The sequence below is a fragment of the Flavobacterium sp. A45 genome (genome assembly GCF_002001005.1).
Taxonomy (GTDB): Bacteria; Bacteroidota; Bacteroidia; order Flavobacteriales; family Flavobacteriaceae; genus Flavobacterium.
Window position 1 is genome coordinate 1 of record NZ_MUNX01000146.1, and the last position, 57,671, is coordinate 57,671.

Genomic DNA, 57,671 nt, shown 5'->3' on the forward strand with positions numbered 1-57,671 from the left:
CCTATAGTTTGGATGCTACTACTGCCGCATTTGCAGGGAACAGCATAGTTGCTGCAACTGGAGCTGTGACTTATGCTGCTGGATGGTCAGGCACAACGACAATCACAGCTAGTGCTGCGGGTTGCAATGGGCCAGTAACAAGGACCCATGTAGTGACTATAACCCCAACGGTAACGATAAACGCATTTTCGCCAGCAACCTCAACACGCTGTCAAGGAGCTGGAACTGTAACCACCACAACCACGGCCAACAATTCAACAGGCATTACCTATAGTTTGGATGCTACTACTGCTGCATTTGCAGGGAACAGTATTGTTGCGGCAAGCGGAGCAGTGACTTATGCTGCTGGATGGTCAGGCACAACGACAATCACAGCTAGTGCTGCGGGTTGTAATGGACCAGTAACAAGGACCCATGTAGTGACTATAACCCCAACAGTAACCATAAACGCATTTTCGCCAGCAACCTCAACACGTTGTCAAGGAGCTGGAACAGTAACCACGACGACCACGGCAAACAATTCAACTGGTATTACCTATAGTTTGGATGCTACTACTGCTGCATTTGCAGGAAACAGTATTGTTGCGGCAACTGGAGCTGTGACTTATGCTGCTGGATGGTCAGGCACAACGACAATCACAGCTAGTGCTGCGGGTTGCAATGGGCCAGTAACAAGGACCCATGTAGTGACTATAACCCCAACGGTAACGATAAACGCATTTTCGCCAGCAACCTCAACACGCTGTCAAGGAGGAGGAACTGTAACCACGACGACCACGGCAAACAATTCAACAGGTATTACCTATAGTTTGGATGCTACTACTGCCGCATTTGCAGGGAACAGCATAGTTGCTGCAACTGGAGCTGTGACTTATGCTGCTGGATGGTCAGGCACAACGACAATCACAGCTAGTGCTGCGGGTTGCAACGGACCAGCAACTACGACTCATGTTGTGACTATAACCCCAACAGTAACCATAAACGCATTTTCGCCAGCAACCTCAATACGTTGTCAAGGAGCTGGAACAGTAACCACGACGACCACGGCAAACAATTCAACTGGTATTATCTATAGTTTGGATGCGACAACCGCTGCATTTGCAGGAAATAGCATAGTTGCTGCAACTGGAGCTGTGACTTATGCTGCTGGATGGTCAGGCACAACGACAATCACAGCTAGTGCTGCGGGTTGCAACGGACCAGCAACTACGACTCATGTTGTGACAATCAATCCAAGCCTCCCAGCAAGCGTAACTATTGTAGCTTCAACAGCAACAACAATTTGTTCTGGAACCTCAGTGACTTTTACTGCTACGCCAGTGAATGGAGGAACAACACCAACCTACCAATGGTACAATGGCGCTTCTTTAATTCCAAGTGAAACAGCAGCTACTTATGCATCGGCTGCTTTGGTAAATGGTGATGCGATTTCGGTAGTTATGACTTCGAATGCGACTCCTTGTTTAACGGGCAGTCCAGCAACTTCGAATACCGTAACAATGACGGTTAACGCTCTGCCAACGACTCCAACAGCTAGTGCTACTTCTCAGCCTACTTGTGTGTCTTCTACAGGAACGATTACGGTTACGACTCCAACAGGAATGAATTATAGTATAGATGGAGTAGATTATTCAAATACTTCTGGTGTTTTTTCTGGAGTTGCAGTTGGGTCTTATACGGTAACGGCTTTCAATGGAACTTGTCCTTCATTAGCAACGGCTCCTATCTCAATAATTGCTCCAACGACGAATACTTGGAATGGTACAGTATGGTCTAAAACTGGGAATGTAACACCTCCAACATCGACCGATATAGTTGTTTTTGCCGCAGATTTTAATATTACAAATCAAATTAATGCTTGTTCTGTTCAAATCAATCCAGGTGTAAATGTGGTAGTTGGAGTTCCAGTTACAGATGCATCCTATTTGCCAAATAAAAATGCAGATGCTGTTTTGAAGATTGAAAATGGTTTGGATGTTTTAGGTATAGGAACTTTAACTTTCGAGAACAATGCCAGTTTGATTCAGGTCAATGATGCCGCAGTGAATACGGGTACTATTATTTACAGGCGAGTTACAGCTGAGATGAAGAACTTTGATTTTACATATTGGTCGTCTCCAGTACAGGATCAAGTTTTGAATGTTTTATCGCCAAATACTTTATGGGACAAATATTATAGTTTTGACAATGGTAATTGGAAGATTGAAGCGGGAGCCAACACTATGAACCCTGCTGGGAAAGGGTTTATTATTCGGGTGCCAAAACCAAATGTTACCTATGGTAATGGAGAAAATTGGGTAGGATTAACTTATTCCCAGCCTGTGGAATTTGTAGGTGTTCCCAATAATGGTTTGATCACAATTCCTTCTCAGGGATTGGCCATGGATAATTTAATTGGTAACCCATATGCATCCCCTATTGATGCCGACTCGTTTATAAATGAAAATGCTGCCTTGATAGATGGAGCATTGTATTTTTGGACACATAACACGCCTATTACACCAAGCGGTTCTTTCTATGTTTACAGTTCAAATGATTATGCGACCTATACTTTGACAGGCGGAACAGGAACTTTGCCAGCAATTAGTGGTGGAACAGCTCCAAATGGTAAAATAGCCGCAGGGCAGTCCTTTTTTGTGACTACTAAAGCAACTGGAAATTTTGTGTTTAATAACGGTATGCGTAATACGGCAAAAGTTTTGGCTTCGGGATCCAACAGTCAGTTTTTCAAGATGTCTAAAACCAAGAAAGCATCAGGAGTTGAGAAGAATAGGGTTTGGTTGAATTTAACGAATTCTGATGGGGCTTTCAAGCAAATGTTGGTAGGTTATATAACTGGAGCCACCAATGAGAATGATAATTTGTATGATGGTATCAGTTTTGACGGGAATACATATGTTGATTTTTATAGTGTCAACAAAGAAAGCAAACTTACGATACAAGGTCGCGCTTTACCTTTTGATAAAGAAGACAAAGTGCCTTTGGGTTACAAGACCACAATTCAGGGAACTTTTCAGATCAGTATTGATAAAGTGGATGGAGTATTGGCGAATCAAACTGTTTTTATTGAGGATAATGTGACCAAAGCTGTTCATAATTTGAAAGCTGGGCCGTATTCCTTCACTACAGCCAAAGGAACGTTCAATGATCGTTTTGTATTGGTTTATGTTGATAAAACGGCAGTAGTCGAACCACCAGTTGTTGTTAATCCACCTGTTGTTGTCGAGCCTCCAATAGTTATTAATCCACCTGTTGTAGTTGAGCCTCCTATAGTAGTCGAACCACCAGTAGTGGTTAATCCACCAGTTGTTGTCGAGCCTCCAATAGTTATTAATCCACCGGTTGTAGTGGAACCTCCTGTAGTAGTCGAACCACCAATAGTTATTAATCCACCTGTTGTAGTTGAGCCTCCTGTAGTTGTAGAGCCTCCAATAGTGGTTAATCCCCCGGTTGTAGTTGAACCTCCTGTAGTAATCGAACCGCCAGTAGTGGTTAATCCGCCAGTTGTTGTCGAACCACCAGTAGTTGTTAATCCACCTTTTGTAGTTGAGCCACCTGTAGCAGTAGAGCCACCAGTAGTTGTTAATCCACCTGTTGTAGTTGAGCCTCCTGTAGCAGTAGAACCACCAGTAGTTGTAAATCCACCGGTTGTAGTTGAGCCTCCAGTAGTAGTCGAACCACCAGTAGTGGTTAATCCACCGGTTGTAGTTGAGCCTCCAGTAGTAGTCGAGCCACCAGTAGTGGTTAATCCACCAGTTGTAATCGAACCTCCTGTAGTTGTAGAACCACCAGTAGTTGTTAATCCACCGGTTGTAGTAACACCTCCAGTAATAGAAATTCCTCCAGTAAGTGGTTTGGATCCTACATTGGAAAATCCATCTTTTGATAAAAAAGGAAAAGGGGTTATAGTTTCGGTAAATAACCGTCAAATCAAAATCAACTCTTTTGAAGAAACTATGGCTGCGGTTATGGTGTATGATTTGAGAGGAAGAATGCTTTATGAAAACAATCATGTCAATGCGAATGAATTTATTATTCAGGGATTGAATGCCAGCGACCAGTTTTTAATTGTTATGACGCAATTAACCAATGGTAAGTGGGTTACTAAAGAGATTATTTTTAGAAATTAGTTTTATAGCATTACTTTATTAATAGCCCCATTCTGATTAGTCAGAATGGGGCTATTAATTTTTTAAGATAAAATCTTACAATTTTTATATTTAACATTTGTTTGGCTGATAAAGATGCTATATGTCAGTAAATGAGTGGTTTTTAGTTTTATATTTGCACAAAATTTTTGCATTTATTAAAAATGTTGAATTTAAATTACTAATGGCAATACCAACTGATTTAAATCAGGTCCATTGAAAGAACAAATTTTATCTTAAAGCACCCAATCCAAAATGAGTAAAACGTTACTTACTATAATTGCTCTTTTATCTATTCGGATAATTGAGTTAAAGAGTGCATTTGTACTATCTTTCCAAACTTTTAAGGAGTACTGTGTGGGCTTGTTTAGTTTAAAAGAATCGAAAAGCTTAGTCTCAAGTAAGGCTTTTGTGTTTTTGGTTTTGTTTTTGCCTACGATTGCTAATGCTGCAACTTATTATTCGATAGCTAGCAATAATTGGAATTCGAATGCAACCTGGTCATTGACCAGTGGAGGGGTTTCTGTTGGTACAGGAGTTTTTCCAGGTATTGGAGATACTGTAATTATTGAAAATGGTTTTACTGTTACAGCGACATCAGATGCATCTGCAAAAAGTATTAGCATTACAGGAAATTCTATATTGACAATAAATGACGCCAAAACGTTAACGGTTAATGGAAATGTTGATGTAGCCAGTGGGTCAAAGTTTAATGGGGGTACTAAGACTAGCGACAGTGCAACAATTAAGGTCTTTGGTAATTTTTCTAATTTAGGTACCACAGATTTCAATAAAAGTACAGTTGTCATTGCAGGTAATCTGAATACAGCTAATACCATTTTACAAAATAACGGTAATATACTAGTTGGGGGCAACGTATCAGGTGTTATTGGCGGAAGTGGTAGCGGAACGGTTTATCCGGTCAACCCAAATGCTACTGTAACGTCAACTGGTAGTGCAGATGAAAAACCTTCTGGCACACAGCCAACAGATCCAACATTAGTCGCTTTAATGAATGAAGTCATATATGGAGGGGCTTGTTCTTCTCCAATTGCTTTAAATAATGTAGTCGCAACCAATTCGTGTGAATCGACCAAAGTTTCATCTGTGACAGTTAATTCATCCCCAGCAAGTTTTCCTATTGGTTCCTATACCGTTATTTATAGTTTAGGGTATAATGGCAATTCGACAAGTTATAGTGCATCAATGAGTGTCACATCTGCCGGTGTTGGAAATTTTACTGCAAATCTTTCAATCGTAAATGTTACTTCGAACTCAACAATTCGTATTGATAAAATAATTTCTTCGTCTTGTTATTCTAATATAAGTTCAAATAATGTTTCCAATTCATCTTATATGACCCCGTCAAAAGGTAAGCCAGGAATACAGTCAGGGTATGTTCAGTGCAGTAATAAATGGATTGCACAATGGTCAAATGAAAGTGTAGATGGTTATTATTTAGATGTTGCCAAAGATGTCGGTTTTACTAATTATTTAACAGGATTTCAAAAATTAAATGTTGGTAATGTACAGAGTTATACTATTTCAGGACTAGTAGATGGAGGTGTTTATTATTATAGAGTAAAATCATACAATTATTGTGGTGAAAGTCCTTATTCGGATACAGTAACATTTACTTATAAGGGAGACAATTCCTCAACTCCAGGGACAATTTCTGGTGGAAGTGCATCAATTTGTGTTGGTAGTAACACTACTTTTACTATTAGTGGTAGTAATCCTTCAAATGGAGTTTGGTCTATTTTTGATCAAACAGGAAAAGCTACTATTACTCAAGCAGGGGTTGTGACGGGCGTTAGTCCAGGAACAGTTTTGGTTGTTTATACTACATTTAATGGGAGTTGTGGGAGTTCTACATCAAAAACGTTAACCGTAACTGGAGGTTCAGTTTCAGTAGGATCATCAATTCCAACGGTTTGTGTTAATACTGCTATAACTCCTATCACTCATACAACGAGTGGATTTACAGGTATAGGAACCCCAGCAAATTTACCAGCAGGATTAAGTGCCTCTTTTGCATCAAATAGTATTACTATTAGTGGAACTCCAACAGCATCAGGAACATTTAATTACAGCATTCCATTAACGGGGGGTTGTGGAAGTGTTAACGCTACAGGAACAATTATTGTAAATCCGCTTCCGGTTGCGGCTGGAACAATTACAGGAACAGCAACTGTATGTCAAGGTCAATCCGGGGTCGCTTATTTTGTTCCAGTTAATACAAATGCAACTTCTTATACTTGGTCGTATTCCGGAACGGGAGCCACATTTACAGATGGAACAACACGTACTCCAACAATAACGTTTGCTTCAAATGCAACATCTGGAAATCTTACCGTGTATGGGGTAAATACTTGCGGTAATGGAACTGTTTCTGCAAATTATGCGATTACTGTGAATCCAACCAGTGTTGGAGGAAGTATCGCTGGGAGTACTTCGGTATGTTCGGGAATCAACAGTACCACATTAACGTTAAGCGGGTATACAGGAACTATTACCAAATGGCAATCTTCCACATCGAGTACTTTCGCTTCATCTGTGAGTGATATTGCCAATACTACAACCACCTTAACTGCAACAAATTTAGCAACAACAACTTATTATAGAGCAGTAGTTACTAGCGGAGCTTGCTCCTCTGCCAATAGTAGTACAGCAACTGTAACGGTTAATACACTTTCAACAGCACCAACGGGAATAACAGGAGTAACAACAATTTGTAATGGAAGTTCTACTACACTTAATGTGTCAGGAGGGAGTGCAGGAACCGGAGCCACAGCAGAATGGTTTACTGGCTCATGCGGCGGTACATCGGCAGGAATAGGAAACAGTATAACTGTATCACCAACATCCAACACAGTTTATTATGTTCGATATAGCGGTACTTGTAATACTACAACTTGTGCTTCTGTTACAGTAACAGTGAATAATGTAATGACAACTGCTGCTGATACCCGTATATTTTGTATAAACGGTACAACTACATCAATAACCACAAATACAGTAAACGAAGGACAATATGTGGTTTTGGATGTAATCAAGGGATTCAATTATACATTCTCAATTGGAAATGTTTTTTCCGGTAATGAAAATATAACTGTCTTGGACGATTCAACAAATGCAAACGTTACTCCGGCAGCTTCAGTGTCATCAGCTTCAGGAGCTTCCCTTACTTGGACAGCTTCCCTTTCGGGAAAAGTTAAAATAGTATTGTCTTCCAACAATTGTTCAAATGGAACAGCTGGAGGAGCAATGACTCTTTTGTTAAATTCTTTAGGAAACACCCAGGATTCTCAAACTACATCTGCTACTGATGCTTGGATCGGACATTTTTATAACGCTGGAGGGGCGACTCCGGCTCCTTTTACAAATGCGAATTATGCTGGTTATTATAATGTGGCAACCGAAAATTTTTCTGAAAATTTTGGAAGTAACACATCCTGTGCCTCAGTCCTTTCTGCAGGAATCCAAAGAGCATCAATGTATACCGAAGGTTTTGCAGTACGTTACAGGATGAAATCAACCCGTGCTGCTGGATGTTACTTTGTAAAAGTGACAGGTGATGATGGTGTTCGGTTGTATATCGATAATAGCACTACAACAACCCCAACAACTAAAGTTTTCGATAGATGGGCTGAGCAGTCTCCTACAACATATGATTATATATTAGTTAATTTGCCAAGCAGTGCAAATTTAGTGCTTGATTATTACGAAAATGCAGGGCAAAACCAGGTAAGTTTTCAAATAGCACCATTTGATCCGGCAGCAAATACTATTACAGCTCCAGCTACGACTTCGTTTTGCTTCGGAGGTGATCCAGCTGTTATTGAGGGTTCTTTTAAATATAATAGTCTGGGAACAGAAATAGCTAATCCATATATTAATTATCAATGGCAGATTTCTGTTAATGGAGCCGCTTACAGTAATATCAGCGGTGCTATATCCAGAACCTATAATCCGCCGGCGACTATTAATACTACTACTGCCAATATAGTTACAAAATATAGACGTATTGCAACAGTTAATACGACCAACGCAATTGGTGTTACTTGTAACTTCAATCAAAGTAATGAAGTCACTATAACAACGAGTCCAAATGCAAGTATTGCATCTGTAACAGGAACAAGTCCTTTGTGTATTGCTGGTTCAGCTACTTATTCTGCAAACAATGTAGTTTTAAGTGGAGGAACAGGCGGATGGACTAGCGATAACACTGCTGTTGCAACGGTTGTGTCTTCTACAGGAGTAGTTACAGCAGTAGGAGCAGGAACTTGTAATATTATTTATACTGTTACTGGGGGTTGCGGTGGAACAGTATCATCCCAACAATCAATAACAGTTAACCCAAGTTTACCGGCAAGTGTAACCATATCAGCTTCAACAGCATCAACAATTTGTTCAGGGACTAGTGTAACATTTACGGCTACACCAACAAATGGAGGGACAACACCAATTTACCAATGGAAATTAAATGGATTGAATGTTGGATCCAATTCAGTAACATACACCAACGCTACTTTGTCGAATGGTGATACGATTTCATTGGAAATGACTTCTAGTACTACTCCTTGTTTAACAGGAAATCCGGCAACTTCGAATACTGTTACAATGAATGTGAATGCTACACCAGTAGCTCCAGTTCTAAACAATGTTGTTTTAACATGTAGCCAAACTTCAGCCAATGAAACTTGGGCATCAATTCCAAATAGTACTGATTACCGATTTGATGTGTCCTTAGATTCATCATTTGGGACTTTTATATCGGGGTATCAAGATGTGTCTGTTGCGCCATCAGCTTCTCCTTCAGCAATTGTAAATGGGTTGACCCCAGGGGCGACTTATTATGTTAGGGTAAGGACTGTTACTGGCTGCGGAATTAGTGCCAACTCCAATGTGGCGACCATGTCGGTTCCTATTACTAGAACCACTGATGGTGGTGTAACCTGGGACAACGGTATCCCTGATAATACTAAGAAAGCGGTATTCGTAGGTACAGGAAGTATCGCGATGGTTACTCCAATAAACGCCTGTTCATGCCAAATCAATTCAGGAGTGAATGTTGTGGTAGGAGTTCCAGGAGGAACAAATACAGACGCCATCTTAAAGCTTGAAAATGGATTGAATGTTCAAGGGACTGGTTCCTTAACTTTCGAGAACAATGCCAGTTTGATTCAGGTGAATGATGCTGCAGTGAATACGGGTACTATTATTTACAAGCGCATTAGTTCAGCGATGAAGAATTTTGATTTTACGTATTGGTCGTCTCCAGTTTCGGATCAGAATTCTGGGCCATTTCAGACATTAAAAGCATTGTCGCCAAACACTTTATTCGATAAGTATTTTAGTTATGCCAATGGTAATTGGGTGACAGAGAATGTAAACACTATAATGAAGCCAGGGAAAGGTTATATCATTCGTACCCCAAAACCGGGTGTGTATGGAATCCCTTACCCCGAGATTGTTGTTATGCCTTATTCCCAGCCTGTGAAATTTGTAGGTGTTCCCAATAATGGTTTGATTACAATTCCTTCTCAGGGATTGGCCATGGATAATTTAATTGGTAACCCATATCCATCCCCTATTGATGCCGATTCGTTTATAAATGAAAATGCTGCCTTGATAGATGGAGCATTGTATTTTTGGACACATAACACGGGGATTAAACCAAACGGTTCTCTCTATGTCTATAGTTCAAATGATTATGCTACCTATACTTTGACGGGAGGAGCAGGAACCATGGGTAATTTTGAGGATGTTAATAATAATGGTATTTACGATGCTGGCGATATAATAGATGATAGTAACAAGCCAAATGGTAAAATAGCCGCAGGGCAGTCCTTTTTTGTGACTACTAAAGCAACTGGAAATTTTGTGTTTAATAACGGTATGCGTAATACGTCAGATGTTTTGGCTTCGGGATCCAACAGTCAGTTTTTCAAGATGTCCAAAACCAAGAAAGCATCAGGAGTTGAGAAGAATAGGGTTTGGTTGAATTTAACGAATTCCGATGGGGCTTTCAAGCAATTGTTGGTAGGTTATATTACGGGAGCCACCAATGAGAATGATAAGTTGTATGATGGTATCAGTTTTGATGGAAATACGTATGTTGATTTTTATAGTGTCAACAAAGAAAGTAAACTTACGATACAAGGTCGCGCTTTACCTTTTGACAAAGGCGACAAAGTGCCTTTGGGTTACAAGACCACAATTCAGGGAACTTTTCAGATTAGTATCGATAAAGTGGATGGAGTATTGGCGAATCAAACTGTTTTTATTGAGGACAATGTGACCAAAGCTGTTCATAATTTGAAGGCTGGGCCGTATTCCTTCACCACTGCCAAAGGAACGTTCAATGATCGTTTCGTGTTGGTTTATGTTGATAAAACGGCAGTTGTTGAACCACCAGTAGTTGTCGAACCACCTGTGGTAGTTGAGCCACCAGTAGTTGTTAATCCACCGGTTGTAATCGAACCTCCAGTAGTAGTAGAACCTCCAGTAGTTGTTAATCCACCGGTTGTTGTCGAACCACCAGTAGCTGTAGAGCCACCAGTAGTGGTTAATCCACCAGTTGTAGTTGAGCCTCCAGTAGTAGTCGAACCTCCTGTAGTAGTAGAACCTCCAGTAGTTGTTAATCCGCCGGTTGTAATCGAACCTCCTGTAGTTGTAGAACCACCAGTAGTAGTAGAACCGCCAGTAGTGGTTAATCCGCCGGTTGTAGTTGAGCCTCCTGTAGTTGTAATTCCACCGGTTGTAGTGGAACCTCCTGTAGCAGTAGAACCACCAGTTGTAGTTGAGCCTCCTGTAGTAGTAGAGCCACCAGTAGTGGTTAATCCACCAGTTGTTGTTGAGCCTCCTGTAGTAGTAGAGCCGCCAGTAGTTGTTAACCCACCGGTTGTTGTCGAACCACCAGTAGTGGTTAATCCGCCGGTTGTAGTAACACCTCCCGTAATAGAAATTCCTCCAGTAAGTGGTTTGGATCCTACATTAGAAAATCCATCTTTTGATAAAAAAGGAAAAGGGGTTATAGTTTCGGTAAATAACCGTCAAATCAAAATCAACTCTTTTGAAGAAACTATGGCTGCGGTTATGGTGTATGATTTGAGAGGAAGAATGCTTTATGAAAACAATCATGTCAATGCGAATGAATTTATTATTCAGGGATTGAACGCCAGCGACCAGTTTTTAATTGTTATGACGCAATTAACCAATGGCAAGTGGGTTACCAAAGAGATTGTTTTTAGAAATTAATTTATTCACATTCGATAAATATAGTCCCATTCTGATTCGTCAGGATGGGATTTTTTAATTTTTATAATAGCAAATTAATAATATTGCGATGAATTGTTTTAAATCGGTTTAAAATTCATTTTTCAAAATGACATTATGTAAGAAAATAATTTTAAAAAACCTACATTTATATAAAGTAATTCTTATATTAGTGTGTTTCTTTTGAATATTAATTTTTTCCGATTTGTTTATGAGACAACTTTTTGTTTTTATCTTGGTTTTTATATTTTTCCCATTTTCATTTTATGGGCAATCGATTTTTGAAAATACAATCACAGGAACCAATCCTGATGAATCAAATCCTTATAATATTGGACAAATTGTAGATCCAGATATTACTGTTTCTGGTATTGGCAGGGGGAGTGGAATATTTGGGATTAATTCGAATGATAGATATAATGCCAGAAGTTGGAAATCGGATGTGCTAGATCCTAATGCTTATTTTGAGTTTACTGTAATTCCTAATGCTGGTAATAAAATTGATTTTGTCAGTTTTGAATATACAGGTCAAATTTCTGTTAATGGACCGACTCTTTTTGTATTTCGTTCCAATGTTGATGGTTTTACTACAGATATTGGATCTGTTTCCGCTACAGGGGCATCTGTTTCTTTATCGGATATTAATTTTCAAAACATAACTTCATCCATTACCTTTCGATTGTATGGTTGGGCGGCTCTCACAGGAACAGGAACTTTTAGTATTAATGATTTTGAATTTAATGGTATTGTTTCTTGTGCAACTCCTCAAATACCTGCATTGCCAGAGACAATTATAGGTTGTTCATCCACTTCTTTTGAGTTGAACTGGTCAGCTTCTTCGAATGCATCCAATTATTTTATCGATGTGGCTACCGATTCCGGTTTTGTTACTAATTTGACAGATTACCAAAATAAAGATTTAGGTAATACTTTATCTGAAACTGTTGCAGGTTTGGCAGCAGGAAAGACTTATTATGTTCGATTGAGATCTGCCAATAACTGCGAAATAAGTGCTAATTCGAATACTATTAAAGTAGCCCCGCCAGAAACAGTTTACAATGGTGCATGGTCAAACGGCACGCCTGATGCGAATAAAAATATACGTTTTTCGGATGATTTTAATATGGATACATCTTTTGAGGCTTGCTCGTGTCAAATTGATGATGGTGTAGCTGTTCATGTTGATTCTGGGGTTGTTTTTAAGCTTGAAAACAGTTTGGATGTTCAAGGCAGTGGTGCTTTGACTTTTGAGGACAGTGCTAGCCTGGTTCAGGTAAATGATGGCGCCGTGAATACAGGAAAAATTATTTACAAGCGCATTACTGCCCCGATGAAGAATTTTGATTTTACGTATTGGTCGTCACCTGTAAAAGATCAGGTATTAAAAGATTTGTCTCCAAACACTTTATGGGATAAGTATTTTAGTTTTGCCAATGGTAATTGGGTGATTGAATCTGGTACAAATACGATGAATACTGCTGGTAAGGGATTCATAATTCGGGTTCCGAAGCCAAATACAGTCTATGGTAATGGCGAATACTGGACAGGAGCTACATACGCACAACCTGTTCAGTTTATTGGCGTCCCTTATAATGGTGTGATTACAATTCCAACGCAGGGGATTGGAATGGATAATTTGATTGGAAATCCCTATCCATCTGCTATTGATGCCGATTTGTTTATGGCTAATCCTAACAATGCTTCATTGATAAATGGCGCCTTGTATTTCTGGACGCATAATACAGCGATTACACAAAGTGGTTCTTTTTATGTCTATAATTCGGATGATTATGCCGTTTATACCTTGACAGGAGGAACCGGAACGATGGCTGCTCCAAGTACTGGAGGTTTTGGGTCGATTCCAGATGGCAAAATAGCCGCAGGACAGTCTTTTTTTGTAGGAAGTAAAGCTGTTGGGAGTTTTGAATTTAATAATTCGATGCGGGTGTCAGCTTCGGGATCGAATAGTCAATTTTTCAAAATGGCGAAGGTTAAAAATTTGGCAAACTCTGAAAAAAGCAGAGTTTGGTTGAGCTTAACTAATTGCCAAGGAGTTTTTAAGCAATTGTTGGTCGGATACATTAAGGGAGCGACCAATGAAATGGATAATTTGTATGACGGAATTAGTTTTGGAGGTAATAAATACGTTGATTTTTATAGTGTCAATGATGGAGAGATTCTTACTATTCAAGGACGCGGACTACCCTTTTTACTGACGGATAAAGTAACGTTGGGTTTCAAAACAACTATTGACGGTGCTTTTGAAATTAAAATGGATCAAGTAGATGGCTTATTAGCTAAGCGTACTATTTATTTAGAAGATAAAGACGCGGGGATACTGCATGATTTTAAGAAAGGGTCCTATTCATTTTCAACATCAAAAGGGGAATACAACAATCGTTTTGTGCTGAGGTATTTGCCCAATTTAAAAACTATTTTGATGCATGATATTGTTGGAAACGCGAAACATCAGCTTGAAATATATATAAACGAGAGTCAGTTGAGTCTAAAGTCTAATGACGAAAATTTATCAGCTGTTTTTGTTTATGATTTAAAAGGGAAATTGATCTTTCAAGAAAAGAATATCCATAAACAGCAATTTATCATTTCTGATTTAATCCCTAAACAACAAATTTTAATTGTAAAAACTGTTTTTGATAATAATGCCAGTCGAACGGACAAAATAATTTTTTGATTCATTTCAAATTACTAAAAACCCCCATTCTCTTTATGAAAATGGGGGTTTACAGTATTTATAAAAAAATTATTTTCCTTTTATGGATGCTTCCAAGTTTTTCTCAATCGTATGGCCTGGTCTAGTCCATTTTGGTTTTTCGCCTAGTGCTTCAAATTGTGAGTCCACTGCTTCAACAGTTGGTCGCTGTGCAGCTTTTTTAAATGGCTTTTGAGGCTTTAGACCCAATAAATCAAACATTTTCATGTCTTCATTAACATCTGGATTTGGTGTTGTAAGTAATTTGTCTCCTGCAAAAATGGAATTGGCTCCAGCAAAGAAACACATCGCTTGTCCTTCACGGCTCATATTCATTCTTCCAGCCGATAAACGAACTTGAGTTTCAGGCATCACAATTCTGGTGGTTGCAACCATTCGAATCATTTCCCAAATTTCAACCGGTTTTTCATTTTCCATCGGAGTTCCTTCTACTGCCACTAACGCATTGATTGGTACCGATTCTGGTTGTGGGTTTAAAGTAGAAAGTGCTACTAGCATTCCTGCTCTGTCTTCAACACTTTCTCCCATTCCTATAATTCCACCACTACAAACCGTAACGCTAGTTTTACGAACGTTTTCTATAGTTTGCAAACGATCTTCAAATCCACGAGTAGAGATCACTTCTTTATAGTAATCCTCGGAAGTGTCCAAGTTGTGATTATAAGCATAAAGACCTGCCTCTGCCAATCGCTGTGCTTGGTTTTCGGTAATCATACCCAGGGTACAACATACTTCCATGTCCATTTTGTTGATGGTACGAACCATTTCCAAAACTTGGTCAAATTCAGGACCGTCTTTTACGTTTCTCCAAGCAGCTCCCATACATACTCGGGAAGAACCTCCTGATTTGGCTTGAAGAGCTTGTGCTTTTACTTGGTTTACTGACATTAGATTATTTCCTTCAACTCCGGTATTGTATCTTGCGGCTTGTGGGCAATAGCCACAATCTTCGGAACAGCCACCAGTTTTAATGGAAACCAAAGTAGAAACCTGAACCACGTTTGGGTCGTGATGCTCCCGATGAATAGAAGCTGCTTCAAAAAGCAAATCCATCATGGGTTTATTATAAATAGCAATAATTTCTTCTTTCGTCCAGTTGTGTTTTGTGATACTCATCGATCCTTTATTTTGATGCCCCAAAAGTAATCAAATTGTTCCAAAGAAGCAACGAGCCAGACTTAAAAAGACTTACTATGAATTGTTTAAAAGGATAGTTTAATCGGCAATAAATTTGTCATTATAGTACAACATAAACAACAGAGTTACAATTATTGAAGATGCAATTCCTTCAAAAAACAAGGTAAAACAATACATATTGATTGATGGATGACCACCAAATAGAAAGGTCTCCGATAGATTATTGATATAAGCATCACCGCCTCTCATATAGCTGTAAATCAGCAGTCCTACAATCGATAATGAAACCCCTACAAGACAAGTTGTCAAGGCAGCCATAGCGTTAGAAACAAACTTTCTCTTGCCATGTGTAATTCTTGATCGCAGGGTATCATTTACGGCATAAATAATGAAGAACACGTTAAGTAATCTCAAATAGAAAATATTGGATAAACCCAAAAATTCCATTAAAAGGAAATACGTGCCTATTGCTATAAAAATGAAGAACCCGTTTTTAATTTCTTTTTTTACTTTCATGTCGTTGGGTTTTAAAAGTTAGAAATTTATTATATGTTTGGTAATCAGGTATGTTGATATAAATTTACGAAAATAATCGACGCAAATGTAATAATTGGAAGAAGAGTTTTTTCTCCGTTATACTGTAATGATAGTGGATTCATTTGGTTCCAAAATGATTTTGGCAGGTGGCAACAATTTCTATTAAAAATAAGAGTGTTATTTTTAATAGTGATTCATTGGATTTTAAGTTCAATACTGTGATGACAGTATAGAAAAGGGGTTTTATCGAGAAAGATAATGTTATTCGAAAGATTTTATACCAATAATTTTTATAAAAAAGTCCAATTTTTCAGTTCGAGTGCTATCGAAAACCTTTATTGCATCTCGACTGCGCTCGATGTGATAAAAATACGATTGGACTATATTGCAGTCGCCTTTGGTATTATTGATTTTTAAAATATTCCAAAGCTGTATTTCTATCTTTTTCCAATTGCTCTTTTAAATGAGCTACCGAATCAAATTTTTCTTCAGATCGGATTCTTTCCAATATGGAAACAGTAATTTTTTGACCGTATAAATCTTGATTAAAATCGAAATAATTGATTTCAATAGTTTGATTCTTGCCCTCTACAGTGGGGTTTAAGCCAATGTTCATCATGCCCAGCACCGTTTTTGATTTGATGACACTTTTGACAATGTAAACACCATTTTGTGGAATAAGTTTAAAATTTTCTTCCGGTTTTAAATTGGCTGTAGGAAACCCAATTGTTCTTCCCAGTTGTTTTCCTTTGATAATAATTCCGGTTAAAGAGTAATCATAACCCAAGTATTCATTGGCTAAAGCCACATTGCCGTCGATTAATGCCTGTCTTATTTTTGTGGAACTTACAGATACTTCCTTGATTTCCTGAGCCGAAATTTCTTCCACCTCAAAATTGTATTGTTCTCCGAAAGCTTTTAAATCATCAATGTTGGCAGTTCTATTGCGTCCGAAACGATGATCATGACCAATTATTATTTTATGGATATGGAATTGATCGACCAAGATGTTTTTTACAAATTCCTCAGCAGTCAATCTGGAGAAACTTTCGTCAAAGGGATGAATGACTAAGTTTTGTATTCCAATTTTATCCAAAAGTTCTATTTTTTCGGCTATTGTATTGAGCATTTTTATATCTGAATCCTCTTGTAAGACCATGCGAGGATGCGGAAAAAAAGTAAGTACCAGACTTTCATATTTTTCGTTTTCAGTGTTTTGAGTAACTTTTTCCAGTATTTTTTTGTGCCCAAAATGAACACCATCAAAGGTTCCTAACGTAAGAATTGTTTTTTTTGCATTTTCCCCAGATGCAATTTGGAAGTCGTTTATGGAATGAAAAATTTTCAAAGTACCTATTTTTATATATTTTGCAAATTTATAGTATCTATTTTAAAAAGAAGAATAAGAAGTTTCTATTTTTATTAATTATAATGCTTGTTATGTTAAAATGAATCTATTTATGCCTATTATTCTACTGTAATTGCTGCTTTTTTTAAATCGTTTTTCAAATCGTTGTATATTCCATTGTAAATGAATTAATTTTGTGTATCAATTTTTAGAATTATGAGTAAATTACTATTTTGTTTAGGGTTGTTAACTATTAGTTTTGTTGGTTTTTCTCAAGCCAAATCGTCTTGGACAGCGGTGGGTTCTTCCCAAAAGGGGATTGCCCAAAGTAAAGAAAACAATTTGGGATCGGAGCATCAACTTTTGTACAACTTAAACGAAGTTGAATTTAAACAATCGCTTGAAAAACTACATTCTGGTGCTTCATCAGTCAAAAGTATAGTTGTCGCAATTCCGAGTAGTACTGGTAAAATTGAGCAATTTAGTGTTGTGGAATCTTCTAATTTTACTCCTGAGTTGCAGGCGAAATATCCGGAAATCCGTGCCTATTCAGGTACGGGAATTACTGATCCAAATGCGTTTATTAGTTTTAGTGTTTCTCCAAAGGGTATTCAAACTATGGTTTTAAGAGGGGATAGTGATTCTGAATTTATTGAGCCATTTGAGAAAAATAAAACCATATATGTGGTTTCTAATTCTAAGAAAAGAAGCAAGGGAGTTTTGCCATTAACCTGTAAAACGGTGGATGTTGAGTTAAATAAGGCTTTGGTCAAAAAAACAAGTCAGATGAAATCCAATACTGGTGTTTTTAAAACGATGCGATTGGCATTGTCTTGCACGGCTGAATATACACAGTATTTTGGCGGAACCAAGAATGATGCCTTGGCTGCAATGAGTGCTACTATGACAAGGGTAAATGGTATTTTCAATAGAGACTTAGCGGTTAAATTGGAAATCATTGCTAATAATGCTGACATAATTTATACCAATGCTGCTACCGATCCTTATTCTGATGCAGCCGCTGGTGTTGATGATGGTGAGTGGAATTTGGAATTGCAGAAAAATTTGACTTCGGTGATTGGCAATGCAAATTATGATATTGGTCATTTATTTGGGGCTACCGGAGGTGGAGGAGATGCTGGCTGTATTGGGTGTGTATGTGTTAATCCACCTGATTCTGAGTCCTATGGAAAAGGAAGTGCATATACTTCACCATCAAATGGAGTACCCGAAGGTGAAACTTTTGATATTGACTATGTAGCGCACGAAATGGGCCATCAATTGGGCGCAAATCATACTTTTTCTCATGATATTGAGGGAACTGGGGTAAGTGTTGAGCCCGGTAGTGGGTCAACTTTAATGAGCTACGCCGGAATTACTGATTATAATGTTCAAAGTCAATCGGATGATTATTTTGCGTATGCTAGTATCAAGCAAATACAGGATAATTTGGCACCAAAAACCTGTCCAGTTTCTACGACATTGAACAATCAAACACCAACTGTCAATGCGGGATCAGATTATACCATACCAAAAAGTACGGCTTTTGTTCTAGATGGATCTGCTTCAGATCCGAACGGAAATACACTGACCTATTGTTGGGAACAAAATGACTCGGCTACTGACCAAAGTCAAGGAAACAGTATTGCGTTTTCAACGAAACCTAATGGACCCAATTTTAGATCATTTTTGCCTAGTAATGCTACCAAGCGCTATTTTCCAGCTTTCGGAAAAGTATTGGCAGGTCAATTGGTTACTACTTGGGAGGCGATTCCATCTGTGGCAAGAAATTTGAATTTTGTATTTACGGTTAGGGATAATGCCTCTTTGGGTTTTGGACAAACTAATTCGGATGGGATGGTACTTACTGTTGATGGAAATAAAGGGCCATTTGCTGTGACTTCACAAAACACCTCCGATTCCAGTTGGGTTTTGGGTTCTTCACAAACGATAACTTGGAGTGTAAATAGTTCTAACTTATTGGTAGGAGCAGCGAATGTTAATATTAAGCTATCTACAGATGGAGGCTTGACTTTTCCAACGGTTTTGGCATCCTATACCCCAAATGATGGTTCTGAAGTTGTTACGGCACCCATGACGGCGGCCAAGAATTGCAGAATTTTGATAGAACCGACAGCCAATGTTTTTTATGCGGTGAACAGTAAGTCATTTGCAATCGGTTACAGTACAGTTACTTCTTGTAACTCATATCCATTTACAGGAGCTTTTCCAGTTGCAATACCGGAATCACAAACGTATGCAGAGAAAACCATTGTAGTGCCGGCATCCACTTCGGAAATAACCGACGTAAATTTTGATCTAAAGTTTACACATACCTATTTGTCTGATGTTCAAATTGAACTGGTTAGTCCAAGCGGAACGACTGTAAAACTGTTTGATAGGTCTTGTGGGTCTACCGATAGCAGTTTGAATTTGACCTATGATGACTTGGGGGGGACTTTAAATTGTGGTTCGACTGCGATCCAAACGGTTTTTCCGGCAGGTACTTTAGCAGCTTTTAATGGGGAAAATCCTCAAGGCACTTGGAAATTGAAATTTAGAGATCCTCTTGTCAATGACATAGGAACAATCGATTCGGCATCCATACAAATTTGTTCAAGTACTTACACTACTTTGGCAACTCCTAGTTTTGAAATCAATGATTTTGTGTTGTATCCGAATCCGAATAAAGGAGAGTTTACTATTCGGTTTTCAAGTTCCAATGCTACGGATATTAAGGTTTCTGTAGCCGATATGTTAGGTAGAAAAATATACCATAAAGAGTTTGAGAACACTGGAGATTTCAATCATAATATTCAATTGAAGAGTGCATCAGCTGGAACTTATATCGTTACTGTGGTTGATGGAGATAGAAAAGGTGTTTCTAAAATTATAGTGGAATAGATTTTTTTAAACTTATATAAAAAGGGAGACATTCGAATGTCTCCCTTTTTGTTTTCTTTTATTTTCCGTTAAAAGTGGTCATGGTGTTTTCCAGTCCTGCTGTTCCAAAAGATTTAATGATTTCGGAAGCGAGTTCCAGTCTTTCGGGAAGTTTTGCTTTTTCATTGTCATCCCAATCTCCCAATACATAATCGACTTGTTGTCCTTTTTTGAATTCGTCACTAATTCCAAATCTGAAGCGGGTGTATTCTTGTGTGTTGAGAACGAGATTGATGTTTTTGAGTCCGTTGTGCCCTCCATCGCTCCCTTTTTTTCGGATGCGAATGGTTCCGAACGAAAGATTTAAATCATCGGTAATGACAAATATGTTTTCGAGCGGAATATTTTCCTTGTCCATCCAATATTTTACAGCTTTACCGCTAAGATTCATATAAGTATTAGGTTTAAGCAGTAAAAAGGTTCTTCCCTTGAATTTGTATTCGGCGAGTGCACCCAGTTTTACGGTTTCGAAAGAGATTCCTTCTTTCTTGGCCAAGAAATCTACGATTTTGAAACCAATGTTGTGTCGGGTGTTTACGTATTCGGAGCCAATGTTACCTAGGCCAACGATTAAAAATTTCTTCATGTTATCTGTGTTCTCTTCTGTTTTTGGTGATGAAAACAGGTTTTGGATCCATTTTATCATCGTGCAAAAATAGGTTTTCTTTGTGAAATTGGCACACAGATTAAACGGAATAAGCAGATTTGCACTGATTTTTTAACCGCAAAGTTCGCAAAGGAAGCGCAAGGGACGCAAAGCTTTACGAACTTTGCGGTTAGTGTGACAGCAAAAATAAAACCATAAATCCTAACTAGCCCCGATGGGAGGGAAAACCCCCCGCTTTTGGGCGGGGATTGGAAGGACAGCGGGAATCCCTGTTACCTGAAATACCCGATCTTTCGCTTCTGATTTTAAAAAGTTAGCCACAAATTACACAAATTTTCACAAATTATAGTTTAAAGAAATCAGTGGAAATTTGTGGTAAAAAAATAATTGCACAAATCGAGTTAGAGCAAAAAAAAGCACCAGTTGTGAAACTGATGCTTTTGATATAGATTGAAAAAGTATTATTTTTTCTTTTTTGCAGGAGCTTTTGCTGCTTTTGCTGCTTCTTGCGCTGCTTTCATAGCCGCACGAGAGATCTTCACTTGACAAATTACTGTATTGTCTGGGTGCATGATTTTGAAGTTTGGTGTTGGCACTTTAGTAACGTATAATTTGTTACCCATGTCAAGAGGTGTAATGTCAGCTTCAACAAAATCTGGAAGATTTTTTGGTAACGCTTTAACTTTCAATTTACGAGTATTCAAACGTAAATCTCCACCTGCCATAACTCCTTTTGATTTTCCAACGATTTTTACTGGAACTTCAATAGTGATTTCTTTGTCATCAAAGATTTGAAAGAAGTCAATATGTAAAATTTTGTCAGATACCGGGTGAACCTGGATATCTTGTAAAACAGCGTTGAAAGTTTTTCCATTTCCAAGTTCAATCACAACTGTGTGTGCGTTTGGAGTGTAAACCAAGTTCTTGAAAGCTATAACTTCCGCTGAAAAATGAACTGCTTGACTTCCTCCGTATAATACGCAAGGAACCAATCCAGCATTACGTAAGGCTTTAGTAGCTACTTTGCCCACGCTTTCTCTTTCTGATCCTTTAATTGTAATCGATTTCATTGTAAATATTTATATAGTTATTAATTAAACTCTTTTTTTAGTCCTTAATGGTTAGTTTTTTAGTCCTTATTGGCTGACTAATCGCTAAGGACTAATCACTGGGGACTAAGAAAATCTACATTAAAAACTTTCCGCTAATGGAATTGTTGTGGTGTACCATGTGCATTACTTCGGCAAAAAGAGGTGCACAACTCACTACTCTTATTTTGTTTGATTGTTTTTTTAACGGAATAGAATCGGTTACGATTAGTTCCAACAATTTTGAATTTTCAATTTTTTCGTAAGCAGCACCAGATAATATGGCGTGAGTACAAATTGCTCTTACGCTTAAGGCTCCTTTTTCGATCATTAAATCGGCGGCTTTCGCCAAAGTTCCTCCTGTGTCAATCATGTCATCCACTAGGATTACATTTTTGCCTTTTACTTCTCCGATAAGCTCCATTGTTTCGATAACGTTGGCTGCTTTTCTTTGTTTGTAACAGATTACTACTTCAGAATTTAAGAATTTAGAATAAGCGTAAGCTCTTTTCGATCCTCCCATGTCTGGTGAAGCAATCATTAAATTGTCTAGACCTAAACTTTCTACGTATGGTAAAAAGATAGTGGATGCAAAAAGGTGATCTACTGGTTTCTCGAAGAATCCTTGTATTTGATCAGCATGCAAATCCATGGTCATTATCCTTGTTGCTCCTGCAGCATCTAGTAAATTGGCTACTAGTTTTGCTCCAATCGGCACTCTTGGTTTGTCTTTTCTGTCTTGTCTTGCCCAACCGAAGTAAGGTATAACAGCTGTAATGTGTCTTGCTGATGCGCGTTTTGCAGCGTCAATCATCAACAATAATTCCATTAAATTATCGGCAGTAGGAAACGTTGAGCAAACTATAAAAACACGTAACCCTCTGATTGACTCTTCGTAAGAAGGTTGAAACTCACCATCGCTATAAGTAGACATGGTAACTTTCCCCATTGGGATTCCGTATTCCTTTGCAATTTTCTCTGCAAGATATTCACTTTTTGAACAAGCAAAAATTTTAGCTTCTGGTTCTAGGTGTGACATTTAATTTGTTGTTTTGTAGTTAGTTGTGGATTCCTTTTTTTAGGAGGTGCAAATTTAGAAAATAAAATCAACTCTGAAAGGAAAAATTTAAGTATTTTTATTAGAATGTTTAAAAATATTTTTTACATTTGCACCGTGTTAAAGGAAAAGATAATTGTTAATATAAATTGTCTCTTTATTGCGTTTGGAATGATTGTTTATTATTCCATGTCTAGCTAAGCCCGGATGGCGGAATTGGTAGACGCGCTGGTCTCAAACACCTGTGGGAAACCGTGCCGGTTCGACTCCGGCTCCGGGTACAAAAACCGCTTCGAAAGAAGCGGTTTTTTTGGTTTTATGGTCTTTTTGTTTCACTTGTAATGTCAAGGATCAATATTTATTTTACTCCACAATTTGCATTATGCAAAACGGGGAAATTACAGGAATTAGCAATAAAACATAATTGATTTGCTCTTTTATGTAAATCCAAAGCCAGTTGAATTTGACTTGAATTGGAAATCTTTACTTCAGGATTTAATGTGACTGTAACAAAACGCCCGCTTCCGTCTGGAGAAACCTCAAGCGTTGCTTCGGCATTGTCTGAATACTCCAAAACTTCTATTCCGTTTTGAGAGCAGATATACAAATAGGACATCATGTGGCAGGAAACCAAGCTGCTTAAAAGTAAATCTTCCGGATTGTATAATTCCGGATCACCTTTGAACGCTTTCGCAGCCGAAACATTTAAAATTGGTTTTCCTTCGATCAAAACAGTATGGCTTTTACTGTAAAACCGCTTTGTTGAATCTTCTTGATTTTGATTTGAAGTCCATTTTACTTCTGCTTTAAATAAATGCTTGAATGCCATTTTTATCAAATTTAATTAGAAAATTTTCTACCATGAATTTGCTTCGCCTGTCCGCTATCGCTCTGGCTACGAATTTATACAATTTGAATGACTAAAGAATTAAATTCATGGCAAACCTAATTCCATAAAAAAACCTCAGAAAGTACAAACCTCCCGAGGAATTTTTAAAACTAATTTTCATTAGCTTTAGACTAGATATCTAACTAATAACTAAATTTTATATAATAACTAGTATGTTTTTAAATTACTTAACCGAAAATTTAAAAGTTGTTTTTGTTTTATAATTTTCTCCCGGACTTAACACAGTCGTTGGGAAATCTTTTTGATTTGGAGAATCTGGATAATGCTGTGTTTCAAGACAAAAACCAGTTCTGTGTGCATACGTTCCGCCGTTTCTCATTGGTAAAGTTCCGTCAAGGAAGTTACCAGAATAAAACTGGATTCCTGGCTGATCGGTGAAGACTTCCAATAATCTTCCACTTCCTGTGTGATAAGCAGAGGCTACCAAACGGTCTCCTTTGTCTTGGTTGTTCAACACCCAGCAATGGTCGTAACCCAATCCTTTTTTCAATTGATCGTCCGCAGCATTAATTTCTTTTCCTGCCAATTTAGGTTTTCTAAAATCGAATGGCGTATTAGTCACATCAGTCAATTGCCCAGTTGGAATAAGGGTAGCATCTACAGGAACCAATTTGTCAGCATCAATAGTAATTTCATGATCCAAAATTGGTTTAGAAAAATCAGATGATAGATTGAAATAAGAGTGCTGCGTTAAGTTTACAATTGTTTTCTTGTCAGTTGTAGCTTCGTAAAGCACGTCCAATGCGTTGTCTTTGTTCAAAGTGTAAGTAACAAAAACGGTTAAGTTTCCAGGATATCCTTCTTCACCATCTTTGGCTACATATTTCAATTTTAGCGAAGCAGTATCACCGCCTTTAGCTTCTTCCGCAGTCCAAACTACTCTGTGGAAACCTTCTGGTCCTCCGTGCAAAGCATTTGGAGTATTGTTGATAGCCAATGAATATTGTTTTCCGTCCAAAGTAAATTTACCTTTCGCAATTCTGTTGCCAAATCTTCCAATTAGCGCACCAAAATACGGATTGGCTTTTTGGTATTGTTCCAATGAATTAAAACCAATTACCACCTCTTCTGATTTTCCTGCTTTATTAGGCACTTTTAAGGACGAAATAATTCCACCATACGTAATGATGTTTACTTCCATTCCTTTTTGGTTTTTCAAAGTATATTGGTCGATTTGAACCCCTTTATCGGTTTTACCATATACCGATTTTGCTATAGATACTGAATCTGTAGCGTTAGCTTCTTGCGCAGTTTCTGCCGCGTCCGCTTTTTTCTCTCCTTTGCACTGTATATTCATACTTACTAAACTTAAAATGGAAATTCCATAGACAAAACGTTTTACTAGATTCATATATTTTATTATTTTTTGGTTTTTTAGTTATTTAAAAGGCTAAGCCTTAAAGTCAAAAATATAAAAATTTAATTCTATTTCTTCTGACTTTAAGACTCTGTTATTTAGACCTAAATTATTATAGACCGTGTTGAAACAAATGGAAATAAGCTTCATTAGCATTGATAGTATCTTTGAAATTGCGGATAGTCGTATTTGCATCGATTACCAATAATTCGATACCAGCAATATCAGCAAAATCTTCCATAAATTCAGTAGTTACCGCTTGACTATAAACTGTATGATGTGCACCACCAGCTAGAATCCAAGCTGTAGCAGCGATGTCAAGGTTCGGTTTGCAGTCCCACAATACGCGTGCTACCGGAAGTTTTGGCAATTCAGCCATTGGTTTTACAGCTGTTACTTCGTTAACTATTAATCTAAAACGAGTTCCCATATCTACAAGTGATACATTAATTGCATCTCCGGCTGGTGAATTAAATACCAAACGGGCTGGATCTTCTTTTCCTCCAATTCCTAATGGATGTACTTCGCAAGATGGTTTTCCATCAGCGATAGATGGGCAAATTTCCAACATGTGTGATCCCAAAACATATGATTTTTGAGGTGTAAAGTGATACGTATAATCTTCCATGAAAGAAGTTCCTCCTTCAAGTCCTACATTCATAACTTTTAACGCTCTTACCATTGCAGCAGTTTTCCAGTCGCCTTCTCCACCAAAACCGTATCCATCGGCCATTAAACGTTGCGTTGCAATTCCAGGAAGTTGTTTCCAGGCTCCTAAGTTTTCAAAAGTGTCTGTAAATGCTCCGAAACCTCCTTCTTCAAGGAAAGCTCTCAATCCCAATTCGATTTTTGCAGCATCTGCCAATGATTGTCTTTGAGCTCCGCCTTCTTTCAATGATGGAGTTAAGTTATAAGAAGCTTCGTAAACAGCCAATAAATCGTTCAATTGTTTGTCGGTTACTTTTTCCATGTGTTTTGTAACATCGGAAGAATCGTATCCATTTACAGAAACGCCAAAACGAATTTGAGCTTCTACTTTATCTCCTTCGGTAACAGCAACTTCACGCATATTATCACCAATACGAGCTACTTTTAGATTTTGTAATTCGTTCCAACCCAAAGCTACTCTTGTCCAGTTTCCTATTTTGGTTTGAACACGTTCGTCTTCCCAGTGACCAACAATTACTTTGCGTTTTTTGCGCATTCTGGACATGATAAAACCAAACTCTCTGTCTCCGTGAGCCGATTGGTTCAAGTTCATGAAGTCCATGTCAATACTAGCCCAAGGAATTTCTGCGTTGAATTGTGTATGTAAATGGCATAATGGTTTATTCAAAATACTTAAACCACCAATCCACATTTTGGCTGGTGAAAAAGTATGCATCCAAGCTACAATACCAATGCAGTTTTTGTTGGAATTCGCTTCCAAACATACATTCAAGATTTGTGCAGGTGATTTTACCACATCTTTGTATACCAATTTCACTGGTAATTTCGAAGAGGCATCCAATCCTTTTGCAATTATTTGAGAATGTTCAGCTACTTTTCGTAGTGTTTCTTCACCGTATAATTCTTGGCTTCCTACTACAAACCAAATTTCTTTTTGAGATATATCTATCATTATGTTTTTTGTTTAATTATTTTAAATGTTTAATTGTTTAAAAGTTTAAATTGTTTAAACTTTTAAACAATTTTAAACCTTCTCCTTTACTGTCCGTAATAGGAGTCTTTTCCGTGTTTGCGTTCATAATGCTTTTTGATTAAAGAATCTTTTAATCGAGGAGCATTAGGGTTTATTTGCAAAGTCAGGTATGCCATTTCGGCTACGACTTCCAATACTTTACTGTTGTATACTGCTTTGGCAGCATTTTTCCCCCAAGCAAATGGACCGTGGTTTCCTATTAGCACCATTTCTGTCTCTTCATATGAAAGGTTTTTTTCTTTGAAACAATCCAAAATCTGGATTCCGGTATTATGCTCGTAATTACCTTCGATTAAGTGATCTGCCATTGGTTCTGCACATGGGATATCTGAGGTTAAATGGTCGGCATGAGTGGTTCCAAAAATTGGAATGTCTCTTTGAGATTGTGCCCAAGCCACTGAATAGGTCGCATGTGTATGCGCCACACCACCAATGTTTGGCCAATTTTTGTATAAATAAGCATGCGTTTTTGTATCAGAAGATGGGCGTAAGCTTCCTTCAATAACGTTATTGTCAAAATCAACAATCACGATATCTTCGGGTTTTAAGTCTTCGTAAGGAACACCGCTTGGTTTGATGGCAAAAACACCTTTCTCGCGGTCAACTGCACTTACGTTGCCAAAAGTATAAACTACCAAATTCAATGCATTCAACTGCATATTTGCTTCGTAGCATTCTTGCTTTAAATCTTTATATATAGAGCTCATTTTTTCTTTTTTTAATTGATGGATCAGCATAAGCGCTTAATTGGTCGTATGCACAAAGCAATTTGTTGTAAGCAGCTACTTTATCTAGTTGCGGAGCATATTCGCTTTCAAAAGGACTACCCATTTTTTGGCTCGCTTCAATCACGTTTGGATAAATTCCGGCAGCAACGGCAGCATATATGGCAGCTCCCAATGCAGGTGCCTGATCTGACAAAGCTACTTTGATAGGTTTGTTCAGAACATTAGCTAAAGTCTGCATGATAAATGGCGATTTACGCGCCACACCTCCAATGCCAATTACGGTGTCAATACGAACGCCTTCTTCTTCAAAACGATCCACTATTTTTTTAGAACCAAAACAAATCGCATTTACTAATGATTTGAATACATGCGGTGCTTTTGTTCCTAAAGATAAGTTTGCAATTGCGCTTTTAAGTTCTTGATTTGCATCTGGAGTTCGTCGCCCGTTAATCCAATCTAAGGCAACTGGTATGCTTTCTGATAACGGAATTTTTTCAGCTTCAGCAGTTAACTGCACGATTAATTTATCGCTGATTTCCGCTTTCAATTGTTCTTTTTGCTCGTCAGTCAAAAGGGTAGAAGTAGCTAATAAATTATCGGTTGGCCACAATAATAATTCTTTGTACCAAGCCAGTAAATCTCCAAAAGCAGATTGTCCGGCTTCTAGTCCAATATATCCTGGAATTACAGAACCATCAACTTGTCCGCAGATTCCGCGAACTGTTTTTGTTCCAATAGATTCTTTTGTATCAACAATAATGTCACAAGTTGAGGTTCCCATTACGCGAACTAAAGTGTGCTCGTCTATTTTGGCCCCCACAGCTCCTGAATGTGCATCAAAAGTTCCTACTGCAATAACGGTATCAGTAGAAAGCCCTAATCGTGTTGCCCATTCTTGGCTTAAATTACCTGCTACTAAATCGGATGTGTAGGTTTCATTATATAATTTTCCGCGAAGTGTCGCTAGATATGGATCTAATTTTCCTAAAAATTCTTCAGGAGGCAAACCATTCCAGTCTTCGTGCCACATTGCTTTGTGACCCGCAGCGCAACGGCTTCTTTTGAATGTTTTTAAATCTTTATTTTCGATTAATAAATACGTCATTAAATCGCAATGCTCCATCCAAGTGTAAGTTGCTTTTTTAACTGCTTCGTCTTCTCTGGCAACATGTAATATTTTGGCCCAAAACCACTCTGAAGAATAAATTCCTCCTTCGTATTTTGTGAAATTTTCTCCACCCCAGTTGGCTGCCAATTCATTTATTTCGTTCGCTTCATTTATCGCCGTGTGATCTTTCCATAAAACCATCATGGCATTTGGATTATGTTCAAAGCCTTTGGTCAGTGCCAATGGTGTTCCATCTTCGGCAACTGGTACTGGTGAAGATCCTGTGGTGTCGATGCAGATGCTTCGAATAAGTGAAGGATCTACTTTACTGTTTTCGACTACATATTTTATGGTAGTTTCTAATCCTTCGATGTGATCCAAAGGATGCTGGCGAAACTGATTTATAGAGGCATTACAATATTCTTTGTTTTTCCATCGCTTGTAATCACAAACGCTTGACGCTAATTCCTGTCCATTCTCAGTGTCAATTAATACTGCGCGAACAGAATCTGAGCCATAATCTAATCCTATTACATAATTTTTCATCATGATTCTTTTTATATAGTACAAATATATATATAATTATTTAATAAGTGTATAAAAAACACTTAATTTGTTTTGCTTTGAAATTATTTCATTTTCAACTTCAAAACTGTCACAGAATAGGCAGGAACATTCAAAGCTGCTTTTTCGCCTTTCAACGTATATTCGCTTTCTTTCGGGCTGATTTTTTTAGGTGAAGCAAATGAATTTTCATCATTAGTGTTTGGGCTTGTAAGAGTAATTACGGTTCCTTTGGACTGCAATTTGCTGCCTTTTAAATCAAGACTCAAGTCTTGTGCTTTCGCAGAAGTGTTTACTATTTTTACAATTACTTCTTTGGTGTCAACATCTTTCACTGCCGATGCAAACAAGTCATTTTGACCAGTTAGTGCATTACCATCTTTGGTTATCGATAATAAATCAGTTCCTTTATTGTTTGCGAATAATTTTTGCACATAATAATTAGCCGTTCCATAAGTTTCTAAATTGTTGAACCAAATCATATCAGGTGTCCATTGCCATGCTTCGGAATGCGCCATTAAAGGTGCGTATGAAGTTAAGTGAACCACTTCTGCATTTCGTTCCAGACCTGTCATAAAAGCAGCTTCGGAGAAAGCGCATTCCCAAGTATTTTTGTTTTCAGGGCTTACTGTAGCAACACTCTGTGCTGCATATTCTCCAGCAAACACTTTTGGTCCTTTTCGGTCATAATTGTCGTAACGGGTTGCATTTTCTCTAAACCATTTTGCATCTTTATAATAATGCTCGTCTACAATTTCAGCATTTAGTTTTTTTAATTCCTGCATGCCATAAACAAAATAATCACCTTCTGGAGATGGTCCGGCACCCGAAACAATAATTATGTTTGGATATTTGTCTTTAATGGCTTTTTCAAAAACTTTGTATCTTTCGATGTATTGCGGCCCCCATTGTTCGTTACCCACACCGATGTGTTTTAAATTAAACGGTTTTGGATGTCCCATATCCGAACGCACTTTACCCCAAGGAGTATCAACACTTCCGTTTGCAAACTCAATTAAGTCCAAAGCATCCTGTACGTAAGGATCCAGTTCAGCCATAGGAACCAATTCTCCAGTGTTGAACTGGCATGCCATACCGCAGCTCAAGATAGGAAGAGGAGCGGCTCCAATATCTTCTGAAAGCTGGAAATATTCAAAGAATCCCAATCCGAAAGTCTGGAAATAATCAGGTGCAGGTCTGTGTTTGAATTCGATGTTCCAACGGTTGATTAAGGTTTCTCTTTTATCCACATCACCAACTGTTTTTTTCCATTGGTAACGTTCAGCAAGCGTTCTTCCTTCAACGATACAGCCACCTGGGAATCTCAGGAATCCCGGTTTCATATCGTATAATAACTGTACAATGTCTTTACGCAGGCCATTTTTTCTATTGTTCCAAGTGTCTTCTGGGAATAATGAAATCATATCTAAATCGATAGTTCCTGTTCCTTGAAAAGTGATTTTCAATTGCGCTTTTGCTTCTGTTTGTGCAGCTGTAAATTGTGCAGTGTAATTTTGCCAATCGGTAGCAGTAGGGGTGATGCTGGTTTCGCCCAGAACTTTTTTGTCTTTATCAATAAACTGAATTATAATTTTTTTGATGCTGCCGCTTGGGTTTGCCGCTTTTAGCGAAAGATTGTATTTCGCATCTTTCTTGATTCCCATACCACGGAAACCTTCATTGATTATTTCGAATCCTTTGTCGTCATTGATAAGCACACGGCAAAAGTTAGGATTGGTTTTGTTCTCTTTTACTTTGATGGTCGTGGCAATACCCGATTGTTTGTTGAAAGAATGTCGATCACTGTTGGGTTGTGCCCAACCCATAAGCGGGGTGTCAAATTCGAAAGAACGGTTTTTAACCATTTCTGCATACAAACCGCCATCGGCTGCAAAGTTGATATCTTCAAAAAACACACCATACATAGTTGGCTGAATCTTGGTAATGGTTTTGCTGGTGTTTACTTCAAGAGTTGTTTGCTGCGCATTAGCATAAATGCCATTTAATAAAAGACCGCAAAGGGTTATTTTGGTGATTAAATTTGGTTTCATATTTTTTTATTTCTTTTTTTAGTACAAAAATCTTAGCCTCTCAGTAACTTAGAGACTTAGTCTCTTAATTTATTTTTTTAAATCTATCCAAACTTTCATTTTTCCGACACCTCTGTTTGACCAAGAGTAATATGGAATTGCTTTCAGTTTGTCTGTTTGAATAGTATTTACTCCTTCTAAAAGATTATCTTCTTTAACAACTTTAAAAGTGTCATTGGCGTCGATAGTGATTTTGTCAAAGTTGGCTGGATTGTCTATTTCTTCGATAGCATATACAATCGGGCCGTATTCTAAAGCCACTTTCCCGATATTGCCTTCTACTTTAGTATTGGTTACCACTTCTTTTACTTCCATTGGGAAATCAAGTGTTATGATTTCGCCCTTTTTCCATTTTCTTGTAATGGTAATGTATCCATTATCATCTTTATATTCTGTAGGTTTTCCGTCTATCGTCAACGCAGTTTTTGCGGAAGCGACACTTTTATAAGTGTATAAATCTCCCGGCAAAACTTGATTTCTGGCCCAACCAGGAATTCTTAGTTTTACAGTGAATTCGCTTTCTTTTTTAGGAGAAACAGTTATTGCAACTTTACCGTCCCATGGATAATTCGTTTTTTGGGAGATTTCCAGTTCGGTTTTGTCCAATGCAATTTTTGCTGTATTCGAAGCGTATAAATTTACATAAAGCTCATTTTTGTTTGTCGAATAAATCAATCTAGGAATTGAAGGGATAAAACGAATTAAATTGGTTGGACAACAAGAACAGTCAAACCAAGACTGGCGGGTGCAAGAGCCTCTGTTGTTTTTATGAACCCCATCGGATTCCAGAGCATTAGGATAGAAAAATTGTTTTCCGTCTAATGAAATTCCAGAAATTAATCCGTTGTATAATGAGCGTTCGATTATGTTAAAATAATCCGAGTTTCCTGTCATGCTGTGCAGTCTGTGGTTCCAGTACACATCGCCAATGGCGGCACAAGTTTCGTTGTAAGCGGTTAGGTTAGGCAGTTCATAGTTTTTGCCAAAGGCTTCTCCATCATGGATGGCGCCAATACCGCCAGTGATGTACATTTTTTTGTTGACCATATTAGACCATAAAGCATTTACTGCATTCAGGTAGTCTTTGTCGTTATATATTGCGGCAATATCAGTCATTCCTGCATACATATACACGGCTCTCACGGCATGGCCAACCGCTTCTTTTTGTTGGATAACTGGAATGTCATCTTGTGCATAAGCACCATATAGTTTATGGTTTTTTGGATTCCCTCTATTGTCGAGATAGTATTTGGCTAATTTCAGATAGGATTTGTTATTGGTGATTCGATAGAGATTTACCAAACCGGTTTCAACGATTTGATGGCCCGGCACACCTTGAATCTGATCGGGATTGTCACCAAAAGTACGCACTAACATATCGGCAGTTTTGATGGCGATATCCAAGAAATTTCTTTTTCCAGTTGCTTCATAATGCACTACCGCGGCTTCTATCATATGTCCAGGGTTGTACAGCTCGTGACTGATTCCCAACGATTCCCAACGTTTTCCTTCAATAACCGGAACCCAAGACGCAGGTGGTTTGGCTGGATTGATGGTTCTCCAAGTGGTTAAATATCCGTCTTTTTCTTGGCCTACTTTGATAATTTCGATTAGGGAATCCAATAATTTTTCCAGTTTTGGATTGGGTTCACTTATTAAAGTATTCGAAGCGCCTTCGATTATTTTGTAGACATCGGTATCGTCAAAAGGCATTTGTCCTTTTACTTCTCCTTTCATTTTGCCCCCAGCAATCAGGAAATTGTCAAGACGGCCTTCTTCCTCACATTTATGAATGGCGTAATCGATGGTTTTTTCCTGAACTCTTTTTATAATTGGCAGCCAAAAAGCGTCAGTTAGTTTTACGTTTTGAATGTTAACTGGCGTTATGGTATATCCTGAGTTTTTGGATATAGCGTTCTGAGCATTCATAGCGCTTGAGAGCGATAATGAAGCGAACAGAAGCAATGTGTGGTTTTTTAAATTAAAAATTTTCATATATGTAAAATTTAATTGTCATTGGTCATATATGGTATCGCCTTTTTATTTGTTGGTGTTTGCTTTCGCAAACTGTTTGTTAATGACGATTTCATAAACGGTTTTTATTAGCAAGCTGCAAGATAAATAAAATAAGTGTATAAAATACATTTTTAAAATAATTTTATGGATTCTAAAAATTTGAGACACTCAGTTTCTAAGATTATGTAGGTAACTTTAGCATGGAAATGATTTTTTTCTAACTCAGAATCTTAGCGACTTAGTCTCTTTTCTTAAAGTGTTGGCCATAAATCAGCATCCCATTGCAATTGTTTTATCTGCAAAAGAGGCTTTCCATTTTGTTTGGCATCATAAGCGTGATAGATGATATAATCTTTTCCCTCAAAAGTGTAGGTGCTGTTGTGCCCGGCTCCGAACCAGTTTTTGTCTCCTTCAATTAATAAAGTTCCTCCACCATGATTTAATGATATTCCTTCTTTGTCAAGATAAGGTCCTGTAATGGTTTTCGATCTTCCAACAACTACTTTATAGGTGCTTTTTTCTCCTCGGCAGCATAAATCCCAAGAAAGAAATTGATAATAATAACCATTCTTTTTGAAGATAAAAGGAGCTTCGAGTGCGCCGTCTCCCGGATCGGAATCAGCCAGTTCGAATGTTCTTTTGCGTTTAGCAATCGTATGCCATTCCTGTGGCTGTGCAATTGATTTTAAATCAGGATTCAATTTGACCATTTTTAATCCTTCCCAGAAAGAACCGAAAGCCAGCCAAGGCGTATTATTTTCATCGAATGTCAAATTAGGATCGATAGCATTCCAAAGATCTCTGTTGGGAACGGACTGAATCACAATTCCCTGATCGACCCATTTGTAAGCTGGGTCTTTTGGATCTAAAGTTGTATTGGTTGTTACACCAATCGCCGAAGTATTTTTTGCGAAAGCGGAAATCGAATAATATAAATAGTAAATATTGTTGTGAAAAGAAATGTCCGGAGCCCAAATGTGGTTGTCAAAACCGGGAACTACTGCGTCTACCCAAAGCGGTTTTTCTGGGAAAATTTGAGGTTCCTTATTCCAGTTTTTTAAGTCCTTGGAACTGAAAACGCTGATTCCTTTTCCGGTGCAATACAGGTAGTAGGTGTCTTTTTGCTTGATCATCACAGGATCATGAACGGTAATGTCTTGTGCAACTGTGGATGTCCCAATTAAAAGAAGTAAGAGGGAATATAGGAGTTGTATGTGTTTATGTGGTTTCATGGTATGGTTTTTTTTAAACATATAATAATCTTTCTTTTCTCTCGCAAAGAGGCGGAGGCGCAAAGAAATCAGTTCTAAACTTTGCGTCTTTGCGTCTTTGCGAGAAAAACAATTCAGTAAATCTTAGTGTGAAATTCTGCATTCATATTGATGCAATTTGCAATCTACTTCGTTATTCCCTCCGTTGTCATAATCACTCGTTTCATCGACCCGTCTTTGTTGTAAAACAAACGATCTACACAAACCGACCTTCTAAAACTGCCGCCATTCGGCTCGATGCTTCCATTGTGGTAAATGAAATAGGATTTTCCTTTGAAATCGATAATCGCTTGGTGATTGGTATTCGAATTTCCTGCTATTTCATTCAAAATTCCTTTGTATTCCCATGGTCCAGTAATGGATTTACTCATAGCGTAAGCAATTTTCTCAGGAAACTGATAGGCATACGATAAGTAATACCAGTTTTTGTGTTTGTGAATCCAAGGTGCTTCGGTGAAATTAGGTAATGAAATGGTTTGGATGGGACCATCAAGTTCTGTCATGTTTGCTTTTAATTTGGCATAATGGCAAACTGTATTTCCCCAAAAAATATAGGCCTGTCCATCATCATCAATCATCACAGTTGGGTCGATATCATCCCAGCTAATATTGGTTTGGGTCGTCATATCATTTGTGATAAGCGCTTTTCCTAATGCGTCTTTGAAAGGACCAGTTGGGCTGTCTGAAACAGCAACTCCAATCGCTTTTCCATTTATGGTTCCGTGTTCAACAGTAACATACCAGTAAAATTTGCCATTGCGCTCAATCACTTGTGCAGCCCAAGCATCGGATTTTGCCCAAGCGAAATCAGTCACTTTCAGCGGAACGGGATGCTCCTGCCAATGCACCATATCTGATGAAGAATAAACAAGCCATTCGTTCATTTTATAAAAGTTAAAATCATTTGGAGCTTCATCGTGTCCGGCATACAGATACACTTTGTCTTTGTAAACCAAAGCGGCAGGATCTCCTGTGTATTTGTCTTTTATAATTGGATTATTGGTAACTGGTGCGGTTTTTTGTTCATTGGCGGGAGCCAAAGCTTTATCTTGTGCTATTGTTTTGACTGATGTCATCAAGACAAAAGAAAGTATTGGGATAAATATTTTTTTCATTAGAGTCAGATTTTATAAAAACGGGATTTGCCGAAATTCAAAACCCTTTTTTAAAGCTTAAAAAAGGGTTTTGATTGTAAAAGTTTAATTTATTTTTTTGCCCCAAATAGGAACTCCAGCAGCAGTAAGTCCAGAATAAGTTAGCGTTACTTTGCGCGTGGCACTTTCCCAGTCCCAAGCATCGCTTACTTTACATTTTATGCCATTTACAGTCAATGTTTTGGCAGTACTGTCATAAGACCAAGTGCCAGTAACACCGCCACTTACTTTTTTGTCAGCTGTTAAGTAGACAGTCACTGATTTTTGAATCACAGCATATTGGTAATTCATTGTAATTTGTTCCCAACTCCCAACAAATGAAGCTTCTGAAATGGTGGTTTCCGGTACAGCAGCATATCTTTCAGGATCAACAACAGGCCAGCCGTCTTCTGTCCATTTTATGGCACGAACGTGTCCCATCATAATAGCATTTGACGCATTGATTCCGGGCACATCCTTTGGCAAACGAGCTTGTGAGGCGTAAAACCATTGTTTGGTTTCTGGGTTTTGAAAAACAGAACAATGCGAAAATCCAACCCATCCTGTATGACCATTGAACCCATAAGGATGTGTAAGCATTGGCCAGCAGTCGGCTCCATTTGTTACATTGGCACCGTTGATTCCTACGAAAGGCCCTGTAATGCTTTTGGAACGGCAAACTCTAGTATTGTATGGAACATCCAAACCATCATAAGCCAAGAAAAGATAGTAATATTGGTTATCCGGATTGTATATGATTTCTGGTCCCTCAGATGCTTGCCAGCGGCTAGTAGCACTTCGCGACGCTATTTTTGTTCCATAATCGCTCAACGTTTTCAGCTGATCTGGTTTTCCGGTTGCAGGATTGAGTTTTAACGAAGCAATACCCGAATGCCAAGAACCGTATATTAGATGGTGTTCTCCTTCTGGAGTGATAATTAATGTAGGGTCGATGGCATTGAATTTGAAATAGGCATTTTCCCAATTTCTAGCACCAGTAAAAGAGTATGGTTTTACTCCATCAGGTTCTGAACATACTACCATTCCTTTATCTACCCATACATTTGTTGCTAAATCGTCAGACTCTGCCAATCCGATAAAAGCTCTTTCTGACCATGAAGCTTCAAAATTGGTTCCAACAATTGGCTCGTCTACCACAATGCTGTAATACATTCGGTACTTACTACCTACTTTCTTGATGTAAGGTGCCCAATAACCCATTCTAGGATTTTCAATCGGAGGTAAAGCAGGAACCATTCGGGCTCTTTTATTATTCAAAGAATCTTTTATCCAAGCAGGAGCTGTGGCCATAACCGACCCCATATATTCCCAGGTAACAAGGTCTTTCGAACGTCTGTAAGGAAAATGTCCGTGACCATCATGAGCGTTTCCATAGGATGCATCGGTTTGGTACATATAATAATATTCGCCACATTTTTCTACTGACGGATCATGAACATTGGCTAAATTCCATTGTGAATTAGTACCCCAAGAAGCTATAGATGAATAATTATCGGCATACGTTGGTCCATTAAAAGTTGGCGTAGGCGTAGGTGTCGGAGTGGGGGTAGGTGTAGGTGTTGGTGTAACAGTTGGATCATCTTTGGAACAACTGGCCACAGAAAAGACTAGCAATGCGATTGCAGTGTTTAATCCTAATCTAAAAATTGAATTTGACTTATTCATTTTTTTGTTTTTTATATTCCTTCTAAAACAACTACTGAGAATGGAGGAATAGTGATTTCAAGTTTTCCTTTTTTGTTTTCGAAACCTTTAAAAACAGTTGGTATAATTTTGTTTGGATTTTCGAATGAATTGTAATCTTGTAATTTAGGCGATGTTAAAATTGTTCCAGTGAAATTTTTAACACCAAGATCTTTTACATCAATTTCTATTTTGTTTGTTTTTTTTGCATCAACATTTACCATTGAAATATGGACTGCACCACTTTTATCTTTTGAAGCTGATGCGGATATTGCAGGAAGTGTTTCTCCATTAAAAGTGTACAATGGTGTTTGAAAACTAACGGGCAATAATTTAGCATCTTGATGCACACTGTACATTTTCATTACAGAATAGGTTGGAGTTGTAATCATTTTTGCTTTATCTGTTAAGATTACAGCCTGTAAAACGTTTACGCATTGTGCTAAGTTTGCCATACGGACTCTCTCTGCATGGTTGTTGAAAATATTTAGTGTTGCTCCAGCCAGAACAGCATCTCTCATTGTGTTTTGCTGGTATAAGAAACCAGGATTTGTTCCTTTTTCTACTTCATACCAAGCTCCCCATTCGTCAACAATCATCGCTACTTTTTTCTCAGGATCGTATTTGTCCATGATAGCAGAATGTTTGGTTACCAGCTCTTCCATTTTTAAAGCAGATTTCATCGTATTGAAATATCCGTCTTCAGAAAAATCGGTACCATCTCCTTTTTTATTCCAATCGATAACGGCATAATGGTGAACTCCAACTCCTCCTAACATGTTTAGGGGAATATCTTTCATCAAGGTTTCGGTCCAATTGTAATCGGCACTGTTTGATCCGGAAGCAATGCGGGTTAAGCCGCCTGTGTTTTGCCAATCGGACATGAAGGTTGCGTATTTTCTATATTCACCCACGTAATAATCTGCGGTCATATTACCGCCACAGCCCCAGGCTTCATTTCCAATTCCCCAGAATTTCACTTTCCAAGGTTCAGTTCTTCCATTTTTTTTACGAAGGTCGCTCATTGGGCTTTTTCCGCCAAAGTTGGTGTACTGTACCCAGTCTGCTAATTCCTGAACGGTTCCACTACCTACGTTTCCAGATAAGTATGGTTCAGCTCCCAGAAGTTCACACATATTCAAAAAATCATGCGTTCCAAAACTGTTGTCTTCAGTAACACCGCCCCACCATTGATTTACAATCGTTGGTCTTTGTTCTTTAGGGCCAATACCGTCTTTCCAGTGATAGGTATCGGCAAAACAACCACCCGGCCATCTTAAATTTGGAATTTTTAACTCTTTCAAAGCCTTAATAATATCATTGCGGACACCAGCAGTATTTGGTATTTTAGAAGTGTCACCTACAAAAAAGCCACCATATATGCATCTTCCTAAATGTTCTGCAAAGTGACCATAGATGTTTTTGTTGATTGTTGGAGCATCTGCAGCATTTTTTATAGTAAGTACTGTCGTTTCTTTTTGTGCAAAACTGGCTTGACTACAAAAAGCGATGATAAATAATAATAATTGGACTTTTTTCATGATGGCTTTATTTTATAATATCACGTGGCAAACTACGGAAAGTTTACCACATGATATTAAATTTCTAACTAAACTAACTCAAATAAAATATTAATAACTTGGATTTTGAACCATTCCAGGGTTATTGTCCATGTCTAATTGTGGAATTGGGAAATACTCTCTTCCAGGTGCATACGAATTGAATTCTACATCTCTGGTTTTTAACCATGCTAATTTTGCAGCATCTTCTAACCATCCCCAACGGCGGATATCATCAAAACGGTGTCCTTCAAGAGGGAATTCTAAGAATCTTTCGTGGCCAATCTGATCTCTCATTGCAGCTTGACTAAGTCCAGGTTTTGCAGTACTCAAGTTTGGTAAGCCCACACGGTCTCTCACCATTTGGATGTAAGTGTACGCTCCAGGAGTATCGCCAGTTTCGTTCAAACACTCAGCATACATTAACAGCACATCTGCATAACGTAACAAACGCTCGTTAATTCCTGAACGCCAGTCGTATTCGTTGGCATAATTCCCGTCAGAGTTTTGATATTTTCTGCAAAATAAATCATTTAAATCACCTGGATTTGCTCCATAGAAAGTGGCAAAATCTTGTCCGTACAATTTCACACCTGGTTTGTTGTAAAACACAGTAGCGTCCAAACGAGGGTCTGTTGCCCCTGTAGTCGTTTTTTCAACTTGGTATTCATTAAATAATGCCCAAGTAGGTTGAACATCAGTCCATCCAAAAGCTCTTGGAGCATAAGTAATAGCTCTTGCAGAAGTTTTTCCCCAATCGGATGCTGGAATACCACCCCATCCTAAAGCTACTCCACCAGCTTCTCTACTGAATTCAACTTCGAACAATGATTCTGAGTTGTTTTCGTTCGTATCCGTAAAGTTATCTCGGTAGTTTGAAACTAAAGAATAAACACCCGAATCAATTACTTGTTTGAATGTTGTTTTTGCATTGGCAAAATCTTTAGTAAACAAATAGGCTTTTCCTAAATAACCTAGTGCAGCTCCTTTGGTAGCACGTCCTTTTTGCCCTGCATCCAAACCAGATACGCTGGTGTAAGATACTGGTAGCAATTCGGCAGCCGCTTTGAAATCTGCAATCACTTGAGCCCAACCTTCCGCTTGAGTTTTTTGTGGATAGTAAATAGCCAGGTCTGTTGGTACGGGTACGTTTTTGAACATATTTACGGCATGAAATAAATACAAACCTCTCAAGAAATATGCCTGCCCAATGATTCTGTTTTTAAGTGCTGCATCGCTCATTTCAATACCCGGCACGTTAGCCAAAACTTGATTAGCTCTGTAGATACCTTGATAATAGGTTTCATATGCCCAACCATAAATAGCAGCGTCTGAAACATTGGAGTTGAAACGACCTACATTGTACATTGATCCCCACGGGCTGTTGCTTCGAGTGTCATCCCCTTTTAAGTCTAATAATAAAGGTGTACTTCTCATATAGGTTCCATCTGTTAATAAACTGGAGTAAACGGCATTCACTCCTGCTAAGGCATCTTCGTCTGTTTTCCAGAATGACCCTGAGGTTTCTACATTGGGATCTACTTGCAATAAGTCATCATCGCTTACACAACTTGTGGTTACAGCAGCAAGTGAAAAGAAACCAGCTAGATAATTATATATTTTATGTTTCATTTTGATTCGTTTTTAATTGTTGACTAATTTTAGAAAGTTACATCAAGTCCTATAGAAATGGTTCTAGGATTTGGGAATGAACCCGCATCATATCCTCTTGAGAATAATCCGTCATTGCTGTTGAAATCAGGGTCATATCCTTTGTAATCGCTAAGGATTAATAAGTTTTGGCCATTTACATAAATTCTAGCTTTTTCGATAAAAAACGTTTCAGGAACTGGGATTTGGTAACCAATTTCCATAGTCTGTAATTTTAGGTAGTCTCCATTTTCTATAAATCGATTAGAGTCTCTTCCGTTTGCATTTGGATCACCAATGATAGGGCGCGGAACATCAGTATTGGTATTTGTTGGAGTCCAATAATTAAGCATGTCAGTACTGTGGTTACCGTATTGGCCAGCCATTAAATTACGATACATCGCATTAAATACTTTGTTTCCACCAGCACCTTGCCAAAACATTGAGAATTCAAAATTCTTGTATGAGGCACTAAAGTTGATACCATAGCTATATTGCGGAATGGTTGTTCCTTGGTAGGTTCTATCCAAGTCACTTATCATTCCATCATCATTGATGTCTTTGAAACGAATATCTCCAACACCTGCATTGGTTTGAGTTGGAGCAGCAGCGATTTCGGCAGCATTTTGAAAAATACCATCTGTTTCGTATGCAAAAATCTCACCAATGGATCTTCCTACTTCGGTTTTAGAAGCAGCACCATAAATTGGATTTCCGTTAAGTCCAATTTGTAAAACCTCATTTTTCAACGTTCCTAAGTTGGCTGAAATATTGTATTTGAATTCATGATCATTATTTGCATAAGAAGCCGTAAATTCTAAACCACTGTTTTTAACTGCTCCTGCGTTTGTAGTTACACTAGCAGGAAATGCTCCTGTAGAGAATGGTAAAGGAACAGCAATCAATAAATCAGTTGATTCTTTGATGAAATATTCAGCAGAGAACTGTAAACTGTTATTAAGGAATCCTAACTCAAGTGCCACATTTGTGCTTTTTGTTTCTTCCCAGTGTACATTTGGATCAATTGCACTTACAACAGTTGTTCCATTGGCTAATTCATTATTAAAGTTATAACCTGCAAAAGCATTTATAGTTGGGGAATAGGCATAAGTACCAATAGTGTTGTTTCCTAATACACCATATCCACCTCTAAGTTTAATATTGCTAACCCATTCTGGTAAATGCAAGAATGTTTCATTGCTAATTTTCCAAGCTCCTGAGAACGAATAAAAGTTACCTGTATTGTTTTCCTGACTGAAAAGAGACGTTTTGTCTTGTCTGAAGTTTCCAGTTATAAAATAACGATCATCATACGAATAATTGATTCTGCTTAAGTACGAAATACCAGTTTTGGTATTTTCATATTCGCCAGAACTGGTGGCATCTGCATATTCAAGATGACTGATTTCACCAGGTGTGTACCCTTTGCCATTTGACCAGTGTCTGTAATAGTCAGATCTTTCTTGAATCCAACCTGCCAATGCATCAAATTTGTGATTGCCAATAGTTTTTTCGTAAGTTAATAAATTATTCAAAAATGTTCTGGATTCATTTCCTGTAACAACATTAAGCTCAGCTTCATCATTGGTAGTAATGTAGTACCAACCCAAATCACTTGGTGGATTGAATTTTCTGTCTTGCCAATCCAATCGGTCAAAACTGGCATCTATTTTGTATTTTAATCCTTTTACAATTTCAAGTTCTCCCCAAATATTACCAATGAAACGATTTCTTTGTCCGCTATTGTCAATTAAGTTGTTGAAACCAATTACGTTAAGAGAGATGGCTCTTTGTGTTAAGTTGTCCGTTCCACCGTATCCTCCAAGTCTATTTTCATCATAAACTGGCATAGTTGGTATAGCTGTTAATAAGGCAGCAATAGCGGACTCTCCAACATAACTGTTAAAATTTTCTTTGTCCGATTGCGTATATCCAATTTTTGAACCGTATTTAAATTTACCTTTTTTACCAGACAAATTAAGATTCGTAGATATTCTTTCATAGTCTTGCGGAGAATTAACATAACTAGTATTCTTGAAATAGTCTACATTCATATTGTAGGCCATACTTTCGGCTCCCCCACTTAATGTTAAAGATTGGTTGTTAACTACCCCTGTTTCGAAGGCTTCTTTCTGCCAATTCGTGTTTACATCATTAATGTATAGCGGGCTGGTAGGGTCATTCCCGGGAGCTATTGTCAATCCTGCATTTAATTCAGCCGCAGTAGTGATTTGTTGATAGCCTTCTCTGTCTGTAACATCCCAATTTTTAGCAACAGTTTGAAGTCCAAGTAAAGACTTGTATTTTACTTCAAATTTACCTTGTTTCCCTTTTTTGGTAGTGATGATAACTACTCCATTAGCTCCGCGAACACCATAAATCGCTGCTGAAGAAGCATCTTTCAATACCTGCATCGATTCGATATCACCTGGTGCAAAATCATTTGGAGATTCAACAATCATTCCGTCAATTACAAAAAGAGGATTATTGTTGTTGAAAGATGAAATACCTCTAATTTTCACATTAACGTAACCTCCCGGCTCTCCTGATGATTGTACGGTAACCCCGGCAACTTGTCCTTGCAGCATTTTTGCAGGATCGTAGGTTGTTATCGTTTTGGCTTCTTTCATGTTCACCACACTTACAGATCCTGTTAAATCTGCTTTCTTTTGTGTACCATACCCAACCACAACTATTTCATTCAGTTTGTTGAGGTTGTCTCTCATTCCAAAATCTATTTTTGTTCGATTTGCGATAGTTATTTCTTGAGTTTCATATCCTACATACGAAAAAATAAGGACATCTGTAGGTTTTGCATTTATGGAATAATCTCCATCAAATCCAGTAGATGTTGCGGTGGTAGTTCCTTTTACTAAAATATTTACTCCAGGAAGTGGCATCGCATCACTTGAGGATGTAATTTTTCCTGAAACAATATTGGGCTGTTGTGCCGATGCATTATAAGTACTAAAGAGCATAACTAATAATGCTAGTAGCCATTCTTTTTTAGGCAATAAAAAATTGCAATAAAAAAATAATCTGTGGTTTGTTGTCATATTGATTGCATTTTGGTTAATTATAAGTGTAGTTTTTACATTTGTAAATTTAAATAAAAAAAAAGCATAAAAACAAATTAATCTGATAAAAAAAGTTGCAAAAAAAAACGGATATCCTAAAATTTGCGGTTAAACGTAAGTATTTGCGTGTTTTAAAACTATCAAAAACGTTTTCGTAAAATATAATATATTGATATTAAGCATATTGAGTCTTTTTTTTATATCTATTAAATTTTTAAATTTTTTTATGAATATTTTGTTTTTTTATAAAAAATGAACGATTTTGTGTACAAAAAAATACTATTGAAGCTTGCTTTTTTTGTTTAATTTGTCATTTTCAGAATATTTTTTGGGTTCTAAAATGGCCAAAAAGCACTTGTAAATGTAATTTTAACACTTAATTGCGACTCGGGTATTAAAAAATAAGTTGGATTTTGGTGTCTAAATTCTCTTTTTTTATCTTTTGACAAAGAGGGATCAAAATTTTTGGGTTTGGTTAAGGATGTATCACGTGCTAATTCAGTGACTTATGTTTGTTGTTCCTTTTTGTTTTTATAAGTGTAAAAACAACATTAAATAAATTTGGTAGTTTTGAGGAAGTTCTTATATTTACCACAAAATATATAGAAAATGCTAAATAGTTATAGTACAGCTGACAAAGTTCTTCTAGCGGTAGATTGCATCATTTTCGGTTTTGATGAAGAAGGGTTGAAAATCCTTTTGATTAAAAGGGATTTTGAACCTGAAAAAGGGAAATGGTCATTAATGGGAGGATTTCTTAAAAAAGAGGAAGTATTGGATACTGCAGCCATAAGAGTCTTGAATACTTATACTGGTTTGCAGGATATTTATATGGAACAGCTTTATACCTACAGTGAAATTGATCGTGACCCTGTAGAAAGAACCATATCTGTAGCTTATTATGCACTGATTAATATCGAAAACCATAATGCCGAATTGATCCAGAACTATCATGCCAAATGGTTTAGTGTTTCGGAAGTGCCAAAATTGATTTTTGACCACGATAATATGTTGGCACATGCCATAAGAAGATTGCGTTACAGAACTTCGATGCGACCTGTTGGATTTGAACTGTTACCCGAAAAATTTAAAATGAGTCAACTACTTAAATTGTATGAATCCATTTTGGACAAACAAATCGACAAAAGAAATTTTATCAGCAAAATCAACTCGTTGGATATTTTGATAAAATTAGATGAGAAAGACATGACTTCTTCTAGAAAAGGTTCGTATCTCTATACTTTTGACAAAGAAAAATACGATGCCAAACTCTTGAATAATTTCGCTTTGAACTTTTAAAGTAGAATTTGATTTTAAAGCAAATAAAAAAAGGAAGCTTCTGTTGCAGAAGCTTCCTTTTTTGTTGGACTAAAACGAATTTTGAATATTAAGTTCTAGCTATTTCCTTTTTGGTAATCGGCTAAAAATTGTGCTAATCCGCTATCGGTCAGAGGATGTTTCAATAATCCAGTGATTGAAGATAATGGACCAGTCATTACATCCGATCCTAGTTTTGCACAATTTATAACATGCATTGTATTACGAACGGAAGCTGATAAAATTTGAGTTTGAAAATCATAATTGTCATAAATTTGTCTGATATCGGCAATCAATCCCATACCATCAGTACAAATATCATCTAGTCTACCTAGAAACGGAGACACATAAGTAGCTCCAGCTTTGGCAGCAAGTAATGCCTGTCCCACTGAAAAAACTAAGGTCACATTAGTTCTGATTCCTTTATCCGAAAAATATTTGCAGGCTTTAACTCCAGTAGCAATCATAGGCAGTTTTACCACAATCTGAGGATGCAAAGCAGCCAATATTTCGCCTTCACGAACCATTCCTTCATAATCTGTCGCAATCACCTCTGCTGAAACATCTCCGTCAACAATTTCACAGATAGCAACATAGTGCTTCAAAATATTGTCTGCGCCGGTAATCCCTTCTTTGGCCATTAATGATGGATTAGTAGTTACACCATCTAATACTCCTAGGGCCTGAGCCTCTGCAATTTCATTTAAATTTGCTGTGTCGATAAAAAATTTCATAAGTATGTTTTTTTTGGAGATTCTAAGTTTCTGAGTTACTAAGAATCTGAGTTTTTTTTAATGTTTTTGTCTTAGTTTCTTAGAAACTTAGTGTCTTAGCTTCTTTACTCTCCTCAATATATTTTAGTATTTCAGCACAAACGTGTTGGCTTGTAAATCCAAATTTTTCATCCAAAACACTAGCTGGTGCCGAATAGCCAAAATGATCCAGTCCTATTACTTTTCCGCTGTCGCCAATTAAGCCTTCAAGGTTTACAGGAAGACCTGCGGTAAGTCCGAAAACAAGTTTTCCTTTTGGAATGATACTTTCTTGGTATGATTTAGGCTGTGATTTAAACAAACCTTCTGAAATAATCGAAGCAATGTTTATTTTTAAATTATGCTCTTTCTCCAAAATCACGGCAGCATCGATAAGCGTCGAAACCTCCGATCCGTTTGCAATCAGGGTGATATCTTGATTTGCAGTTTCTTTTACCAAATAACCGCCTTTTTCAGCAGCTGTTGCTTCTGCGTATCTTGAAGTTTTAACTGCTGGAATGTCTTTTATTCCTTGTCTGGAAAGGATTAAAGCAGTTGGCGTTTTTGTGTTCTTTAATGCCATATCCCAAGCCACTGAAGTTTCAATAGCATCGGCAGGGCGCAGTGCTAATAAACTCTGGTGTCCCGAATGATTTTTAACTTTTTCCAACAAACGCATTTGTGCTTCTTGCTCGATTGGTTGGTGCGTTGGTCCGTCTTCACCCACTCGGAATGAGTCGTGAGTGAGTACATATTTTACTGGAAGTTCTTGGATTGCGGCCAATCGTATGGCTGGTTTCATGTAATCCGAGAATACAAAAAACGTTGCCACTACTGGAATTACACCACCATGAAGAGCAATACCGTTGGCGATGGAAGTCATGGTCAATTCAGCAACACCAGCCTGTAAAAAGGCGCCTTCAAAATTATTTTTTTGCAATACCGATGATTTCTTCAAGAAGCCATCAGTTTTGTCGCTGTTGGATAAATCTGCCGAAGAAACGATGATGTTTTCTACATTTTCTGCTAAATAAGCCAGCACTGCTGACGAAGCATCTCTTGTCGCTGCATTTGGTTTTTGAGCCACACTGCTTAAATCTAATTCTGGTAATTTACCGGATAAAAACAAGTGCATTTTTTCTGCCAATGCTGGGTTTTCATTTTCCCATTTTGCAATTTGTTGTTTTTTCGAAGCCGCTTTTTCTGTTTTTTTCGATAAAATTGTAGCATAATGAGCGGTTACTTCTTCATAAATAGCAAAAGGATCTTCTGGATTGGCGTTGAGGTTTAATAGTGTTTTGGTGTAATCCGCTTTAGTGTCGCCAATAGGTTTTCCGTGCAATTCACATTCGCCTTCATACATAGAACCATCTGCAGTAACACAGCCTTTTCCCATGATTGTTTTTCCGATGATCAAGGTTGGTCTTTCGGTTTCTTTGTTGGCAATATTTAATGCCTGACGGATTTCTGAATGGTCGTGGCCGTTTATCGTGATTACGTTCCATCCCCAAGCCTTGTATTTCATGGCGGTATCTTCTGAAGTTACTTCATCGGTCATCGAAGAAAGTTGTACATCATTAGAATCATAAAACATAATAAAATTGTTCAATCCCAAGTGTCCTGCGATTCTTCCCGCTCCCTGTGAAATTTCTTCCTGTACGCCTCCATCGGTAATGAAACCATATATTTTGTGATCAAAAAATCCTTTGAATCTGGCGTCAAGAAACTTGGCAGCAATAGCAGCACCAACTCCCATGGCATGTCCTTGTCCCAGGGGGCCCGAAGTGTTTTCGATTCCTCTTAAAACATCGACTTCAGGATGTCCCGGCGTTACAGATCCCCATTGTCTAAATTGCTGTACATCTTCTTTTTTGTAATTCCCTAGTAAATAGTATTGTGCATACATCAAAGCCGATAAGTGTCCCGCATCCATAAAGAAGCGGTCTCTGAACGGCCAATCCATTTGCGTTGGGTCAAAATTTAAATATTCAGTGTATAAAATATGCATAAAATCAGCGCCTCCCATAGCACCGCCTGGGTGTCCTGAATTTGCTTTTTCTACCATAGAAATAGCCAGCGCTCTTATATTGTCGGCGGCTAAATTGTCAATTTTTTGGTTCATAATTTATGGTGTTAATTTTTTAATAACAGTATTGGCATTTTTGGTTAAAGTTTTTTGATAAAACATTTTGTCTTTTTCCAAAATCCTGTGTAAATGATTTTGCAATGTAAAACAGTTTTGTTTTAACCGCTTTATTTAAATGATAAGAGTCTATTATTTTGTTCTGAAGTCGATTCGTCTCTATTAAATAACAGACTATTTTTGAGAGGTTAAGGAAGAATAAAATAATAAGTGTAAAAAATACATTTGCAAATATAGCTAAATTTGTTTAACAAAAACAAAAAAAGGAAAGATGATTTTTTCACAGTTAATGCTGAAAGTAATTCGGGGTTTGATAATGAATTCTGAATTTTGTATTAATAGAAAGGGGGAGAAATAAGGATAAAAAACAACAACTTTAAAATTAAGAAATATTTATTATGCAAATTTAAAGGCTCCTCAAAGTCAGAGACATTTGCGTAGCCCGCAAGACAACTTATTTTCTGTTCGAAGATCTGAGGATAAAAAAAATGATTACAATGAATTTCTAATAATTAAAGCGCTTTTGTTTTCGATTTGTTCTTTTTTTCCGGTAAGTACCATTTGGGCCAGCAGTTTTCCCATGGTTGTAAAATCGGTGGAAATAGTGGTGATACCGTTAGAAACCACTTTTTTTAATGGGGTTTCATTATAGGAAATGATTCCAAAATCAGTTCCTAATTTTAAGTTTTGTTGTCGGGCTTTCTCAATTACCCGAACCAAATCTCTGTCATTCGGGATGATGTAAACGCCCCCGATTGTTATTTCGTTATCGGTGAATTCGCTGATGATTTCATAATCTATTGCGTATTCTGAACAGAAATTTTCAAACCCAATTTTCATTCCCAAAGGTTCTCTAAAACCGGGGAAAATCATAATGAATTTTTTGTACTTGTTTAATCTTGTTTTTCCTTTGTACAAACCTTCAAAAATGTCTTTTTTGTGATTTTGGTAAATAGCAGGGAATGATTTTAGTTCATCATTGGTTTGGTCAAGGATGATTACGTCATTTACTGGTAGGGTTTTTATAACTTCAACGACATCGATTAAGTTGGTGGGCATAATGATATATTTGGTGTAATTCCCATTGCTGTCATTTATCAATTTCTGAAAAACTTGAACATTAAAATGGTGAAAGAAAATATCGACCTGTACATTTTTGCCAATGTTTTTTAAAAACGAATTGTAAATGTCTTCTTTGAAAATGTTAAGCTCGTCAAAAAGTAAAAATATTTTCTGTTTTATAGTGATTTCAACACTTTTCACATAATATCCTTTGCCTGGAATGGCATAAATAATTCCTCTTTTTTTGAGCTCATCATAAGCTTGAAGTGCGGTATCTCTTGATAAATTATAAGGAAGACAAATTTTGTTGATGGAAGGTAATTTGTCGTCTTTCTTTAAATCCTGGCTTTCAATTGCTTTTTCGATCGCATTGATTATCTGTTTGTATTTGGGTAAGCCAATGTTATTTTGGATTGCGATTGCTTTCATTTTGTTTTCAATTTTTTTGCAAGATACAAAAACTGGTAGGTACTGGTATGCATAATATGAATTTTGTTCTAAATTTGGATTTCTAATTTCATAATAAAACAATGGAAATAAAATGCAATTCACAAATTAAAACCACTTCTGTAAAGGATTTGTTTGGTTTAATGCCAGACGGTGAGGAGATATACTCCTACGAATTATCTAACAAAAATGGAATGATATTAAAGGTAATCAATTATGGGGCTACGATAACCGAATTGAAAGTACCATTGAAAAACGGTGAAATTGTTGATGTTGTTTTGGGTTTTGACACTCTAGAGTCTTACATACAGTCGTTTAATCTAGTGAGTCCACCTTATATGGGTGCCACAGTTGGAAGATATGCAGGAAGGATTCATAACAGTTCTTTTAATTTGAATGGGAGAAAAATTTATTTGAATAAAAACAACAATGGTAACTCCTTACATGGTGGTAAAATTGGGTTCAGTCAAAAAGTATGGGCAGTCAAAAATGTACATCTGGGTCAAAACTCATCAATAACACTGTCCTATTCCAGCCCAGCAGGAGAAGAAAATTATCCTGGAGAATTAACGGTTGAGCTTACCTATACGCTATCTGAAGAAAATGAATTAATAATTCAGTATAGCGCCAAGACTACAGAAGATACTGTAGTAAATTTGACTCATCACAGTTATTTTAATCTTGATGGCCATTTGTCTTCTGTAAAAGATCAGGAATTAATTGTAAATGCTCATCGAATGTTGGAAACAAATAACGAATGTATCCCCAATGGTAGGTTTTTAGAATTGTACAATACTTATTTTGACTTTTATGTTCCTAAAAAATGTCCGTCCAAAATTGACCATACTTTTGTAATAGATCATACTGAAGAATTTGCGGCCTCTCTTTTTAATAAAAAAAATAATTTAAAAATGACAGTCTATACCGACCAGCCTGGGGTTCATATCTATGTTGGAGGAAATTGTTTTAATACTGTAAAAGGAAAAGAAGATGCCGATTATCATCCGTTAAGCGGTATTTGTTTTGAAACACAAAACTTCCCGGATGCTCCCAGTCACGACCATTTTCCTAGTGCAATTCTAAAAAAAGACGAAAGATATTCTCATAACACAATTTATAAATTTCAATCATTTTAAAATATACTCACAATGAAAAAAGCCCTAATTATACTGTCACTTTTCGCTTTGTTGGCTATCCAGTTTAGCTGTTCCAGTAGTGATTCACCAGATACGCCACCAGTGGTAGACCCACCAGTTGTAGTCGATGAATTTATCCGAGCTGCCGATATTTCATTTCTTCCAGAGATTGAAAGTGCAGGAACTGTTTTGACCAATAATGGCAAAGCCGAAGACATGCTTACCACTCTGAAAAGCGCAGGTTGCAATACGATTCGAATCCGTTTATGGAAAAATCCTGCCGGCGGACATTCTGGTTTGACAGAAGTAAAAGCACTTGCCGCACGTGTTAAACAAGCAGGTTTGAAAGTTTGGCTTACCGTTCACTATTCTGATACTTGGGCAGACCCAGCGGTTCAAACTACTCCAGCTGAATGGAAAGATTTGTCTTTTGCAGATTTGAAAACTGCTGTCGCTACTTATACCTCTACAATCATAACCGAGATTAATCCTGATATTATTCAAATTGGGAATGAAATAAACAGTGGCTTGCTTTGGCCTCAAGGACATTTGATTAATAAGGAAGCACAATGTATTGATTTATTAAAAACGGCTAGTGCTGCCATTAGAAGCAAAGCGCCAAAAACAAAAATCATGATTCATTATGCAGGTGTAAAAGCTACGGATACGGATTGGTTTTTTACCAAAGTGAAAAGTGTAGATTACGATTATATTGGTCTTTCCTATTATCCAGTTTGGCATGGTAAAGATTTGACAGTTATAAAAAGTACTATTGATGCTTTGGGAAGTAAGTTCAGCAAAAAAGTAGTTATTGCCGAAACCGCTTATCCTTTTACATTAGGGTATAATGATTGGACTAATAATATAGTTGGTTTGGATTCGCAATTGGTTTCGGGTTATCCGGCAACTCCTGAAGGGCAAAAGAGTTATGTTTTGGCTATAAAAAATCTTGTCAAAACGTCTCAAAGCGGTATTGGATTTGCATATTGGGGAGGCGAGTGGGTTTCTTTCAAAGGAAAAGAAGCGACTAATGGTTCTACGTTTGAGAATCAAGCATTCTATGATTTTGATAATAAAGCATTGCCTGTTTTACAAGCATTTAATTTAAATTAGAAGACAATGAAAAAAGCATTTTGTTTATCAGTAATTCTTATAGCATTGGTTTTTTCAAATTGTACGACCAATAAAACAGCTCAGAAACCCAAAGAAGTGGCTTTCGCTAAAGGTGGAGATGTGGGTTGGTTGCCACAAATGGAAGCTACAGGATATAAATTCTATGATACTGACGGAACCCAAAAAGACTGTCTGCAATTGCTGAAAGACCGAGGAATGAATACAATTAGATTACGTGTTTGGGTTAATCCTTCGAATGATAAAGCTAGCGGACACTGCAGTAAAGAAGAAACAGTTGCGATGGCTGTTCGTGCACAAAAAATGGGAATGCGAATCATGATTAACTTTCATTATAGTGATTCTTGGGCAGACCCAGGAAAGCAAAATAAACCTGCAGCTTGGAAGAATCATACTTTCGCAGAATTGCTGAATGATGTTTATCTTCATACGGAAGATGTTTTGAAAGCGCTAAAACAAGCAGGTGTTACCCCAGAATGGGTACAAGTTGGGAATGAAATTCCAGGCGGGATGTTATGGCCAGAAGGAAGTACAGACAACTTTAATCAATTGGCACAATTGCTCAATAAAGGATATGATGCGACGAAGGCTGTAGATAAAAATATCAAAGTTATTGTTCACCTTGACGAAGGAAATAACAGTAAAAAATTCAGATGGTTTTTTGATAATGCTAAAGCAAATAATGTAAAGTATGATGTAATCGGATTGTCATATTACCCATTTTGGATTAAAACGGATTATAAAGAAAACATCGCCGATTTAGCTAATAATCTAAATGACATGGCAGCTAGATATGACAAAGAAGTAATGGTTGTTGAGGTTGGCGGTATTGATACGCAGGAACAAAATACATACGATATGCTGGTTGCGGTTATAAAAGCGGTAAAAGCTGTACCAAATAATAAAGGATTAGGTGTAATTTACTGGGAACCTCAAGGCGCAAAATCATGGAGTCATTATGAATTGAGTGCTTGGAGATCAGACGGAAAACCGTCTATGGCATTGGATGCGTTTAAAGAATAATAAACCATATAAGATATATAAGTTCATATAAGTTGAGGCGCAATAAAATATTGGCAAACAAAATGAACAATTCAAATAAGTAACCTTATATGATCTTAAATGACTTATATGGTTCAAAAAAAACTAAAACTCTAATTTGTTTTAAAAAATGAAGAAACTGATAAGTATTCTCGTTATATTTTTAGCATTTGCACAAATAGCTTTGTCTCAAACACGAGAGGTTAAAGTGTTAGATACTAATTGGAAATTTCAAAAAGGCGATTTTGAAGATGCAGTTAAAGTAAATTTTAATGATTCGAAATGGGAATCAGTAACCGTTCCGCATGACTGGGCAATTTACGGGCCTTTTGATAAAAATGTAGATATACAGAATGTTGCAATTGTTCAAAACGGAGAAAAAATAGCTACCGAAAAAACAGGGCGAACAGGGGCTTTACCGCATATTGGGACTGCTTGGTATCGCAATACATTTACATTGCCTAAAGATTCAAAAGGCAAAAAAATAATTCTTCTTTTTGAAGGTGCGATGAGCGAACCTCAAGTGTATTTAAACGGAAAAAAAGTTGGAGAATGGGCTTATGGCTATAGTTATTTTTATTTTGATGTTTCCCAATTTGCACAAGAAGGTGAGAACACATTATCAGTAAAATTAACCAATAAAGAATTTGCTTCACGCTGGTATCCTGGTGCCGGTTTATATCGAAAAGTAAGTGTTATTATAAAAAATAATGAAAGCATTGACCAATGGGGGCAGTTTGTAACGACTCCTTTTATAAGTCCAGCAATTGCCAAAGTTAATATCAAGACAAAAGCTTCTGGAGATAATACTCGTTTAGTTACCACCATTTTTGATGCCGAAGGACATAAACTAAATTCAGAAGAGTCGACAGCACAATTCGGGAAAGAATTCGATCAAAACTTAAAAGTTGAAAAGCCAAAATTGTGGAGTCCCGAAACCCCTTATTTGTATAAAGCGGTTTCCCAATTGTATGTTGGAAAAGATTTGAAAGATGAGATTTCAACACGTTTTGGAATTAGAGAAATAAAATATGAGGCCAATAAAGGTTTCAGTCTTAATGGAAAGATTACCAAATTTAAAGGAGTTTGTCTTCACCACGATCTTGGTCCGCTCGGAGCAGCAGTAAATAAAGCCGCATTGCGCAGACAAATGGTGATATTAAAAGATCTCGGTTGTAATGCAATACGTAGTTCACACAATATGCCTTCTTTTGAGCAGCTTGAGTTGGCAGATGAAATGGGTTTTATGTTCCTTGCAGAGAGTTTTGATGAATGGGCAAAAGCAAAAGTAGAAAATGGGTATCATCGTTTCTTTGAGGAATATGCCGAAAAGGACATCGTGAATTTAGTGCGTGCAACAAGAAATCATCCTTCAATTGTGATGTGGAGTTCTGGAAATGAAGTGCCAGATCAATGGGGAGAAGAAGGTGTGAAGAGAGCCAAATGGTTGCAGGAAATATTTCATAGAGAAGACCCGACACGTCCAGTAACTGTTGGTATGGATCAGGTAAAAGCGACTATGGAATCTGGTTTTGGAGCTTTGTTGGATATTCCAGGATTAAATTATCGTGTGCATTTATATGACGAGGCATTTAAAAAGTTTCCGCAAGGATTTATTTTAGGTTCGGAAACAGCTTCAACTGTTAGTTCTAGAGGAATTTATAAATTCCCTGTAGTTCAAGAAAAAAACAAGCAATATCCAGATTTTCAGTCTTCATCTTATGATTTGGAAGCATGTGATTGGTCTAATGTTCCTGATGAAGATTTTGTGCTTCAAGATGATAAACCTTGGGTAATTGGCGAGTTTGTTTGGACTGGTTTTGATTATTTAGGAGAACCAACTCCTTATGATGAAATGTGGCCTTCTCGAAGTTCTTATTTTGGAATTAACGATTTAGCCGGTTTACCAAAAGACCGTTATTATTTATACCGAAGCCGTTGGAATACAGAGAAACCAACTCTTCATATCTTGCCACATTGGAACTGGGAAGGCAGAGAAGGAGAGACAACCCCCGTTTTTGTATATACAAATTACAACAGTGCTGAGCTTTTTGTAAACGGCAAAAGCATGGGAGTTCAGAAAAAAAATAAAAACACTCCACAGAATCGCTATCGTCTAATGTGGATGGATGTGAAATATGAGCCGGGAACGGTAAAAGTGGTGGCTTATGATGACAATGGTAAAGCTGTTGCTGAGGAAGAAGTTAAAACAGCTGGAAAGCCTTATCAAATTGTTTTAGAAGCAGACAGGAAAACAATTACTGCCGATGGCGAAGATATATCTTTTGTAACCGTTTCTGTAGTTGACAAAAATGGAATTCCTTGTCCTACGGCGACTAACCAGTTGAAATTTAAGGTTTCAGGAGCGGGTACTTACAGAGCGGCCTGCAATGGCGATGCCACTTCACTCGAAATGTTTCATAAAGATACCATGAAACTTTTTAGCGGAAAGTTGGTAGTGCTTGTAAAATCGACAACAACTGCCGGTGATGTAAAACTTGAAGTAAACGGTACTGGACTTAAGAGCGGTAAATTGACATTAGAATCTAAAAAATAAACTGAAGACTTTAACAATTTCAAAATAATAGTAATTTAAAGAAAATGAACGATTTATTAATTAACAAAACGACTGCTTTTTTTCAGGAGAAATTTGGCAACGCTCCCGAAAAAGTAGTTCTTTCTCCGGGAAGAATTAACATTATTGGAGAACATATCGATTACAATGATGGCTATGTTTTGCCTGCTGCAATCGACAAGATTATTTGTTTTGCTTTTGCAAAAAACAATTCGAAGCAATCCAAAATTGTAGCCATTGATTTAAATGAAGAATTTGAAGTTGATTTGACAGAAACTATTTCTTTGAGTAAAGTCGTTTGGACGAATTATATTTTGGGTGTAATTAAACAATTGCAGGATAAAGGCTTTTCTTTCGACGGTTTCAATTGTGTGTTTAGCAGTAACATCCCTGTTGGTTCGGGATTGTCTTCGTCGGCAGCTTTAGAATGTGGGACGATTTTCGGAATCAAAGAACTTTACGATTTGACAATTCCTAAAGTGGATATTGCATTAATGGGACAAAAAGCGGAACACTGGGTTGGAATCAACTGTGGAATTATGGATCAGTTTTCGAGCGTGATGGGCTTGGAGAATAAAGTGATTAAAATTGACTGCAAAACATTAGAATACGAGTATCACAATGCCGATTTTAATGACTACTCGTTGATTTTATTTGATAGTAATGTGAAGCATTCTTTGTTTACTTCTGCTTATAATACAAGACGTGAAGAATGTGAAGAAGGACTTTCTATCATCAAAAGCAATTTTCCGGAGATCACTAGTTTTAGAGATTGTGACGAGAGCCATGTGCTTCGTCTGAAAGATAAAATGTCACCGAATGTGTTTGTCAGATCTCATTTTGTTGTTAAAGAAATTCGCCGTGTAGCACTTGCCTGCGAAGCTTTGGATAATGGAAATATTGAAGAACTTGGAAAATTGCTTTTCGAAACTCACGAAGGATTATCTAAAGAATATTTAGTGAGCTGTGATGAGCTGGATTTTATTGTTGATACTTTGAAAAAAGAGAAAGCAGTAATTGGCTCCCGATTAATGGGAGGCGGTTTTGGCGGCTGTACCATCAATTTGATTAAAAAAGGTGAAGAAGAAAATATCAAAACAAAACTGACTCAGTTATACAAAGAAGCTTTTGATATAGATTTGAAAATTTATGATGTAAAAATCGGAAACGGTACATCATTGCATCAGTAAATAATTTTAACCGCAAGGAGCGCAAAGTTTTTTTAAAAACGCAAGGAACGCAAAGCTTTGCGACCCTTTCGGGATAGAGATAATTTATAAAATCATTGCGCACTTTGCGGTAAAAAACCATAAAATGAATAAAATGAAAAATTTTGATATAAACGAAGATCCGCACAGACGCTTCAATCCATTAATTAACGAATGGGTTTTAGTATCTCCGCACAGAGCGAAAAGACCTTGGCAAGGACAAAACGAAAAAATTCATACCGATGCACTTCCAGAATACGACCCCACTTGTTATTTGTGTCCAGGGAATGTTCGTGCCAATGGGGAAAACAATCCGAAATATGAATCAAGTTTTGTTTTTGAGAATGACTTTGCAGCCGTAAAACAAGAGCCAATCTTGTTTGAAGAAGATTCTAAACCTACTTTTTTCAAAGCAAAACCGGAACGCGGTATTGCAAGAGTAGTTTGTTTCTCGCCAAGACACGATTTGACTTTGCCAGAAATGGATCATGCTTCAATTGAGACTATTATTAGAACTTGGCAAAAAGAATACACCGATTTAGGAAGTGTAGATTACATCAATCACGTTCAGATTTTTGAAAACAAAGGAAGCGTAATGGGATGCAGCAACCCGCACCCACACGGACAAATATGGGCGCAATCGTCTTTGCCTACCCAGGTTGAAAAAACACAAAACAGTTTGAAAGCCTATTTCGATAAAAATGGAAGCAATCTTTTGCTGGATTACTTGAATGAAGAATTAAAACTAAAGGAACGTATCGTTGTTGAGAATGAGCATTTCGTGGCTTTGGTTCCCTTTTGGGCAATTTGGCCATTTGAAACGATGATTATCAGCAAAAGGCATATTACAAAAATAACAGAGTTCACTTCAGAAGAAGTTTCTGCTTATGCTTCTATTTTAAAGCTATTAACGATAAAATACGATAATCTTTTTGAGACGTCTTTCCCATATTCTTCTGGAATTCATCAAGCACCAACAGATGGGGAATCGCACCCAGAATGGCAATTTCACATGCATTTCTATCCACCATTGTTGCGTTCGGCTTCCGTAAAGAAATTTATGGTAGGTTATGAAATGATGGGCGAAGCACAAAGAGATATTACTCCAGA

General features: G+C 37.4%; 33 protein-coding genes and 1 tRNA gene (1 of these 34 running past the window's edge). 12 read left to right on the top strand and 22 right to left on the bottom strand.

The genetic code is table 11. The annotated features are described in order from the left end of the window. The 3 genes from B0E44_RS16585 to B0E44_RS16595 all read left to right on the top strand — a co-directional run. Window positions 1–4,130 (top strand): T9SS sorting signal type C domain-containing protein (locus B0E44_RS16585; protein ID WP_077377816.1); only part of this gene is annotated, 4,130 nt, incomplete at its 5' end. A 273-nt stretch (window positions 4,131–4,403) separates the two neighbouring features. After that, complete coding sequence (locus B0E44_RS16590; protein ID WP_124019365.1) at window positions 4,404–11,411, top strand: T9SS sorting signal type C domain-containing protein; 7,008 nt, start codon at window positions 4,404–4,406, stop codon at window positions 11,409–11,411. A 229-nt stretch (window positions 11,412–11,640) separates the two neighbouring features. Then, window positions 11,641–14,124, top strand: coding sequence for a T9SS sorting signal type C domain-containing protein (locus B0E44_RS16595; protein ID WP_077377822.1), 2,484 nt, complete (start codon window positions 11,641–11,643; stop codon window positions 14,122–14,124). 69 nt (window positions 14,125–14,193) lie between these two features. On the opposite strand, the gene bioB is transcribed toward B0E44_RS16595, so the two are convergent. The 3 genes from bioB to B0E44_RS16610 form a co-directional block, all read right to left on the bottom strand. Beyond that, window positions 14,194–15,279 carry a biotin synthase BioB gene (gene bioB / locus B0E44_RS16600; protein ID WP_077377826.1) on the bottom strand — a complete coding sequence of 362 codons (1,086 nt, stop codon included), beginning with the start codon at window positions 15,277–15,279 and terminating at the stop codon, window positions 14,194–14,196. Window positions 15,280–15,378: 99 nt separating this feature from the next. After that, window positions 15,379–15,816 carry a hypothetical protein gene (locus B0E44_RS16605; RefSeq protein ID WP_077377829.1) on the bottom strand — a complete coding sequence of 146 codons (438 nt, stop codon included), beginning with the start codon at window positions 15,814–15,816 and terminating at the stop codon, window positions 15,379–15,381. A gap of 424 nt (window positions 15,817–16,240) precedes the next feature. Then, entirely contained in the window at window positions 16,241–17,185 is a 945-nt protein-coding gene (locus tag B0E44_RS16610) for a bifunctional riboflavin kinase/FAD synthetase (protein WP_077377832.1), read from the bottom strand. A gap of 216 nt (window positions 17,186–17,401) precedes the next feature. Between B0E44_RS16610 and B0E44_RS16615 the strand changes: the two genes are divergently transcribed. Next, window positions 17,402–20,089 carry a reprolysin-like metallopeptidase gene (locus tag B0E44_RS16615; protein ID WP_124019366.1) on the top strand — a complete coding sequence of 896 codons (2,688 nt, stop codon included), beginning with the start codon at window positions 17,402–17,404 and terminating at the stop codon, window positions 20,087–20,089. Between the two features lie 58 nt (window positions 20,090–20,147). Here B0E44_RS16615 and pth read toward each other — a convergent pair whose 3' ends face one another. The 3 genes from pth to B0E44_RS16630 all read right to left on the bottom strand — a co-directional run bounded on the left by pth (window position 20,148) and on the right by B0E44_RS16630 (window position 22,862). Further along, on the bottom strand, window positions 20,148–20,774 hold the full coding sequence (gene pth, locus B0E44_RS16620; RefSeq protein WP_077377838.1) for an aminoacyl-tRNA hydrolase: 627 nt from the start codon (window positions 20,772–20,774) through the stop codon (window positions 20,148–20,150). Between the two features lie 422 nt (window positions 20,775–21,196). Next, window positions 21,197–21,805 (bottom strand): 50S ribosomal protein L25/general stress protein Ctc, encoded by a 609-nt coding sequence (locus B0E44_RS16625; RefSeq protein WP_077377841.1) that lies wholly within the window; start codon window positions 21,803–21,805, stop codon window positions 21,197–21,199. Window positions 21,806–21,920: 115 nt separating this feature from the next. Next, the gene (locus tag B0E44_RS16630; protein ID WP_077377844.1) at window positions 21,921–22,862 is read right to left on the bottom strand and encodes a ribose-phosphate pyrophosphokinase; all 942 of its coding nucleotides are present in this window, start codon (window positions 22,860–22,862) and stop codon (window positions 21,921–21,923) included. 219 nt (window positions 22,863–23,081) lie between these two features. Here B0E44_RS16630 and B0E44_RS16635 point away from each other — a divergent pair. After that, window positions 23,082–23,161: transfer RNA gene (locus B0E44_RS16635), tRNA-Leu, on the top strand. Between the two features lie 77 nt (window positions 23,162–23,238). Here the strand turns inward: B0E44_RS16635 and B0E44_RS16640 are convergent. The 13 genes from B0E44_RS16640 to B0E44_RS16700 all read right to left on the bottom strand — a co-directional run bounded on the left by B0E44_RS16640 (window position 23,239) and on the right by B0E44_RS16700 (window position 43,728). Next, window positions 23,239–23,709, bottom strand: coding sequence for an OsmC family protein (locus B0E44_RS16640; RefSeq protein ID WP_077377847.1), 471 nt, complete (start codon window positions 23,707–23,709; stop codon window positions 23,239–23,241). 244 nt (window positions 23,710–23,953) lie between these two features. Beyond that, complete coding sequence (locus B0E44_RS16645; protein ID WP_077377850.1) at window positions 23,954–25,141, bottom strand: aldose epimerase family protein; 1,188 nt, start codon at window positions 25,139–25,141, stop codon at window positions 23,954–23,956. Window positions 25,142–25,259: 118 nt separating this feature from the next. Beyond that, a complete protein-coding gene (gene araA / locus B0E44_RS16650; RefSeq protein WP_077377852.1) occupies window positions 25,260–26,768 on the bottom strand; it encodes an L-arabinose isomerase in 1,509 nt (502 codons plus the stop codon). Between the two features lie 86 nt (window positions 26,769–26,854). Then, complete coding sequence (locus tag B0E44_RS16655; protein WP_077378350.1) at window positions 26,855–27,556, bottom strand: L-ribulose-5-phosphate 4-epimerase; 702 nt, start codon at window positions 27,554–27,556, stop codon at window positions 26,855–26,857. After that, entirely contained in the window at window positions 27,540–29,231 is a 1,692-nt protein-coding gene (locus B0E44_RS16660; protein WP_077377855.1) for a ribulokinase, read from the bottom strand. Before B0E44_RS16660 ends, B0E44_RS16655 begins: the two co-directional genes overlap by 17 nt. A gap of 83 nt (window positions 29,232–29,314) precedes the next feature. Beyond that, the gene (locus B0E44_RS16665; RefSeq protein WP_077377858.1) at window positions 29,315–31,300 is read right to left on the bottom strand and encodes an alpha-L-arabinofuranosidase C-terminal domain-containing protein; all 1,986 of its coding nucleotides are present in this window, start codon (window positions 31,298–31,300) and stop codon (window positions 29,315–29,317) included. A 69-nt stretch (window positions 31,301–31,369) separates the two neighbouring features. After that, window positions 31,370–33,334 carry a glycoside hydrolase family 127 protein gene (locus B0E44_RS16670; RefSeq protein WP_077377861.1) on the bottom strand — a complete coding sequence of 655 codons (1,965 nt, stop codon included), beginning with the start codon at window positions 33,332–33,334 and terminating at the stop codon, window positions 31,370–31,372. A 272-nt stretch (window positions 33,335–33,606) separates the two neighbouring features. Next, window positions 33,607–34,587, bottom strand: a complete 981-nt coding sequence (locus B0E44_RS16675; RefSeq protein WP_077378353.1) for an arabinan endo-1,5-alpha-L-arabinosidase — start codon at window positions 34,585–34,587, stop codon at window positions 33,607–33,609. Between the two features lie 164 nt (window positions 34,588–34,751). Further along, entirely contained in the window at window positions 34,752–35,741 is a 990-nt protein-coding gene (locus tag B0E44_RS16680; RefSeq protein WP_124019367.1) for a glycoside hydrolase family 43 protein, read from the bottom strand. Between the two features lie 84 nt (window positions 35,742–35,825). Beyond that, a complete protein-coding gene (locus B0E44_RS16685) occupies window positions 35,826–37,445 on the bottom strand; it encodes an arabinan endo-1,5-alpha-L-arabinosidase (protein WP_077377864.1) in 1,620 nt (539 codons plus the stop codon). 11 nt (window positions 37,446–37,456) lie between these two features. Next, window positions 37,457–39,004 carry an alpha-N-arabinofuranosidase gene (locus B0E44_RS16690; protein ID WP_077377869.1) on the bottom strand — a complete coding sequence of 516 codons (1,548 nt, stop codon included), beginning with the start codon at window positions 39,002–39,004 and terminating at the stop codon, window positions 37,457–37,459. A 90-nt stretch (window positions 39,005–39,094) separates the two neighbouring features. After that, complete coding sequence (locus B0E44_RS16695) at window positions 39,095–40,654, bottom strand: RagB/SusD family nutrient uptake outer membrane protein (RefSeq protein ID WP_077377872.1); 1,560 nt, start codon at window positions 40,652–40,654, stop codon at window positions 39,095–39,097. Between the two features lie 29 nt (window positions 40,655–40,683). Next, window positions 40,684–43,728 (bottom strand): TonB-dependent receptor, encoded by a 3,045-nt coding sequence (locus tag B0E44_RS16700; RefSeq protein ID WP_077377875.1) that lies wholly within the window; start codon window positions 43,726–43,728, stop codon window positions 40,684–40,686. A 630-nt stretch (window positions 43,729–44,358) separates the two neighbouring features. Here B0E44_RS16700 and B0E44_RS16705 point away from each other — a divergent pair. Continuing rightward, window positions 44,359–45,048, top strand: coding sequence for an NUDIX domain-containing protein (locus tag B0E44_RS16705; RefSeq protein WP_077377878.1), 690 nt, complete (start codon window positions 44,359–44,361; stop codon window positions 45,046–45,048). A 95-nt stretch (window positions 45,049–45,143) separates the two neighbouring features. On the opposite strand, the gene fsa is transcribed toward B0E44_RS16705, so the two are convergent. From fsa to B0E44_RS16720, 3 genes are all read right to left on the bottom strand, one after another. After that, on the bottom strand, window positions 45,144–45,800 hold the full coding sequence (gene fsa / locus B0E44_RS16710) for a fructose-6-phosphate aldolase (protein WP_077377881.1): 657 nt from the start codon (window positions 45,798–45,800) through the stop codon (window positions 45,144–45,146). A gap of 79 nt (window positions 45,801–45,879) precedes the next feature. Next, a complete protein-coding gene (locus B0E44_RS16715) occupies window positions 45,880–47,940 on the bottom strand; it encodes a transketolase (RefSeq protein WP_077377884.1) in 2,061 nt (686 codons plus the stop codon). 513 nt (window positions 47,941–48,453) lie between these two features. Further along, on the bottom strand, window positions 48,454–49,452 hold the full coding sequence (locus tag B0E44_RS16720; protein WP_077378366.1) for a GntR family transcriptional regulator: 999 nt from the start codon (window positions 49,450–49,452) through the stop codon (window positions 48,454–48,456). A 101-nt stretch (window positions 49,453–49,553) separates the two neighbouring features. Between B0E44_RS16720 and B0E44_RS16725 the strand changes: the two genes are divergently transcribed. From B0E44_RS16725 to B0E44_RS16750, 6 genes are all read left to right on the top strand, one after another. Beyond that, window positions 49,554–50,606, top strand: coding sequence for an aldose epimerase family protein (locus B0E44_RS16725; RefSeq protein ID WP_077377887.1), 1,053 nt, complete (start codon window positions 49,554–49,556; stop codon window positions 50,604–50,606). 12 nt (window positions 50,607–50,618) lie between these two features. Next, entirely contained in the window at window positions 50,619–51,719 is a 1,101-nt protein-coding gene (locus B0E44_RS16730) for a glycosyl hydrolase 53 family protein (protein WP_077377890.1), read from the top strand. A gap of 6 nt (window positions 51,720–51,725) precedes the next feature. Further along, window positions 51,726–52,760: a glycosyl hydrolase 53 family protein gene (locus B0E44_RS16735; protein ID WP_077377893.1), complete on the top strand. Its 1,035-nt coding sequence runs from the start codon at window positions 51,726–51,728 to the stop codon at window positions 52,758–52,760. 148 nt (window positions 52,761–52,908) lie between these two features. Next, window positions 52,909–55,335, top strand: coding sequence for a DUF4982 domain-containing protein (locus B0E44_RS16740; RefSeq protein ID WP_077377896.1), 2,427 nt, complete (start codon window positions 52,909–52,911; stop codon window positions 55,333–55,335). Between the two features lie 44 nt (window positions 55,336–55,379). Further along, window positions 55,380–56,543 carry a galactokinase gene (gene galK, locus B0E44_RS16745; RefSeq protein ID WP_077377899.1) on the top strand — a complete coding sequence of 388 codons (1,164 nt, stop codon included), beginning with the start codon at window positions 55,380–55,382 and terminating at the stop codon, window positions 56,541–56,543. 133 nt (window positions 56,544–56,676) lie between these two features. Next, window positions 56,677–57,671: the 5' portion of a UDP-glucose--hexose-1-phosphate uridylyltransferase gene (locus tag B0E44_RS16750; protein WP_077378369.1), read on the top strand. The gene runs 55 nt beyond the window's last position; 995 of the gene's 1,050 nt are visible here — the first part of the coding sequence; the start codon lies at window positions 56,677–56,679; its stop codon lies off the right edge, out of view.

Bases quoted from the DNA above. Each gene is read 5' to 3' on its own strand.
- B0E44_RS16715 (WP_077377884.1), bottom strand. From the start codon at position 47,940: ATGAACCAAAAAATTGACAATTTAGCCGCCGACAATATAAGAGCGCTG.
- B0E44_RS16705 (WP_077377878.1), top strand. From the start codon at position 44,359: ATGCTAAATAGTTATAGTACAGCTGACAAAGTTCTTCTAGCGGTAGAT.
- B0E44_RS16590 (WP_124019365.1), top strand. From the start codon at position 4,404: ATGAGTAAAACGTTACTTACTATAATTGCTCTTTTATCTATTCGGATA.
- B0E44_RS16640 (WP_077377847.1), bottom strand. From the start codon at position 23,709: ATGGCATTCAAGCATTTATTTAAAGCAGAAGTAAAATGGACTTCAAAT.
- B0E44_RS16625 (WP_077377841.1), bottom strand. From the start codon at position 21,805: ATGAAATCGATTACAATTAAAGGATCAGAAAGAGAAAGCGTGGGCAAA.
- B0E44_RS16605 (WP_077377829.1), bottom strand. From the start codon at position 15,816: ATGAAAGTAAAAAAAGAAATTAAAAACGGGTTCTTCATTTTTATAGCA.
- B0E44_RS16665 (WP_077377858.1), bottom strand. From the start codon at position 31,300: ATGAAACCAAATTTAATCACCAAAATAACCCTTTGCGGTCTTTTATTA.
- B0E44_RS16685 (WP_077377864.1), bottom strand. From the start codon at position 37,445: ATGAATAAGTCAAATTCAATTTTTAGATTAGGATTAAACACTGCAATC.
- galK (WP_077377899.1), top strand. From the start codon at position 55,380: ATGAACGATTTATTAATTAACAAAACGACTGCTTTTTTTCAGGAGAAA.
- B0E44_RS16730 (WP_077377890.1), top strand. From the start codon at position 50,619: ATGAAAAAAGCCCTAATTATACTGTCACTTTTCGCTTTGTTGGCTATC.
- B0E44_RS16720 (WP_077378366.1), bottom strand. From the start codon at position 49,452: ATGAAAGCAATCGCAATCCAAAATAACATTGGCTTACCCAAATACAAA.
- bioB (WP_077377826.1), bottom strand. From the start codon at position 15,279: ATGAGTATCACAAAACACAACTGGACGAAAGAAGAAATTATTGCTATT.
- B0E44_RS16695 (WP_077377872.1), bottom strand. From the start codon at position 40,654: ATGAAACATAAAATATATAATTATCTAGCTGGTTTCTTTTCACTTGCT.
- B0E44_RS16675 (WP_077378353.1), bottom strand. From the start codon at position 34,587: ATGAAACCACATAAACACATACAACTCCTATATTCCCTCTTACTTCTT.
- B0E44_RS16735 (WP_077377893.1), top strand. From the start codon at position 51,726: ATGAAAAAAGCATTTTGTTTATCAGTAATTCTTATAGCATTGGTTTTT.
- B0E44_RS16740 (WP_077377896.1), top strand. From the start codon at position 52,909: ATGAAGAAACTGATAAGTATTCTCGTTATATTTTTAGCATTTGCACAA.
- B0E44_RS16655 (WP_077378350.1), bottom strand. From the start codon at position 27,556: ATGAGCTCTATATATAAAGATTTAAAGCAAGAATGCTACGAAGCAAAT.
- B0E44_RS16670 (WP_077377861.1), bottom strand. From the start codon at position 33,334: ATGAAAATTTTTAATTTAAAAAACCACACATTGCTTCTGTTCGCTTCA.
- B0E44_RS16615 (WP_124019366.1), top strand. From the start codon at position 17,402: ATGAGTAAATTACTATTTTGTTTAGGGTTGTTAACTATTAGTTTTGTT.
- B0E44_RS16630 (WP_077377844.1), bottom strand. From the start codon at position 22,862: ATGTCACACCTAGAACCAGAAGCTAAAATTTTTGCTTGTTCAAAAAGT.
- pth (WP_077377838.1), bottom strand. From the start codon at position 20,774: ATGATAAAATGGATCCAAAACCTGTTTTCATCACCAAAAACAGAAGAG.
- B0E44_RS16645 (WP_077377850.1), bottom strand. From the start codon at position 25,141: ATGAATCTAGTAAAACGTTTTGTCTATGGAATTTCCATTTTAAGTTTA.
- B0E44_RS16660 (WP_077377855.1), bottom strand. From the start codon at position 29,231: ATGAAAAATTATGTAATAGGATTAGATTATGGCTCAGATTCTGTTCGC.
- B0E44_RS16680 (WP_124019367.1), bottom strand. From the start codon at position 35,741: ATGAAAAAAATATTTATCCCAATACTTTCTTTTGTCTTGATGACATCA.
- B0E44_RS16595 (WP_077377822.1), top strand. From the start codon at position 11,641: ATGAGACAACTTTTTGTTTTTATCTTGGTTTTTATATTTTTCCCATTT.
- B0E44_RS16690 (WP_077377869.1), bottom strand. From the start codon at position 39,004: ATGAAAAAAGTCCAATTATTATTATTTATCATCGCTTTTTGTAGTCAA.
- B0E44_RS16700 (WP_077377875.1), bottom strand. From the start codon at position 43,728: ATGACAACAAACCACAGATTATTTTTTTATTGCAATTTTTTATTGCCT.
- B0E44_RS16725 (WP_077377887.1), top strand. From the start codon at position 49,554: ATGGAAATAAAATGCAATTCACAAATTAAAACCACTTCTGTAAAGGAT.
- fsa (WP_077377881.1), bottom strand. From the start codon at position 45,800: ATGAAATTTTTTATCGACACAGCAAATTTAAATGAAATTGCAGAGGCT.
- araA (WP_077377852.1), bottom strand. From the start codon at position 26,768: ATGATAGATATATCTCAAAAAGAAATTTGGTTTGTAGTAGGAAGCCAA.